The organism is Microbacterium schleiferi, from assembly GCF_020781975.1.
In the GTDB taxonomy this organism is placed as follows: Bacteria; Actinomycetota; Actinomycetes; order Actinomycetales; family Microbacteriaceae; genus Microbacterium.
In genome coordinates this window covers 115,343-171,370 of record NZ_JAJGNI010000004.1, presented here as the reverse complement: position 1 = coordinate 171,370, position 56,028 = coordinate 115,343, and the positions used below count along the sequence as shown (strand labels likewise).

54 protein-coding genes and 4 tRNA genes (2 of these 58 only partly in view) are annotated in these 56,028 nt (G+C 66.5%); 16 read left to right on the top strand and 42 right to left on the bottom strand.

Annotated features, from left to right (window positions below; genetic code table 11):
- Both LL236_RS06475 and LL236_RS06470 read left to right on the top strand, forming a co-directional pair.
- Positions 1-272 carry the 3' portion of a LacI family DNA-binding transcriptional regulator gene (locus LL236_RS06475; RefSeq protein WP_228177949.1) on the top strand. It extends 763 nt beyond the left edge of the window, so 272 of the gene's 1,035 nt are visible here — the last part of the coding sequence; its start codon lies beyond the left edge, outside the window; its stop codon occupies positions 270-272.
- A 146-nt stretch (positions 273-418) separates the two neighbouring features.
- The gene (locus LL236_RS06470) at positions 419-865 is read left to right on the top strand and encodes a hypothetical protein (protein ID WP_228177948.1); all 447 of its coding nucleotides are present in this window, start codon (positions 419-421) and stop codon (positions 863-865) included.
- Here the strand turns inward: LL236_RS06470 and LL236_RS06465 are convergent.
- The 3 genes from LL236_RS06465 to rplJ form a co-directional block, all read right to left on the bottom strand.
- Entirely contained in the window at positions 795-3,314 is a 2,520-nt protein-coding gene (locus LL236_RS06465) for an HAD-IC family P-type ATPase (protein ID WP_228177947.1), read from the bottom strand. The genes LL236_RS06470 and LL236_RS06465 overlap by 71 nt on opposite strands.
- Positions 3,315-3,417: 103 nt before the next feature.
- On the bottom strand, positions 3,418-3,807 hold the full coding sequence (gene rplL, locus LL236_RS06460) for a 50S ribosomal protein L7/L12 (RefSeq protein ID WP_109211492.1): 390 nt from the start codon (positions 3,805-3,807) through the stop codon (positions 3,418-3,420).
- Positions 3,808-3,848: 41 nt separating this feature from the next.
- Positions 3,849-4,364, bottom strand: a complete 516-nt coding sequence (rplJ, locus tag LL236_RS06455) for a 50S ribosomal protein L10 (RefSeq protein ID WP_228177946.1) — start codon at positions 4,362-4,364, stop codon at positions 3,849-3,851.
- 329 nt (positions 4,365-4,693) lie between these two features.
- Here rplJ and LL236_RS06450 point away from each other — a divergent pair, with 329 nt between their 5' ends.
- The 4 genes from LL236_RS06450 to LL236_RS06435 all read left to right on the top strand — a co-directional run bounded on the left by LL236_RS06450 (position 4,694) and on the right by LL236_RS06435 (position 8,858).
- On the top strand, positions 4,694-5,344 hold the full coding sequence (locus LL236_RS06450) for a YqaJ viral recombinase family protein (protein ID WP_228177945.1): 651 nt from the start codon (positions 4,694-4,696) through the stop codon (positions 5,342-5,344).
- Between the two features lie 111 nt (positions 5,345-5,455).
- Positions 5,456-7,177, top strand: coding sequence for an MDR family MFS transporter (locus LL236_RS06445; RefSeq protein WP_228177944.1), 1,722 nt, complete (start codon positions 5,456-5,458; stop codon positions 7,175-7,177).
- Entirely contained in the window at positions 7,174-7,659 is a 486-nt protein-coding gene (locus LL236_RS06440; RefSeq protein WP_228177943.1) for a MarR family winged helix-turn-helix transcriptional regulator, read from the top strand. Before LL236_RS06445 ends, LL236_RS06440 begins: the two co-directional genes overlap by 4 nt.
- Positions 7,660-7,826: 167 nt before the next feature.
- Positions 7,827-8,858, top strand: a complete 1,032-nt coding sequence (locus LL236_RS06435; RefSeq protein ID WP_228177942.1) for an NADP-dependent oxidoreductase — start codon at positions 7,827-7,829, stop codon at positions 8,856-8,858.
- On the opposite strand, the gene LL236_RS06430 is transcribed toward LL236_RS06435, so the two are convergent.
- Positions 8,845-9,759, bottom strand: coding sequence for a LysR family transcriptional regulator ArgP (locus tag LL236_RS06430; protein ID WP_228177941.1), 915 nt, complete (start codon positions 9,757-9,759; stop codon positions 8,845-8,847). The genes LL236_RS06435 and LL236_RS06430 overlap by 14 nt on opposite strands.
- 71 nt (positions 9,760-9,830) lie before the next feature.
- Here LL236_RS06430 and LL236_RS06425 point away from each other — a divergent pair, with 71 nt between their 5' ends.
- Positions 9,831-10,493: a LysE/ArgO family amino acid transporter gene (locus tag LL236_RS06425; protein ID WP_228177940.1), complete on the top strand. Its 663-nt coding sequence runs from the start codon at positions 9,831-9,833 to the stop codon at positions 10,491-10,493.
- A 51-nt stretch (positions 10,494-10,544) separates the two neighbouring features.
- Here LL236_RS06425 and rplA read toward each other — a convergent pair whose 3' ends face one another.
- The 10 genes from rplA to gabT form a co-directional block, all read right to left on the bottom strand.
- Positions 10,545-11,237 carry a 50S ribosomal protein L1 gene (gene rplA, locus LL236_RS06420; protein ID WP_228177939.1) on the bottom strand — a complete coding sequence of 231 codons (693 nt, stop codon included), beginning with the start codon at positions 11,235-11,237 and terminating at the stop codon, positions 10,545-10,547.
- A 14-nt stretch (positions 11,238-11,251) separates the two neighbouring features.
- Positions 11,252-11,683 (bottom strand): 50S ribosomal protein L11, encoded by a 432-nt coding sequence (gene rplK / locus LL236_RS06415; protein ID WP_195692156.1) that lies wholly within the window; start codon positions 11,681-11,683, stop codon positions 11,252-11,254.
- Between the two features lie 100 nt (positions 11,684-11,783).
- Positions 11,784-12,812, bottom strand: a complete 1,029-nt coding sequence (gene nusG / locus LL236_RS06410) for a transcription termination/antitermination protein NusG (protein WP_228177938.1) — start codon at positions 12,810-12,812, stop codon at positions 11,784-11,786.
- Positions 12,813-12,881: 69 nt separating this feature from the next.
- Positions 12,882-13,145: a preprotein translocase subunit SecE gene (secE, locus tag LL236_RS06405; protein WP_228177937.1), complete on the bottom strand. Its 264-nt coding sequence runs from the start codon at positions 13,143-13,145 to the stop codon at positions 12,882-12,884.
- Positions 13,146-13,190: 45 nt separating this feature from the next.
- Positions 13,191-13,263, bottom strand: a tRNA-Trp gene (locus LL236_RS06400).
- Positions 13,264-13,415: 152 nt separating this feature from the next.
- The gene (locus tag LL236_RS06395; RefSeq protein ID WP_228177936.1) at positions 13,416-13,898 is read right to left on the bottom strand and encodes a hypothetical protein; all 483 of its coding nucleotides are present in this window, start codon (positions 13,896-13,898) and stop codon (positions 13,416-13,418) included.
- Positions 13,895-14,716 carry a hypothetical protein gene (locus LL236_RS06390; protein ID WP_228177935.1) on the bottom strand — a complete coding sequence of 274 codons (822 nt, stop codon included), beginning with the start codon at positions 14,714-14,716 and terminating at the stop codon, positions 13,895-13,897. The genes LL236_RS06395 and LL236_RS06390 overlap by 4 nt, the downstream gene beginning before the upstream one ends.
- A gap of 47 nt (positions 14,717-14,763) precedes the next feature.
- Positions 14,764-15,204 (bottom strand): pyridoxamine 5'-phosphate oxidase family protein, encoded by a 441-nt coding sequence (locus LL236_RS06385; protein WP_228177934.1) that lies wholly within the window; start codon positions 15,202-15,204, stop codon positions 14,764-14,766.
- Positions 15,205-15,290: 86 nt separating this feature from the next.
- Complete coding sequence (locus LL236_RS06380; protein WP_228177933.1) at positions 15,291-16,655, bottom strand: aldehyde dehydrogenase family protein; 1,365 nt, start codon at positions 16,653-16,655, stop codon at positions 15,291-15,293.
- Between the two features lie 38 nt (positions 16,656-16,693).
- On the bottom strand, positions 16,694-18,049 hold the full coding sequence (gene gabT / locus LL236_RS06375; RefSeq protein WP_228177932.1) for a 4-aminobutyrate--2-oxoglutarate transaminase: 1,356 nt from the start codon (positions 18,047-18,049) through the stop codon (positions 16,694-16,696).
- A 111-nt stretch (positions 18,050-18,160) separates the two neighbouring features.
- On the opposite strand from gabT, the gene LL236_RS06370 reads away from it, so the two are divergent.
- On the top strand, positions 18,161-19,531 hold the full coding sequence (locus tag LL236_RS06370) for an NAD(P)/FAD-dependent oxidoreductase (RefSeq protein WP_228177931.1): 1,371 nt from the start codon (positions 18,161-18,163) through the stop codon (positions 19,529-19,531).
- A gap of 12 nt (positions 19,532-19,543) precedes the next feature.
- Here the strand turns inward: LL236_RS06370 and LL236_RS06365 are convergent, their stop codons facing one another.
- A complete protein-coding gene (locus tag LL236_RS06365) occupies positions 19,544-20,992 on the bottom strand; it encodes a helix-turn-helix transcriptional regulator (RefSeq protein WP_228178034.1) in 1,449 nt (482 codons plus the stop codon).
- 203 nt (positions 20,993-21,195) lie between these two features.
- On the opposite strand from LL236_RS06365, the gene aceB reads away from it, so the two are divergent.
- Complete coding sequence (aceB, locus tag LL236_RS06360) at positions 21,196-22,857, top strand: malate synthase A (protein ID WP_374198012.1); 1,662 nt, start codon at positions 21,196-21,198, stop codon at positions 22,855-22,857.
- A 32-nt stretch (positions 22,858-22,889) separates the two neighbouring features.
- Positions 22,890-24,485 carry an isocitrate lyase gene (locus LL236_RS06355; RefSeq protein ID WP_228177930.1) on the top strand — a complete coding sequence of 532 codons (1,596 nt, stop codon included), beginning with the start codon at positions 22,890-22,892 and terminating at the stop codon, positions 24,483-24,485.
- A gap of 85 nt (positions 24,486-24,570) precedes the next feature.
- Here LL236_RS06355 and LL236_RS06350 read toward each other — a convergent pair whose 3' ends face one another.
- The 7 genes from LL236_RS06350 to LL236_RS06320 form a co-directional block, all read right to left on the bottom strand.
- A complete protein-coding gene (locus tag LL236_RS06350) occupies positions 24,571-26,292 on the bottom strand; it encodes an acyl-CoA dehydrogenase (protein ID WP_228177929.1) in 1,722 nt (573 codons plus the stop codon).
- Positions 26,293-26,479: 187 nt separating this feature from the next.
- Positions 26,480-27,103, bottom strand: coding sequence for a response regulator (locus tag LL236_RS06345; RefSeq protein WP_228177928.1), 624 nt, complete (start codon positions 27,101-27,103; stop codon positions 26,480-26,482).
- Positions 27,100-28,263 (bottom strand): sensor histidine kinase, encoded by a 1,164-nt coding sequence (locus LL236_RS06340; protein WP_228177927.1) that lies wholly within the window; start codon positions 28,261-28,263, stop codon positions 27,100-27,102. The genes LL236_RS06345 and LL236_RS06340 overlap by 4 nt, the downstream gene beginning before the upstream one ends.
- A gap of 39 nt (positions 28,264-28,302) precedes the next feature.
- Entirely contained in the window at positions 28,303-29,151 is an 849-nt protein-coding gene (locus LL236_RS06335) for an ABC transporter permease (protein ID WP_228177926.1), read from the bottom strand.
- On the bottom strand, positions 29,148-30,053 hold the full coding sequence (locus LL236_RS06330) for an ABC transporter ATP-binding protein (protein ID WP_228177925.1): 906 nt from the start codon (positions 30,051-30,053) through the stop codon (positions 29,148-29,150). The genes LL236_RS06335 and LL236_RS06330 overlap by 4 nt, the downstream gene beginning before the upstream one ends.
- Positions 30,054-30,156: 103 nt before the next feature.
- Positions 30,157-30,519 (bottom strand): glycosyltransferase, encoded by a 363-nt coding sequence (locus tag LL236_RS06325; protein ID WP_228177924.1) that lies wholly within the window; start codon positions 30,517-30,519, stop codon positions 30,157-30,159.
- Positions 30,516-31,193, bottom strand: a complete 678-nt coding sequence (locus LL236_RS06320; protein ID WP_228177923.1) for a glycosyltransferase — start codon at positions 31,191-31,193, stop codon at positions 30,516-30,518. The genes LL236_RS06325 and LL236_RS06320 overlap by 4 nt, the downstream gene beginning before the upstream one ends.
- 39 nt (positions 31,194-31,232) lie before the next feature.
- Between LL236_RS06320 and LL236_RS06315 the strand changes: the two genes are divergently transcribed.
- Complete coding sequence (locus LL236_RS06315) at positions 31,233-31,502, top strand: response regulator transcription factor (RefSeq protein ID WP_228177922.1); 270 nt, start codon at positions 31,233-31,235, stop codon at positions 31,500-31,502.
- A 52-nt stretch (positions 31,503-31,554) separates the two neighbouring features.
- Positions 31,555-32,754 carry a pyridoxal phosphate-dependent aminotransferase gene (locus LL236_RS06310; RefSeq protein ID WP_228177921.1) on the top strand — a complete coding sequence of 400 codons (1,200 nt, stop codon included), beginning with the start codon at positions 31,555-31,557 and terminating at the stop codon, positions 32,752-32,754.
- A gap of 17 nt (positions 32,755-32,771) precedes the next feature.
- On the opposite strand, the gene LL236_RS06305 is transcribed toward LL236_RS06310, so the two are convergent.
- The 3 genes from LL236_RS06305 to LL236_RS06295 are packed head-to-tail and all read right to left on the bottom strand — an operon-like array spanning position 32,772 to position 34,794.
- Positions 32,772-33,923 (bottom strand): UDP-N-acetylmuramate dehydrogenase, encoded by a 1,152-nt coding sequence (locus tag LL236_RS06305; protein ID WP_228177920.1) that lies wholly within the window; start codon positions 33,921-33,923, stop codon positions 32,772-32,774.
- Positions 33,923-34,348 carry a MaoC/PaaZ C-terminal domain-containing protein gene (locus LL236_RS06300; protein ID WP_228177919.1) on the bottom strand — a complete coding sequence of 142 codons (426 nt, stop codon included), beginning with the start codon at positions 34,346-34,348 and terminating at the stop codon, positions 33,923-33,925. The genes LL236_RS06305 and LL236_RS06300 overlap by 1 nt, the downstream gene beginning before the upstream one ends.
- The gene (locus LL236_RS06295; RefSeq protein WP_228177918.1) at positions 34,345-34,794 is read right to left on the bottom strand and encodes an FAS1-like dehydratase domain-containing protein; all 450 of its coding nucleotides are present in this window, start codon (positions 34,792-34,794) and stop codon (positions 34,345-34,347) included. The genes LL236_RS06300 and LL236_RS06295 overlap by 4 nt, the downstream gene beginning before the upstream one ends.
- A gap of 90 nt (positions 34,795-34,884) precedes the next feature.
- Between LL236_RS06295 and LL236_RS06290 the strand changes: the two genes are divergently transcribed.
- The gene (locus LL236_RS06290) at positions 34,885-37,758 is read left to right on the top strand and encodes an aminotransferase (RefSeq protein ID WP_228177917.1); all 2,874 of its coding nucleotides are present in this window, start codon (positions 34,885-34,887) and stop codon (positions 37,756-37,758) included.
- A gap of 16 nt (positions 37,759-37,774) precedes the next feature.
- Here the strand turns inward: LL236_RS06290 and LL236_RS06285 are convergent, their stop codons facing one another.
- The 3 genes from LL236_RS06285 to LL236_RS06275 form a co-directional block, all read right to left on the bottom strand.
- A complete protein-coding gene (locus LL236_RS06285) occupies positions 37,775-38,572 on the bottom strand; it encodes a sulfite exporter TauE/SafE family protein (RefSeq protein ID WP_228177916.1) in 798 nt (265 codons plus the stop codon).
- A gap of 83 nt (positions 38,573-38,655) precedes the next feature.
- Positions 38,656-39,417, bottom strand: coding sequence for a DUF2510 domain-containing protein (locus LL236_RS06280; RefSeq protein WP_228177915.1), 762 nt, complete (start codon positions 39,415-39,417; stop codon positions 38,656-38,658).
- A 59-nt stretch (positions 39,418-39,476) separates the two neighbouring features.
- Positions 39,477-39,842 carry a hypothetical protein gene (locus LL236_RS06275; RefSeq protein ID WP_228177914.1) on the bottom strand — a complete coding sequence of 122 codons (366 nt, stop codon included), beginning with the start codon at positions 39,840-39,842 and terminating at the stop codon, positions 39,477-39,479.
- 264 nt (positions 39,843-40,106) lie between these two features.
- Here LL236_RS06275 and LL236_RS06270 point away from each other — a divergent pair, with 264 nt between their 5' ends.
- A complete protein-coding gene (locus LL236_RS06270; protein WP_228177913.1) occupies positions 40,107-40,694 on the top strand; it encodes a Dps family protein in 588 nt (195 codons plus the stop codon).
- 60 nt (positions 40,695-40,754) lie between these two features.
- Here LL236_RS06270 and LL236_RS06265 read toward each other — a convergent pair.
- The 5 genes from LL236_RS06265 to LL236_RS06245 form a co-directional block, all read right to left on the bottom strand.
- A tRNA-Met gene (locus tag LL236_RS06265) sits at positions 40,755-40,828 on the bottom strand.
- Positions 40,829-40,863: 35 nt separating this feature from the next.
- Positions 40,864-40,935 (bottom strand) — tRNA-Thr (locus tag LL236_RS06260).
- Positions 40,936-41,008: 73 nt separating this feature from the next.
- The gene (locus tag LL236_RS06255) at positions 41,009-42,124 is read right to left on the bottom strand and encodes a M23 family metallopeptidase (protein WP_228177912.1); all 1,116 of its coding nucleotides are present in this window, start codon (positions 42,122-42,124) and stop codon (positions 41,009-41,011) included.
- Between the two features lie 583 nt (positions 42,125-42,707).
- Positions 42,708-43,508, bottom strand: coding sequence for an inositol monophosphatase family protein (locus LL236_RS06250; protein WP_228177911.1), 801 nt, complete (start codon positions 43,506-43,508; stop codon positions 42,708-42,710).
- Between the two features lie 20 nt (positions 43,509-43,528).
- A complete protein-coding gene (locus tag LL236_RS06245; protein ID WP_228177910.1) occupies positions 43,529-44,593 on the bottom strand; it encodes a hypothetical protein in 1,065 nt (354 codons plus the stop codon).
- 196 nt (positions 44,594-44,789) lie between these two features.
- On the opposite strand from LL236_RS06245, the gene LL236_RS06240 reads away from it, so the two are divergent.
- Positions 44,790-44,871: transfer RNA gene (locus tag LL236_RS06240), tRNA-Tyr, on the top strand.
- 60 nt (positions 44,872-44,931) lie between these two features.
- Here the strand turns inward: LL236_RS06240 and LL236_RS06235 are convergent.
- The 8 genes from LL236_RS06235 to LL236_RS06200 form a co-directional block, all read right to left on the bottom strand.
- A complete protein-coding gene (locus tag LL236_RS06235; protein WP_228177909.1) occupies positions 44,932-45,843 on the bottom strand; it encodes a PfkB family carbohydrate kinase in 912 nt (303 codons plus the stop codon).
- On the bottom strand, positions 45,840-46,340 hold the full coding sequence (locus tag LL236_RS06230) for an FBP domain-containing protein (RefSeq protein ID WP_228177908.1): 501 nt from the start codon (positions 46,338-46,340) through the stop codon (positions 45,840-45,842). The genes LL236_RS06235 and LL236_RS06230 overlap by 4 nt, the downstream gene beginning before the upstream one ends.
- A gap of 55 nt (positions 46,341-46,395) precedes the next feature.
- On the bottom strand, positions 46,396-47,187 hold the full coding sequence (locus tag LL236_RS06225) for a hypothetical protein (RefSeq protein ID WP_228177907.1): 792 nt from the start codon (positions 47,185-47,187) through the stop codon (positions 46,396-46,398).
- Entirely contained in the window at positions 47,174-49,096 is a 1,923-nt protein-coding gene (locus LL236_RS06220) for a glycoside hydrolase family 13 protein (protein ID WP_228177906.1), read from the bottom strand. Before LL236_RS06220 ends, LL236_RS06225 begins: the two co-directional genes overlap by 14 nt.
- Before the next feature lie 121 nt (positions 49,097-49,217).
- Positions 49,218-50,693 carry an alpha-amylase gene (locus LL236_RS06215; protein WP_228177905.1) on the bottom strand — a complete coding sequence of 492 codons (1,476 nt, stop codon included), beginning with the start codon at positions 50,691-50,693 and terminating at the stop codon, positions 49,218-49,220.
- Positions 50,694-50,696: 3 nt separating this feature from the next.
- Positions 50,697-51,689, bottom strand: coding sequence for a sugar ABC transporter permease (locus LL236_RS06210; protein ID WP_228177904.1), 993 nt, complete (start codon positions 51,687-51,689; stop codon positions 50,697-50,699).
- 1 nt (position 51,690) lies between these two features.
- On the bottom strand, positions 51,691-53,313 hold the full coding sequence (locus LL236_RS06205; RefSeq protein WP_228178032.1) for an ABC transporter permease subunit: 1,623 nt from the start codon (positions 53,311-53,313) through the stop codon (positions 51,691-51,693).
- 72 nt (positions 53,314-53,385) lie between these two features.
- Complete coding sequence (locus tag LL236_RS06200; protein ID WP_228177903.1) at positions 53,386-54,621, bottom strand: sugar ABC transporter substrate-binding protein; 1,236 nt, start codon at positions 54,619-54,621, stop codon at positions 53,386-53,388.
- Between the two features lie 206 nt (positions 54,622-54,827).
- Between LL236_RS06200 and LL236_RS06195 the strand changes: the two genes are divergently transcribed.
- Positions 54,828-55,316, top strand: coding sequence for a YajQ family cyclic di-GMP-binding protein (locus LL236_RS06195; RefSeq protein ID WP_228177902.1), 489 nt, complete (start codon positions 54,828-54,830; stop codon positions 55,314-55,316).
- A 28-nt stretch (positions 55,317-55,344) separates the two neighbouring features.
- Here the strand turns inward: LL236_RS06195 and LL236_RS14995 are convergent, their stop codons facing one another.
- Positions 55,345-56,028: the 3' portion of a DEAD/DEAH box helicase family protein gene (locus tag LL236_RS14995; protein ID WP_228177901.1), read on the bottom strand. Its footprint extends 2,706 nt past the window's final position; 684 of the gene's 3,390 nt are visible here — the last part of the coding sequence; the start codon falls outside the window, past its right edge — the gene reads right to left on this strand; the stop codon is at positions 55,345-55,347.

Here is a 56,028-nt window from a genome sequence, read left to right as displayed (position 1 = left end):
CGGCGCGCCGGCTCGGCATCCCGGTCCCGTCAGCACTCAGCGTCGTCGGTATCGACAATCACGAGTTCGCCGAGATGTTCTCACTCACCACGCTTGAGCAGTCGCCCCGCAGTCAGGGCGCACAGGGGGCCAGGATGCTGCTCGAGCAGCTCGAGAATCCGGAGCAGGATCCCGCGGATGTCAGCATCCAGGCGCGCATGATTGTGCGCAACTCGACTGCCCCTCCCCCGGGAACCCCCTCGGTGACCGTGGGCGTCGGCGTCACATCCTGACCTCTCTCCCCCCGCGGGAAGGCGCCGAACCCACACCTTCGCCCTCCAACCCACCGGTTTCTTCGACCGAAAGGTGAGGGTTCGCGCTGATTCGTGTGGGTTCGCGCCAGGATCGGCCGCGAGGGCCCTCCCGCTACAGTGGTGCCGTGAGCGAGACGACGACGGATGCCGGTGCTGTCACAACTCCCCCGAAGGGCGTGCGGCGGCCGGTGATCGTTTCGTTCGCCGTTGCTTTCGTCTACCTCACAGGCCTGCTCGGCATCCTGCTCGGCATCCTGGTGCTGCTCAGCCGCTACGACCAGACAGGCTCCGGCGATGTCCTCGCTGTGTCGCTCATCGGGGCTGCCATCATCCTCGTCGGGCTGTTGATCATCGGGATCGCTTCCGGCGTCGCGCGCGGCAGCGGCCTGTCTCGCATCGTCTTGACGGTGTACCTGGCGATCCAGGTGCCACTTCACGTCCTGGCCATCGCCGCCGCGGACTTCGACTGGATCGCCGCCGTTCAGCTCGCGCTCGAGCTGTTCACTCTCGTGGTGTTGTGGCTTCCGCCAACGAACCGCTTCTTCCGCGCCGCCGCGGCCGCCCGGCGCTGAGCCCCGCCGTCCTGGCAGCAGTATCACGCGCCACGAATCGGCGGTGGATGAACCGCACGATCTCGATACCACCGATGGTCGCCACGATCACGACGGTGAGCAGGTACGCGGCATCCTCACCCGGGTCGACAAGTTGGAAGAACTCCGTCGCGAGCGGCACCGAGAAGATCAGCACCAGGCCGATGAACATGGCACCGATCACGAGGCCCTTGTAGCGGTTGATCGGACGGGACAGCACGGTCAGAATCCAGATCCCGACGATCGCGAGCAGGATCGTCGCCCCAGTGCGCATCTGCTGTTCGTCGACGCCGAGCGATTGCGCGCCGAGGGTGTAGAGGGTGAGCCCTGCTCCCACGACGACGCCGGCGGGAATCGCGAAGCTGAGCGAGCGCCGCAGGAACCCCGGAATGTAGCGCTGCCGGTTGGGCATGAGGGCCAGGAAGAATGCCGGGATGCCGATGGTGAGTCCGTCGGTGATCGAGAGCTGCCGAGGCAGGAACGGGAACTGCAGCACCAGGATGCCGAACACGATCGACAGCACGAAGATGTAAGCCGTCTTGGTGAGGAACAGCATCGAGACGCGCTCGATGTTGGCGATCACCTGACGTCCTTCGGCGACGACGTCGGGGAGGTGCGAGAACTGCCCGTCCAGCAGCACGAGGCGCGCTACCGCCTTCGTGGCGGCTGCGCCCGAGTTCATCGCGATGCCGATGTCGGCTGTCTTGATCGCGAGCGCGTCGTTGACGCCGTCGCCGGTCATCGCCACGGTATGGCCACGCGATTGCAACGCAGTGACCATGCGCTTCTTCTGCTCCGGGGTGACGCGGCCGAACACGTGGTAGGTCTCGAGCACGTCTGCGAGCGCCTCGTCGTCCTCGGGTAGCTGCCGAGCATCGAACCCCTCCGGAGCGTCGACCCCGACCTCGCGCGCAATGGCAGCGACGGTGCGGGGGTTATCGCCCGAGATGACACGGATGCCGACCCCCTGCTCCCGGAAATACGCCAGCGTCTGCGCGGCATCCGGCCTCACCTGTTCGCGGAAGGTGAGCACGACGATCGGGACGAGATCGTCGGGGATGCGCTCGGCCTCGGCCTGCTCATCGGAGATCGGATGCGGCGAGTGGCCGAGCACGAGGGTGCGTCGTCCGGTCGCGGCAAGTTCGGCGACCAGGGACCCGAGCTCGGTTCCGTCTCCGGTCCCCTCCGGAAAGACCATTTCAGGAGCACCGAGAACCCAGGCACCCGACGGCCCGTCGCTGAACGATACTGCGCTCCATTTGCGTGCCGACGAGAACGGGATGACTGACCCGACGGCGACAGGAGCCTCGAGCGGGTAGGGGTCGCGCAGGCACCGCGCTGTGGCGTTGGCCGCCGGGTCAGCGCCGTACCAGGCCAGTGCCTCATCCCATCCGGGGGCCGCGGCATCGCCGACGGGATGAACGGCATCGAACTCGATCTCTCCGGCCGTGAGCGTGCCGGTCTTGTCGAGGCATACAACGTCTACGCGCGCCAGTCCCTCGACGGCGGGGAGTTCGTTGACGAGCACCTGGCGGGAGGCGAGCTTTGCGGCGCCGACCGCAAAGGCGATGCTCGTCATGAGGACGAGCCCGAGGGGAATCATCGCGGTCACGGCGGCGATCGTATTGACGGCTGCCTGAACCCAGTCGCCACTCTCCCAGGCGGCGACCCATCCGCCGAACACCATCATCTGGGCGTTCAGGACGAGAAGTGCCATGGGTCCGATCGCCCAGCCGACGACACGCAGCACAAGGTTGATCGACGAGCGCAGCTCGCTCGAGACGAGCGAGAACCGCTTGGCCTCAGCGGCGAATCGGTTGGCATACGAGTCGGCACCCACACGGATGACGCGCGCGAGCCCCTCTCCCGCGACGACGATCGAACCCGAAAGTGCCTCATCGCCGGGATGCTTGTCGACAGCATCTGACTCACCGGTGAGCATCGACTCGTCGACCTGCAATCCGCGGGCGGCAACTGCTTCGGCATCGGCTGCGATCTGATCGCCGGCGCGCAGCACCAGGATGTCATCGATCACGACATCGGTCGGGTGGATCTCAGCCTCGACACCGTCGCGCAGGACCCGAGCAGTCGGTGCGTTCAGCAGCGCCAGGCGATCGAGCGCCGCCTTGGCGCGGAACTCCTGCCACGCACCGATGATCGTGTTGGCCAGAGCGCTGAGGCCGAAGATCGCGTCCTGCCAGCGCCCGAGCAGCAGGAGAACGGCAAAGCACGATCCAACGATCGCGTTGAAGATCGTGAACACATTGGCGCGGATGATGCTGCCGATGCTCCGGCTGGAGTCGGCCTGATACGCGTTGGTTCGGCCATCCGACACACGCTCGGCTACCTCGGCTGCCGTGAGTCCGGTGAGCTCACCATCGCCGGCCGGCTCAGGCCCTGGCTGCGTCGCCACGTCGGTACCGCTGGTCATGCGTTCACCCTAGCGGGCACCTTCTGGCGCTGACGGATGCCGAGATGCGCGAAGACCCCGGATGCCGAAGCATCCGAGGCCTTCGCGAGAAAGTCGCAGGGACTTACTTGAGGGTGACCGTGGCGCCTGCCTCTTCGAGAGCAGCCTTCGCCTTGTCTGCGGTCTCCTTGTTGGCGCCCTCGAGGACAGCCTTGGGAGCACCGTCGACGACGGCCTTGGCCTCGCCGAGGCCGAGCGAGGTGAGCTCGCGGACGACCTTGATGACCTGGATCTTCTTGTCGCCGGCGGCCTCGAGGATGACGTCGAACGCGTCCTTCTCTTCGGCCTCTTCGGCGGGGGCACCACCGGCGGGGGCGCCGGCGGCGGCAACCGCGACGGGCGCGGCGGCGGTGACGTCGAAGGTCTCCTCGAACGCCTTGACGAACTCGGAGAGCTCGATGAGGGTGAGCTCCTTGAACGCGTCGAGCAGCTCTTCAGTGCTGAGCTTTGCCATGATGATTCTCCTTGATGGGTGTGGTTATCGCCGGGGCCGACTCAGGCCGCGGACTCCTGCTTCTCACGCAGCGCGTCGACCGTGCGAACGGCCTTCGACGGCAGTGCGTTGAAGACGAATGCTGCCTTGGTCATCGAGGCCTTCATCGCGCCGGCGAGCTTCGCCAGCAGGACTTCACGGCTCTCGAGGTCGGCGAGCTTGTTTACCTCTTCTGCGCTCAGGGGGGAACCGTCGAAGTATCCGCCCTTGATCACCAGAAGAGGGTGTGCCTTGGCGAAGGCGCGCAGTCCCTTCGCGACGGTGACCGGGTCACCGTGCACGAATGCGATAGCCGAGGGTCCCTTGAGGTCCTCATCCATCGACGTGATCCCCGCGTTGTTCGCGGCGATCTTGGAGAGCGTGTTCTTCACCACGGCGTACTCGGCGTCCTGACGGATCGCGTTGCGGAGCTCCTTGAGCTCAGCAACCGTCAGGCCGCGGTACTCGGTGAGCAGAACGGCAGTCGAGTCCTCGAAGTTCTTCGTGAGCTCGGCAACCGTCGCTTCCTTCTGCGCCATGGCCACTCCTTGTGTCTTGTCCCCATTCCGCGGTGGCGGGACGGGAGCCTCGGACCCCCAAAAATGAGAAAAGCTCCGGCGCAAGCGCACGGAGCTTCGGCCCGGATGGGCGTTGTTCGTGACACCTGCGCAGGCCCCTGGCGACTCTCCCGGAAGAGAATTTCCAGCGCTTCGATCGACGTTCGCTTACGCGCACGCCGATGACCGGCGGTCTTCGGCTCCGACAAGTGTACGCTCCGGTCCCCACCCCAACAAATCGTCGCCGGGCCTCTCGCACATCTTCGCGTGTGAGGGCGGCCGAGGTCGCGACCCCGACGTAGGGTCAAGTGGTGACTCCCGAACTCCAAGCGCGCATCGTCGCCGACTCGCGAGACCGGGTCGCGTGGGTGCGGGCGCGTTCGCGGGGAATCACAGCAACGGATGTCGCGACGCTCACCTCTGAACGGGCCATTGCCCGCGCCGCCGACGCCAAGCTCATGGGCTCCGGGTTCTCGGGCAATGCCTATACGAACCACGGGCGGCTGCGCGAACCCGAAATCGCACGGTGGGTAGCCGCAACGCACGGCATCCAGCCCTCCTCGGCGCTCTTTCACGCCGAGATTGAGAAACGTCATCTCGCTACCCCCGACGGCGTGGTGGTCGACGCGCAGGGGCGCGTCATCCTCGCCGAGATCAAGACGACGAATAAGGAGTGGCGCAGCATCCCACGCTCCTACCTGCGCCAGGTCTGGTGGCAGCAACACGTCCTCGGTGCCGAGCGCACGCTGGTCGCCTGGGAACAGCACGACGGTTTCGTCCCTGTCGGCGACGAGCCCCGGTGCGCGTGGGTTGATCGCGACGAGACGGAGATTGCCCGGCTTGTCGGCCTGGCGACGGCTCTCATCGATGAGCTGTACTTACGCACGCAGCGCACGCGAACACTGGCGGTCGCCTCGGTCGAGACCCGCGAGCCGTATCGCGCGCTCGCATTGTCTGACTGATCAGCGCCGCCAACTAATTGACTCCTGTCAACCAAATACTCTATAGTTGACATTTGTCAATGACTGCGCGATGACGAGCGCAGCCACTCCTCGTCGTCAAGAAGGCATCCCATGGCATCCGTTTCCCCTCCAGCTGCGGCCCTCACCGAATCCGGCATGACTCGCCGCCAGGTCCTCGAGGCCCTCTCGGGCCTGCTCCTGGGCATGTTCGTCTCGATGCTCGCCTCGACTGTCGTCTCCACCTCCCTGCCGGTGATCATCCACGACCTCGGCGGCGATCAGGCAGCGTTCACCTGGGTCGTGACAGCGACGCTTCTGACAACAGCGATCTCGACACCCGTCTGGGGCAAGCTCGCCGACCTCGTGAACCGCAAGCTGCTCTTCCAGCTCGCGATCGGCATCTTCGTCGTCGCAACCGCCGCGGCGGGATTCGCACCGAACACCGAGTGGCTGATCGCCATGCGCGCGGTGCAGGGCGTCGGCGCGGGAGGCCTAGCCGCACTCAGCCAGGTGATCATGGCCGACATCATCAGCCCCCGCGAGCGCGGTCGCTATATGGGCTTGTTCGGCGCCGTCATGGCGCTCGCTACCATCGGTGGCCCCCTTGTAGGCGGCGTCATCACCGACGGGATCGGGTGGCGCTGGAACTTCTATGTCGCCCTTCCCTTTGCCGTTGCGGCCCTGATCATCGTGCAGCGCACCCTCCACCTGAAGCCCCTCGCGGCACGGAAGGTCTCGATCGACTACCTCGGCATCGTCCTGCTCTCTGCCGCCGTCTCGCTGCTGCTGATCTGGGTGACAACCGCCGGCGACTCCTTCGACTGGTGGAGCGTGACGACCCTGCTGATGGTGGGCGGCGCTGTTCTCGCCGCAGTTCTGTTCATCGTGGTCGAGCTGCGCTCGCGCGAACCTCTCGTCCCGCTCTCGATGTTCCGGAGCCGCACATTCACACTCGCCGTGCTCGCCTCGATCGCCACCGGCATCGCCATGTTCGGGGCTTCGGTATTCCTCAGCCAGTACATGCAGCTGGCTCGAGGCGCCACACCCACGGAGGCCGGGCTGATGACGATCCCGATGATCGCCGGACTCCTGGTGGCATCCGTCGGAGTCGGCCAGCTGATCACCCGCTTCGGGCACTGGAAGCCCTACCTCATCGGGGGCAGCATCTCGCTGATCGCAGGGTCCGCCCTGTTGACGACGATCCACTACGACACGAACTTCGCCCTCGTGTCGCTGTACATGTTCCTGCTCGGCGCGGGCGTCGGGATGACGATGCAGAACCTCGTGCTCATCGTGCAGAACACGACCGAACCCACCAAGATCGGCGTGGCAAGTTCCGGCGTCACCTTCTTCCGAAGCCTCGGCGGCAGCGTCGGTGTTGCCGTCATGGGCGCAGCTCTTGCCGGCAGCGTCACCGACCTCTTGGGAGGACGCAAGGATGACGTCACCGCTGCGCTCGCAACCCTCGGCGACCAGGCGTCGACCTGGGCTTCGCAACTCCAGTCGGGGTCCCTCCCGCAGGTGTCTGCGATGCCCGAGGGCCTGCGCGTCATCTTCGAAGACGTCTATGCTCAAGGCATCTCACAGTCCTTCCTGATCCTCGTGCCGTTCGCGATCGTGAGCCTCATCGCCATCGCGTTCTTGCCGAACGTTCCCCTGACCCGGATGACGAACCGCGAGCGACTGGAAGCCGGTGAAGCCGACCTCGCTACCGTGTCTGTCGCCGAGGGCATGGAAACCCTCACCGCCACTGCCCAGCTCGGAGCGGATTCCGACAGTTCTCACCGCGCCAAGGCTGCTGGCGCGGCATCCACCCAGGAACCGCCGCGATGAGCGAGTCCGAGTCCCCCGAGGACCTCGACCCGGCGACCCGCGAGCACCGCGCGGCAGTGGACAGACTCGAGGGTGCGATCTCCGAGCTCATCTCGCGCATCCGAAAGTTCTATGCGCAGATCGCTGATGAGGTGAGCCCGGGAATGCTCCCCGGCACGTTCAAACTCCTCGCGACCATCGGCCGAATCGGACCCACGACGTCGTCGGCCCTCGCTCATCGCCTGACCGCCGACAAGGGAATGATCAGTCGGCAGATCAGCGAGCTCGAAAGTCTTGGCTTCATCGAGCGGACGGCTGATCCGGACGACCGTCGTTCACGGTTGATCTCCCTCACCTCAGAGGGACGGAAGAGATTGGATGCCGCGCGAGCACCGTACGAACGGATGCTCTCCCACACGCTCGCAGAGTGGCCGACCGAGTCGATCGACGACCTGACCGACCTACTCACCGCCTTCGCGTCGGGCGATATCCCGAAACGCTGACGGGCCGGGTCTTATCGGCTCGGTGACAACGGCGTAACACGAGCGAGACAATCGGGGGGTTGACTGAGATCACCTCGCGGAGGGCGGGGTTTCACCTGGTCGTCATGTGCCACGTCGATGCCGATGTGCGCGGTCCGCTGGCGACGAATTCGCGGAAGGAGCGACCGATGCGATTCCGGCCGCTACGCCCATCCCCCGAAACCCGGGCATTCTCCACCGAACTCTCGCAGGTCCCCGAAGTGATGCGTGCGGTCACCGTCGCGCAGTGGGGCGCTCCCGGCGTCCTGACCGAGACCACCGTCCCGGTGCCCCACCCCGTCCTGAGCGAGGTGCTTGTGCGGGTGGTCGCCGCCGGTGTGAACCCGATCGATGCCAAGACGCGGGCCGGGAAGGGACTTGCTCCTGCCGTAGCCGAGCTTCCCGAGATCCTCGGCTTCGACTTCAGCGGCGTCGTCGTCGAGTCGCCGTTCGAGACCCATCCGTTCCCCGTCGGTACGGAAGTGTTCGGGATGGCCGGGTTCCCCCGGACGCCGGGAAGCTACGCCGAGTATGTCGTCGCACCCACCCTGTCGATCGCGCGCAAGCCAGCCTCCCTTTCGCATGTCGAAGCGGCGGGAGTGCCGGTGGCAGCGCTCACCGCCTGGGGGCTCGTGGTCGAGACCGCTCACGCTCACGAAGGACAGCGGATCCTCATCCACGCCGGAAGCGGTGGCGTCGGGCACTTCGCCGTGCAGTTCGCTGCGTACTTCGGCGCTCACGTGACAGCCACAGCCTCCGGAACCAACGCCCCGTGGCTTCGGGATCTCGGCGCCTCGGTCGTGATCGACCACACCTCGACGCGCTTCGAGGAGGTCGTGCACGACATGGACGTCGTCATCGACCTCGTGGGCAACGTCACCGACTCGATCGGCTCCCGCTCGCTGTCGGTGCTCCGGCCCGGCGGGATCTACATCCTCGTTCCCACCGGATCGTGGCCGGAGTATCGCGACGCTGCGGCGGCTGCAGGAGTCCGCGCGACCAGCTACAAGGTGATTCCGGAAGGCGCGACCCTTGCGACGATCGCCCGCCTGCTCGACTCACGATCGATTCAGGTGTACATCGATCACGTGCTGGACCTTGCGGAAGCGGCGAGGGCGCACACCGATATCGAGGGCGGGCACACACGCGGCAAGATCGTGCTGCGCGTCAGCGACGATTGAGGGCTCGCGCAGGTCGAAGCACGCGGCGTCCCTCCTCGACGATTTCGGTGGCCACGGCATCCAGAAGCCGCGAACGCAGATTCCACTGCTGCCAGTACAGCGGAACGTCGACGGGCGGACCTCCCAGGCGTACGAGCGCTCCGCGCTCGAGCTCAGCTGCCGACTGGAAGCCGGGCAGCAAGCCCCATCCGAGTCCCAACACAACTGCCTGCGCGAAGTCATGGGATGCCGGGACGTAGTGGCGCGGGGCTTCCGAAGCCGACACGCCCTTCTCCCGTAGCCACCGGTCCTGCAGATCATCGCGGCGATCGAACTGGACGACCGGGGCCGCAGCCAGTGCACGGGTGTCGCCGCGTGAGATGTTGAGGTAGCGGGCGACGAACTCGGGAGTGGCGACTGCCTCGTAGCGCATGACACCGAGCGCGGTAACGCGGCATCCGGCTACCGGCTCTGCACGGGACGTCACGGCGCCCATCACGGTGCCGCCCTCGAGGAGCGCAGCGGTGAAGTCCTGATCGTCGCGATGAAGGTCGAACACGATCGGATGCCGCGCACTCAGGCGGCCCAGTGGCGAGAGGAACCAGGTGGCGAGAGAGTCCGCGTTCACCGCGAGCGGCACAGAAACGGGTCCGTCGGCGGCTCCGTCTTCACCGATGCCGGCAAGGGCATCATGTTCGAGCACACGCGCCTGACGTGCGAGCCGGATGACAGCTTCCCCGGCAGCCGTCGGGCGCACGGGCTTCGAGCGCACCAGCAGCACCCGACCGAGCTGATCTTCGATCGCGCGGAGGCGTTGGCTCACGGCGCTCGGCGTGATCCGCATGCGCCGCGCCGCAGCCTCCAGAGTGCCCTCCTCGGCGATGATCGCGACGGTGTCGGCGAGGTCGAAGTCGATCTTCATATGAAGCGATGCTAATGCCCCGTGAGAATCCTGAGCTGGAGTGCATGTCTCGCGCCAGCTAGCGTCGAGGCGTGCTCCCTCCCCTCCTCGCCGGTCTCGGCCTCGGACTATCGCTCATCGTGGCCATCGGCGCACAGAACCTGTTCGTGCTTCGACAGGGAATCCGGCGCGAGCACGTACTGGCGGTTGTCGTGGTGTGCGCCGCATCCGACGCCATCCTCATCGTGCTCGGCGTCTCGGGTGTCGGGCTCGCACTGGCTGCACTGCCATGGCTGGTGACCGCCGTGCGGTGGGCGGGCGCGGCCTTCCTCGTGGGTTACGGCCTCCTCGCTGCCAGGCGCGCGTGGCGTCCCGCGGGCGCACTGACTGTGGACGACCCGCGCGATGACATCGCGGGTTCTGCTACCGAACGGCCCGTGCAGGTTCAGCCGACCACGACCGCGACACGGCTCTCCGCGACGGTTCTCACCGTCCTCGCGCTTACGTGGCTGAACCCCCACGTCTACCTCGATACGGTGTTTCTGCTCGGCGGTGTCGCCAACACCCACGGCGATGACCGGTGGCTCTTCGCGCTCGGCGCCGTGATGGCAAGCATCCTCTGGTTCAGCGCACTGGGGTTCGGAGCCCGCTATCTCGGTCGCTGGCTCGCGACGCCCCGAGCCTGGCGCATCCTCGACGCCATCATCGCGGTCGTGATGATCGTCCTCGGCGTGAGCCTCGTCGTCGGCGGATGAACGACAACGGCCCCCGCCGAAGCGGAGGCCGTCGTCGTATCAGATCGTTGCTCAGGCGATGCTGTTCACGTCCAGCGGGATGCCGGGACCGAACGTCGTCGAGACTGCACCCTTCTGGATGTAGCGGCCCTTCGAGCTCGAGGGCTTCAGGCGAACGATCTCGTCGAGCGCAGCCTTGAGGTTCTCATCGAGCTGCTCGGCCGAGAACGATGCCTTGCCGACGACGAAGTGCACATTGGCGTGCTTGTCGACACGGAACTCGATCTTTCCGCCCTTGATCTCCTCGACCGCCTTGGCGGGGTTGGGGGTCACGGTGCCGGTCTTGGGGTTGGGCATGAGGCCTCGGGGACCGAGGACCTTACCCAGACGCCCGACCTGGCCCATCAGTTCCGGGGTCGACACTGCAGCGTCGAACGCGGTGTAGCCGCCGGCGACCTTCTCGATCAGCTCGGCGCCGCCGACCTCGTCAGCGCCAGCGGCGATCGCCGCTTCGGCGGCAGGACCGGTCGCGAACACGATGACGCGCGCAGTCTTGCCGGTACCGTGGGGCAGGATGACGGTGCCGCGCACCATCTGGTCTGCCTTGCGCGGGTCGACCGAGAGCTTGAGGGCGACCTCGACGGTGGAGTCGAACTTCTTCGAGCCCGTCTCCTTCGCCAAGTTCACAGCCTCGCTGGGTGAATAGAACTTGCCGGCCTCGATCTTCGCGGCGGCTTCGTTGTATGCCTTGGACTTGGTAGCCATTGTCGTTATCCCCCTCAGTCCTCGACCGTGATGCCCATGGAACGGGCGGTGCCGGCGATGATCAGCGAGGCGGCCTCGATGTCATTCGCGTTCAGGTCGGGCATCTTCGTCTCGGCGATCTGACGCACCTGGTCCTTGGTGAGCTTGCCCACCTTGGCCGTGTGCGGCGTCTTCGAGCCCTTCTGCACGCCCGCAGCCTTCTTGATCAGCTCGGCTGCCGGCGGGGTCTTCAGGATGAACGTGAAGCTGCGGTCCTCGTAGACGGTGATCTCGACGGGGATGACGTTGCCGCGCTGCGACTCGGTCGCGGCGTTGTACGCCTTGCAGAACTCCATGATGTTGACGCCGTGCTGACCGAGCGCAGGCCCGATCGGCGGCGCCGGGTTGGCTGCACCGGCGTTGATCTGAAGCTTGATCAGGCCGGTCACCTTCTTCTTCGGTGCCATTCTTCTTTCCTTTCATCGAGCGGACGCCATCGGCATCCTCTCTCCCGCAGCCCGGCCGTTCCGGGAGCGGTGGTCTGTATCGCGCTGGAGCGCGGTTGCGTTACTGCTTGGTGACCTGGTCGAAGCTGAGCTCGACCGGGGTCTCGCGCTCGAAGAGCGACACGAGCACCGTGAGCTTGCCGCTCTCGGGCTTGATCTCGCTGATCGAGCCCGGCAGGCCCGCGAAGGAGCCTTCCTTGATCGTGATGGTCTCACCGATCTCGAAGTCGACTTCGGTGACGACGCTGCGCGCCACGGGCTGACCCTTGGCTCCACTCGCGCCGCCCTTGGCCGGAGCAGTCTCCTTGACCTCGACGAGCGACTTCAGCATCGTGAAGGCCTCTTCGAAACGGAGCGGCGTCGGGTTGTGCGCGTTGCCGACGAACCCGGTGACACCGGGAGTGTGGCGAACAACCGACCAGGTGTCTTCGTTCAGTTCCATGCGCACGAGCACGTAGCCGGGGATGCGCACGCGGGTGACCATCTTGCGCTGGCCGTTCTTGATCTCGACGACATCTTCCATCGGAACTTCGATCTGGTAGATGTCTTCTTCTACCTCGAGCGTCGACTTGCGCTGCTCGATGTTGGCCTTCACCTTGCGCTCGAAGCCGGCGTAGGAGTGAATGACGTACCACTTGCCCGGGAGGGACCGCAGTTCCGCGCGGAATGTCTCGTACGGGTCTTCCTCGGCCTCGTCCCCGTCGGCCACGTCAGCCTCGTCGACGTCGTCACCGAGCTCGTGACCGTCGTAAGGCGTGACCTCTTCGGCGGCGTGGGCAGCGCGCTCGGCTTCTTCTTCGGCGAGGTCGTCGGTCAGAACCTCGGCAGCGGCTTCAGCCTCTGCTGCCTCGTCGATCTCGAGTGCATCGTTCACGATCGCATCAGCCTCCGGGTCGCTCACCTCGACGTCGTCGTCATCCGAGTAGTCCGCGTCGTCGTCCTCATCCTCGATGTGGATGGCGACGTGCTCGGCCGCATCGCTCTGGTGCTCTTCGCGCGCGAGCTCGTTGCCCTCCTGGGCCTCGTCCTCCTCGGAGGACTGCTCGGCCGAGGGCGCCCAGTCGGCGTCGTCGAGAAATCGTTCAGACACGTATTTCGTTCACTTCCATTTGATCGGGCGCGATGCAGCATCCTGCCTCGCACCGTGAGGACGAACAGATCAGGCGGGAACGCCGAAGACCTGCGTCGTCAGCCAGAGGAACACGTAGTCCATTCCCCACACGAGTGCCATCATGATGACGACGAACCCGAGCACGACTGCCGTGTACTTCAGGAGCTCCTGGCGCGTCGGGGTGACGACCTTGCGAAGCTCCGCAAAGACCTGACGGATGAACAGGGCGATCCGCGCGAAGACGTTCAGCTTCTTCTCGCGAGGAGCGCTGCCACTGGCAACGATCTCGCCCTTGGCGTCATCCTGGACCATGTATCCCACCTGGTTGCTTCTGTTGTGCCAGCTTGCGCTGACGCGCAGGGCGGACAGGAATCGAACCTGCAACCTGCGGTTTTGGAGACCGCTGCTCTGCCAATTGAGCTACCGCCCTAAAGGCCGGAAGGCCTTGAGGTGTCTGCAGTCTTCTGCCGCGACGTGAAAGGAGGGATGTGTCCCGATCGCGGGCACGGCGAAAGAATGCAGACTTCTACTGCAGGTCAAGTGTACGGCATGCCCTCACGGCGGGCGAACCGTCCCCGCGCCTTAGGGGGCCTCGAGGCACGGCGTGAACACGGCGATCACCAGAAGCGGAGACTCGTAGCTGACCGTGGCCACGATGCCGCTCTCGTCCACCCACGCGCCCTCGCGCCCCGCGAGTCCGTCGGCGTCGATCGTCGCCCACACCTCCGGGTCGATCGCCGCCGTCACGGCATCGACGAGTGCGTCCTCGGCGGCGTAGTCCGCCCCCACCGAGACAGAACCGACCGCGGCGAATGTGCGCTGGGTGCCGCGATCCTGCTCGCCGCAGGACTGCTCCTCCGGGCCCGTCGTTTCGAGAGTGCGGAGTGTTCCCTCCTCGACCGCTCCGGCAGCCTCCACCAGGGTGTCGAAGATGGCCGCGGCATCCGTCTCGAGCTCATCGAGATCGGGCCCAGCACACGCTGTCAGCAGCACGGATGCCGACACGAACGCGAGAGCGAGCATGATCGGCCTGCGCGCCCGGAGTATCCCGTGGTCACCACTCACGGGCGAACCACCGCACTGACCTCGAACTCCTCGGGCGTCGGGGCACTCGTTCGCACCCCGAGCCCGACGAGCTGGTCGACGAACCATCCGTCGCTCCAGTCCTGGATGTCGCACGGCGACGAGGAGCCCTCGAAGGCTGACCGGTCGATGCCGTGCTGGTAGACCGCCCGGCAGCTCGCATCGGTCTCGAGCGCCCACTCGTAATCGTCGTGAGTGATTCCGGTGCGCTCGGCGGCCAGCAGGTACGGGAAAAAGTTCTGGTACTGGTACCAGTGCACGGCTTCGTGGACGAACATGGGCCACGCCAGTCGCTGGATGCCGGATTCCCACGCGACGAACAGCCAGTCGGGGTAAGCGGTCTGGTAGCACCCGCCCACCACCAGAGTGTTCGGCCCGTCCTCCTGTCCGGCGTACCCGCAATTCTCGGGACCGGCATCGAAGATCACGTGCACTTCGGTCGCCCCGATCGAGTCGAGGAACGCGCGACCCTGCGGATCGTCTCCGGGGAACTCCTGCCCTCCCGGGTTCGGCACCGCGGGCTGAGGAGCAGCGTCCTTCTCCTGCCATTGCGCGATCCACGCAGCGTCGGCTTCCCATGCCGCAGCTGCTTCGACGTATTCACCTCGGGCGTGCCGGATGTCGGCGGCGAAGGCCGCGTTCTGGGCTAGGACATCGGCGATCGCATCAGCCTGAGATGCAGTGACAGCGGTCGGCCGCCGGTCAGCGGTGAGCCACTGCACGCCGGCGACCGCCAGGATTCCGAGCGCAACGGTGAGGGCTCCGGCAACAACCGGAATCCACAGTCGCGCGGGGTTCACCTCACCATGATCGGGCATGTCACCGCCCGGATGCCTGAGGCAAGGCCTCAATAGTCGGCGATGCCGTACCGATCCGGCTCGGGTCCGCGACGGAAGCGTCGACCCGACATGGACTCGGCACTCACGCGAACATAGTGGTACTTCAATGTCGGTAACCAGGGCCGAAGCGGAAGCTCGTCGGCGGCTTCGACCTCTTCCTCGGTCGCAAGGCGCTGGGCGCGACCGCGAACGATGACGCTCCACGCCATGGTGTCGGTGTAGTGGTCGACTTCGAAGAGCACCTCATCGTTGACGGTAAGTTCGACGAGCTTGCTTCCCTCGGCGGTGCGGAACACGATGGTGTCCCGATCGACGACGTAGTTGACGGGGAAGATGTCGAGGACATCTCCGACCCGGGTGACCAGGCGACCGAGCTCTTCACCGGTAAGAAGCTGCCAGCACTCGGCGTCGCTGAGAGTGGCGACGACATCGTCCATCATCTCTTCCATGTCCTCATTGTGAGTGCGCGTCGTGGACCGCACTAGGGACCCTTGGCCCTGGCGCGGTCCACGACCGCTGTGAGGAAAAGCGCCTATCAGGCGATGCGGATGAGCTTCTTGTTGACGAACTCGTCTGCGGCGAGCAGGCCCATCTCGCGCGAGGTGCCGGAGCGCTTGACGCCACCGAAGGGAAGCTCGGGGCTGTCGGCGAGCACGATGTTGACGTACACCATGCCCGCATCGATGGCGTCGGCCACCCGCTCGGCCTGCGCGGGATCGGTCGTGAACACGTACGAGCCGAGTCCGTAGCTGGTCGCGTTCGCCACGGCGACAGCTTCCGCCTCGTCGGCGACGCGATAGACCACTCCCGCAGGACCGAACAGTTCCTCGCGATAGATGTCGTTGTCGGCCGTGACGCCAGTGAGCACCGTCGCGGGATAGAACGCCCCGTCTCGGGCACCGCCGAGCTCGACAGTGGCGCCCTGCGCGACGGCGCGGTTCACCTGCTCTTCGAGCCGCTCGGCTGCAGCCAGCGACGAGAGCGGACCGATCACCGTGTCGTCTGCGAAGGGGTCCCCGAGGGGGGCCGCAGCCATGGCCGCCACGAACTTCTCCACGAACGCGTCGTAGAGCTCATCGATGATGATGAAGCGCTTGGGGGCGTTGCAGGACTGGCCGTTGTTGTCGAGCCTGGCCTCGACCGCCATGTCCACCGTCGCGTCAAGGTCGTCGGTGGAGAGCACGATGAACGGGTCGGAGCCACCGAGCTCGAGCGCGACCTTCTTGAGGTTGCGACCGGCCACCTCGGCGACAGCGGCACCCGCACGCTCCGAACCGGTCACTGAGACGCCCTGGACGCGAGGATCAGCGATCACTGTCGCAGCCTGCTCATTGGTCAGACGCACATCGACGTAGGCGCCCTCCGGGAACCCGGCATCCCGGTAGATCGCCGCGATCGCCGCCGCCGACTCGGGGCACTGGGGAGCATGCTTGAGCAGGATGGTGTTGCCGATGACCAGGTTCGGAGCGGCGAAACGTGCGACCTGGTAGTACGGGAAGTTCCACGGCATGATGCCCAACAGCACCCCCAGGGGCGAGCGACGGATGACGGCGGTTCCCTCGGCGAGGATGTCGAGAGGCGTGTCACCGGTGATCTTCTCGTAGTTGTCGGCGTAATACTCGGTGATGTCGGCAGCGAAGTCGACCTCGCCGAGAGCTGCCGACAGCGGCTTGCCCATCTCGCGGACGATGATCTCGGCAAGCTCATCTCGCCTCTCGCGGTGCAGCTGCGCCGCGCGCCGCACGAGCTCAGCGCGCTCGGCAGGAGCGGAGGTGCGGCCCCAGGTGCGGTAGGCATCGTCGGCTGCCGCGATCGCAGCTGTGGCCTCGGCATCCGTCATGGTGGGGTAGGTGGCAAGCGTCTCCCCGGTGGCGGGATTAACGACGGCGTAGATACTCATGGGTCCTCCTCGGTCGGCAGCGAACGGTGGTCGGTTGGTCACGACGATGACAGGACGTGTGCCAACACGTCCAGTGCATCATCGAGCAGGTCATCGCCGATGACCAGGGGCGGCAGGAAGCGGATCACGTTCCCATACGTGCCGCAGGTGAGCATCAACACGCCCTGGTCGAGGGCGGCACGAACGACGCGGGACGTGAGAGCGGCATCCGGCTCACCCGTGGCGGGGTCGACGAACTCGACAGCGATCATCGCGCCCCTCCCTCGGATGTCGCCCAGACGCGGGTCGGATGCCTGAATGTCGCGCAAGCGCCGTTCGAGAACGTCGCCGATGTGCCGCGCCCGCGCCGACAGGTCCTCGGTCTCGTACACCTCGATGGCCGCGAGGGCCGCGGCGCACGCGACAGGGTTGCCACCGTAGGTGCCACCGAGTCCTCCGGTGTGCGAGGCATCCATGATCTCGGCTCGTCCCGTGACGGCGGCAAGCGGCAGCCCGCCGGCGATCCCCTTGGCCGTGGTGATCAGGTCGGGGACGATACCGAACAGGTCGCTGGCGAACATCGCACCGGTACGGGCGAAGCCGGTCTGGATCTCGTCGGCGATCAGGACGACCCCGTTGGCGTTCGCCCACTCCTGCAGGGCGGGTAGGAAGCCGTCGGCCGGGACGATGAATCCGCCCTCGCCCTGGATCGGCTCGATGATGATCGCCGCGACATCCGTGACTCCGACGTGCTTCTCGATGACGCCGATCGCACGCTTTGCTGCGGCGGCACCGTCGAGCCCGTCTCGGTAGGGGTAAGACATCGGCGCCCGGTAGATCTCTGGAGCGAAGGGGCCGAATCCGGCCTTGTAGGGCATGTGCTTGGCAGTGAGGGCCATCGTGAGGTTCGTGCGGCCGTGGTAGCCGTGATCAAAAGCGACGACAGCCTGCCGGCCGGTGTGTTTGCGTGCGATCTTCACCGCGTTCTCGACGGCCTCGGCACCCGAGTTGAACAGTGCAGTCTTCTTCTCGTGATCGCCCGGGGTGATGCGGTTCAGCGCCTCTGCCACCGCCACGTATGGCTCGTAGGGCGCCACCATGAAACACGTGTGGGTGAATTGGCCGACCTGCTGCTGCACTGCCGCGACCACGGCGGGGTGTGCGTTGCCGATAGAGGTGACGGCGATGCCAGAACCGAGGTCCACGATCGAGTTGCCGTCGGCGTCCAGCAGGATGCCCCCGCCTGCAGCCACGATCGACAGCGGCGCCGTGTGCCCCACACCGGCCGACACTGCTGCAGCCTTGCGGGCCATCAGCTCCTGCGATCGCGGGCCCGGAATGGACGTGACCAGGCGTCGCTCCTGCGGGAGCGTGGGGCCGCCGAGCGGGACCGTGGGGCTATCGAGTTGGCTCATGTCGTGAGGATAGCTGGACGATCGATCGCGCGCGACCCGTCCGGCTCGAACGTCGGAATCCGTCGTCCTCAATCACTTACGCGACGGCTCCCGTCGTGGGAGAATCATCGCGTGATCAATGGTGGCGTGTCGTGGTGGTGGCGAGACATCGGCGGTACCCCGGCCCCTCGCGCGCCGCTCCCGGGTGACCTCACGCTGGACGTCTGCATCGTCGGCGCCGGGTACACCGGAATGTGGACGGCTTACTACCTCAAGCTGGCACAACCCGACCTGCGCGTCGGCGTCATCGAGCAGAGTTTCGCGGGCTTCGGAGCGTCAGGCCGTAACGGTGGCTGGCTGACCAACTCGGTTACGGGAGACCGCTCGCAGTACGTCGCCCGCCACGGGCGGGATGCCGCGATCGCGCAGCAACGAGCACTGAACGACACCGTGAGGGAGGTCATCGAGGTCACCCGCCGCGAAGGCATCGACGCCGACATCGTGGCGGGCGGCGAGCTCGAGATCGCCCGCACCCCCGCGCAACTCGCCCGCCTCCGCAAGACTGCCGCCGAAGAACTGTCGTGGCCCCACACTGACGTGCACGAACTGGATGCCGAGGATGCTCGCTCGCGCATCGACGTCGCGGGCGTGCTCGGTGGTCTCTGGCATCCGCACTGCGCACGCATCCACCCGGCGAAGCTCGCCGCGGGCCTTGCCGAAACGGTGGAACGGGCGGGTGTGAGGATCTTCGAGCAGACGACAGCTCGAACGATCGAGCCCGGACGCGTCGAGACTGATCTCGGCACGGTTCGCGCCGACGCCGTCATCCGCGCGACCGAAGGGTTCACCGCGGGCCTGCGTCACGAGCACCGCACGTGGCTGCCGATGAACTCGTCGATGATCGTCACCGAGCCGCTCCCGAGCGGCGTGTGGGACGCGATCGGCTGGTCGGGGCGAGAGGCCCTTGGCGACTTCGCGCATGTGTACATGTACGCACAGCGCACAGCTGATGACCGCATCGCATTCGGCGGCCGCGGGGTGCCCTACCGCTACGGATCCCGCGTCGATACTGACGGGCGCACTCAGGAACGCACGATCCGTTCGCTCACCGAGTTGTTGCACGACTTCTTCCCGGCCACGCGTGGTGTGCCGGTCGCTCATGCCTGGGCCGGTGTGCTCGGCGTACCGCGGGACTGGTCGGCGACCGTCGGCTTCGACCGCGCGACCGGGCTCGGATGGGCAGGGGGCTACGTCGGGACCGGAGTCACAGCGACAAACCTCGCCGGGCGCACGCTCGCCGACCTGCTGTTGCGCCGTGGCACCGACCTCACGCGCCTGCCGTGGGTGGATCATCGAGCCAGGCGGTGGGAGATCGAGCCGCTGCGATGGACCGCCGTCAACGCGATCTACACCGCCTACCGCGGGGCCGACCGGCTAGAGGCCCGCGGTGGATCACGCACATCTGCCCTCGCGCGGGTCGCTGACCTCATCGCCGGGCGATGAGGTCAGCCCGGCTCACTCGGGTGCGTGAGCCTCGAGGAACTCGTAGACGTCTGTCGTGTCCACACCGGGGAACGCCCCCGTAGGGAGGGTGGCAAGGAGCGTGCGCGGGGTACGCACGTTCGGCCAGGAGTGACCACGCCAGGATGACTCCAGCTCTGCCGGCGCGCGGCGACAGCACACCTCCACCGAATGGCGGGAGAGGCCACGATTGGTCGTCTCACGGCCGATGAACCACTTCGTGTCGTCGAAGCGCACGCCCACGCTGACCGAATGGAGCCCCTCGGACGAGGGCTCGACGCGCGCGGTGCACCAGTAGGTCCCGTTACCGGTGTCGGTGTACTGGAAGTACGGGTTGAACCGGTCGGGGATGTCGAACACGACGCGGCTCGTCCATTTGCGGCAGCACATCTGCCCCTCGATGGAACCGAACCGGTCGGTCGGGAAGTTCACGTCGTCGTTCTCGTAGGCCTTGGTGATCGTGCCCGACTCATGGACCTTCAGAAAGTGCACCGGAAGATCGAGGTGAACCGTCGCGAGGTTCGTGAATCGGTGAGCCGCCGTCTCGTACGAGACCGAGTACGCGTCACGCAGGTCTTCGATGGACAGCGCGCGGCGAGCCTTGGCTTCCTGCAGAAACGGCACGGCGTCGGCCTCCGGCATAAGGAGCGCCCCCGTCAGATAGTTGATCTCGACGCGCTGTCGCAGGAAGTCACCGTAGCTGGCGGGCTCAGCATGGCTCAGGATGCGGCTAGCCAGTGACTGCAGCACCGCAGTGCGGGCATCGCGCTTGCTGGCGATCGTGCTCGAGAGGTACAGCCTGCCGTGCTTGAGGTCCAGGACGCTGCGCGTGGTCAGCGGGACATCCGAGACGTAATGGATCGTGAAGCCGAGGTGGGCCGCGATATCGGATGCCGTGCGCTGCGTGAGCGGGCCACCGGTGTGTCCGACGGCGGCCAACAGGTCGCGGGCGTGAGCCTCGAGGTCGGCGAAATAGTTCTGCTGACTGGTCATAAGGCGGCGTAGGGACAGGTTCGCGCGGCGCGCCACTTCCGGAGTGGCTGCCCGTTCGTCTCGCAGCCGCTCGATCTCGCCCTGCAACGCAAGCATCGCCGCGAGCACCTCATCGGGGAGTGAGCGACCGATGCGAAACGGGGAGATTCCGAGTGCCTGGAAGGTCGGCCCCCGCATCGCCCGCTCGAGGGAGACCTCCATCGTCGCGCGCTCGTCCAGCGGCTCTGACTCCAGCAGGGCGTCCAGATTCGTTCCGAGCGCGCGCGCGATGGTGCGTAGCAGCGTGAGCTTGGGCTCTCGCTTTCCGTTCTCGATCATCGACAACTGGCTCGGGGCACGGTCGACCGCCGCCGCCAGGTCGTCGAGGGTCATCCGCCGCTCGGTGCGCAACTGGCGGATGCGCCTGCCGATGGTGAGTGTGTCGATGACATCGTCGTCATCCGTTGTCATCGCCGGGAGCGACTCTTCCGGCGCTGTGAGGCTCGTCATAGCGCCGATTCTGTCACAGAAGCGGAATTTCGTGTGATCTTCACAACCGATCTGGTCAGTTTGGCGCCACAACTTCACGGAGAGTAGGTGCACGACGACCAACCAGGCGTCGATCCACCGGATGAGAAGCCGGCGGATGAGAGACCAGACAGGACGGATGCGCCATGACTGCAACCACCACCCCGATGCCCGCCCGGACGGCCCCCGTGCCGACCTCGAGCGCCGCGGCGGTGCTCGAGGTCGTCGGCCCGATCCGCGATCGCTACGACGAGATCCTCACACCCGACGCGCTCGCGTTCCTCACTGAGCTGCATTCTCGATTCTCGGCCCGCCGTCACGATCGCCTCGCCGACCGGATGCGGCGCCGGTTCGAGATCGGCAACGGCCACGACCCGCAGTTCCGCGACGACACCGCGCACATCCGCCACGACGACGAGTGGCGGGTGGCCGGCGCCGGCCCCGGCCTCGAGGACCGGCGCGTGGAGATCACCGGCCCCACCGACCCGAAGATGACGATCAACGCTTTGAACTCGGGAGCGAAGGTGTGGCTCGCCGACCAGGAAGACGCGACCAGCCCCACCTGGAAGAACGTGATCGAGGGGCAGCTGAGCCTGTACGACGCCATTCGCGGCCAGCTGCAGTTCACGAGCCCTGAAGGTAAGAGCTACGAGGTCACCGCCGAACAGACCCCGACGATCGTGATGCGCCCGCGGGGGTGGCACCTCGTCGAGAAGCACCTGCGCTACACCGACCGCACCGGACGCACGATGGATGCCTCGGGCTCGCTCGTGGACTTCGGGCTCTACTTCTTCCACAACGCGAAGCAGCTGATCGAGAACGGAGTGGGTCCCTACTTCTACATCGCCAAGCTCGAGTCCGCGGAGGAAGCCAAGCTCTGGGACGACGTGTTCACCTTCAGTGAGCGCTACCTCGGCATCGAGCACGGCACGATCCGCGCCACGGTGCTGATCGAGACCCTGCCCGCCGCCTTCGAGATGGAGGAGATCCTCTTCGAGATGCGGGACCACGTCGCGGGCCTGAATGCCGGCCGCTGGGACTACATCTTCTCGATCATCAAGAACTACCGCGGCCGCGGGGCGCGGTTCGTGCTGCCCGACCGCAGCGAAGTGACAATGACGGTGCCGTTCATGCGGGCCTACACCGAACTGCTCGTGAAGACCTGCCACAAGCGGGGTGCCTTCGCGATCGGCGGCATGAGTGCCTTCATCCCCAACCGCCGCGATCCCGAGGTGACCGAGCGTGCCTTTGAGAAGGTGGCAGCCGACAAGAAGCGGGAGGCCGGCGACGGGTTCGATGGCACGTGGGTGGCCCATCCCGACCTGATCCCGGTGGCGCGCGCGGAGTTCGACGCGGTCCTCGGCGACCGACCCAACCAGCTCGACCGGCAGCGACCCGACGTGTCGGTGCGCGCCGCAGATCTCATCGATGTGCACATCGGTCGCCCCATCACGGCATCCGGCGTCTACGGCAACGTGTCTGTCGGCATCCGGTACATCGAAGCGTGGCTCCGAGGCCTCGGAGCCGTGGCGATCGACAACCTCATGGAGGACGCCGCGACCGCCGAGATTAGCCGCTCCCAGATCTGGCAGTGGATCCACCAGGACCGGACCACTGAGGACGGCACGCCCATCACCCGTGAGTACGTCGAGGGGCTGATCTCCCAGGTGCTGGGCGAGGTGTCGCGCTTCGAGGGCGACCGGTTCGACGACGCTGCAGCGATCTTCCGCGAAGTCGCGCTCGGAACCGAGTTCCCCGCCTTCCTCACCCTCCCCGCCTACTCGCGCTACCTGGTCGAGACCGACTGATCGCGCCCGAGACCCACGACGAAGGACATGACATGACCACCTACCAGGACGACATCGCCGCCATCCGGGACCTCAAGCAGCAGCACGGTCCCGCCTGGGACGCCATCAACCCCGAGTCCGTCGCACGGATGCGGGCGCAGAACCGGTTCCGCACCGGGCTCGAGATCGCGCAGTACACCGCCGACATCATGCGCCGCGACATGGCCGAGTACGACGCCGACTCCTCGCTGTACACGCAGTCACTCGGGGTCTGGCACGGCTTCATCGGCCAGCAGAAGCTGATCTCGATCAAAAAGCACCTGAAGAGTACGAACAAGCGCTACCTCTACCTCTCGGGGTGGATGGTCGCGGCGCTCCGCTCGGAGTTCGGGCCGCTGCCTGACCAGTCCATGCATGAGAAGACCGCGGTACCGGCGCTCATCGAGGAGCTCTACACGTTCCTGCGCCAGGCCGATGCTCGCGAGCTGGACCTCCTGTTCACGAAGCTGGATGCCGCACGGGCAGCGGGCGACGAGACCGCGGCCGAGTTCATTCAGTCCCAGATCGACAACCACGAGACCCACGTGGTGCCGATCATCGCCGACATCGATGCGGGCTTCGGTAACCCCGAGGCCACCTACCTGCTGGCCAAGAAGATGATCGAGGCAGGCGCCTGCGCCATCCAGATCGAAAACCAGGTCTCGGACGAGAAGCAGTGCGGTCACCAGGACGGCAAAGTCACCGTTCCCCACGAGGACTTCATTGCGAAGCTCACCGCGGTGCGCTATGCGTTCCTCGAACTCGGGATCGACAACGGCATCATCGTTGCCCGCACTGACTCGCTCGGTGCGGGTCTCACGCAGAAGCTCGCTGTCACTCACGAACCCGGGGACCTCGGCGACAAGTACAACTCGTTTCTGGACGTCGAGGAGATCTCGGATGCCGACCTCGGCAACGGCGATGTCGTCATCAAGCGCGACGGCAAGCTGCTGCGTCCCAAGCGGCTGGCGAGCAACCTGTACCAGTTCCGTCCCGGGACCGGCGAAGAACGGTGCGTGCTCGACTGCATCACGTCGCTGCGAAATGGCGCTGATCTGCTATGGATCGAGACCGAGAAGCCGCACGTGGAGCAGATCGCCGGGATGGTGGATGCAATCCGCGAGGAGATCCCGAACGCGAAGCTCGTGTACAACAACAGCCCCTCGTTCAACTGGACACTGAACTTCCGTCAGCAGGCCTACGACGCCCTCGCCGCGGAGGGGAAGGATGTCTCGGCATACGATCGCGCCGATCTCATGAGCGTCGAGTACGACGACACGGAGCTCGCGCGGCTGGCCGACGAGAAGATCCGCACCTTCCAGCGCGACGGCTCGGCCCGGGCAGGGATCTTCCACCACCTCATCACGCTGCCGACCTACCATACGGCGGCACTGTCGACCGATGACCTCTCAAAGGGGTACTTCGGCGACGAGGGGATGCTCGCCTACGTGCGGGGTGTGCAGCGCCGCGAGATCCGCGAGGGCATCGCTACCGTCAAGCACCAGAACATGGCAGGAAGCGACATCGGCGACAACCACAAGGAGTACTTCGCCGGTGACGCTGCCCTCAAGGCCGGAGGTCAGCACAACACGATGAACCAGTTCAGCTGATCATCGACCAGACACGGATGCCCCGGACGACATCGTCCGGGGCATCCGTCGTGCCCTGGCCCGTCGTCCCGCAGCGCAGGACGGGTCAGGCGATTTCGCCCGCGGCCACGACCTCCGCCAGGCCCGCAACGCGTGAAAGGTGATAGACCCCGTAGGCGTCTGCTTCACGGATGCGGCGCGCGTCGGTATCCGTCTGGGTGTCGTGCGCGAGCGTTGCCGCGAGCATCCGGGCGTGCATGAGCCCACCGGCGAGGAATCCGAGGAGCATGAGGTACGGGACGCTGACGGCATATGCGTCGCGGGTCGTCCCGAACGCGATCAGCCGGGCTGTAGCCTCTTCGGCCGCCGCGCGGGCACTTTCGAGCCGGCTCGCGGTGCGCGCCGCTACCGGGTGGTCGAACGCCTCAAGCGCGGCGATAGCCTCGGCGACCTCCTGGAGCACTCGCGCGACAGTCGTGCCGCCGTCTCGAATGACCTTGCGGCCGATGAGGTCGTTGGACTGGATGGCCGTCGTGCCCTCATAGATCGGCATGATGCGGGCGTCGCGGTAGTGCTGCGGGGCCCCGGATTCCTCGATGAAGCCCATGCCACCGTGCACCTGGATCGCATCGGACGTGATCCGCAGTGCCTCTTCGGTGGTCCATCCCTTGAAGATCGGGACGAACAGTTCGGCAAGACGGATGCCGTCAGCATCCGTGGCCCGGTCGAACAGGTCGCCGACGTACACACCGAGGGCGCGCATCGCGGCGATTTCGCTCGCCATCGACAGCAGCAGGCGCCGCACATCGGGGTGCTCCGCGATCGGGGTTCCGTCGGGTCGGTCCAGCACCGCACCCTGCATGCGCTCTTCGGCATACGCTCGCGCGCGCTGGTAGGCGCGGTCGCTGATGCCGGTGGCTTGCAGGCCCATGCCGACCCGCGCCGAGTTCATCATGACGAACATGCCGGCAAGGCCCCCGTGGAGCTCGCCCACGAGGAAACCGGTCGCTCCCTCGTACTCAAGCACGCAGGTCGGGCTCCCGTGGATGCCGAGCTTGTGCTCGACCGAGACGGTCGTGATCGCGTTGCGTTCCCCGGGGTTGCCTGACGCGTCGGGCAGGAACTTCGGGGCGACGAACAGCGAGATCCCCTTCGATCCCTCAGGGGCATCTGGTGTGCGGGCGAGGACGAGGTGGACGATGTTCTCGGCGACATCGTGGTCGCCCCACGTGATGAAGATCTTCTGACCCTTGATCGACCACGTGCCGTCGCCGTTCGGGGTCGCCATGGTGCGGATCGCGCCGAGGTCGGTGCCCGCCTGCGGCTCGGTGAGGTTCATCGTGCCGGTCCACTCGCCGCTGACGAGCCGCGTGAGGTATTGCTCGCGCAGATCGTCGGAGGCATAAGCGTCCAGGGCGTGGATCGCACCGGTGTTGAGGGCACTGCAGAGTGCGAACGAGGTATTGGCGGCGTTCCACATCTCACCGAGGCCCGCCTGCACGAGCGCGGGAAGCCCGTCCCCGCCCGCTGATTCGGGAGCCTCAGCGGTGACCCAGCCTGCGTCGACGATGGCACGATAGGCCTCCGGAAACCCCGTGGGCGTCTTAGCCTGACCGTCGACCACCGTCACTCCCTCGCGGTCGCCGGAGGCGTTCAGCGGTGCGAGGACCTCTGCGGCGAGCTCCCCTGCCGCAGAAAGTGCGTCAACGGCATCTTCTGCGGAGAGCGCACCGTCTGTGGCCCGGGCCACGACGTCGGTGCCGAACGCCTCGGCGAACAGGAACGCGTAGTCATCGACGGGAGGAACGTAGGCGGAGGTGTCAGCCATGACGAACTCGCTTTCAAGAGGTGGGACTGCGACTCATCATAGATGACACTGCGTCTCACGGCGCGTGCAGCATCCGTCTCCCCCTCTCCGCCGAACCCACACCTTCTGCGCTGAACCCACACCTTTCAGCCCGCGAATCGTGTGGGCTCGCGCCGGACTCTGTGGGTTCAGCGACGGTGGCTGGGGGCTAGAGGATGCCGCGCTCCAGGGCTACCGTCACCGCGTGGGTGCGATCGGCGACCTCAAGCTTGTCGAAGACCTTCAGCAGGTGGGTTTTCACCGTCGACTCACCGATGCCGAGGTCGAGGCCGATGAGCTTGTTGCTGCGGCCCCGGGCTACCAGACGCAGCACCTCGATCTCGCGCGGAGTCAGGGTCACGGATGCCGCGGGCTCACGCATCCGTAACACCAGTCGGGCCGCAACCGCCGGGGAGAGCGCCGTCTGCCCGGCTGCGACAGACCGGATGCCGGCGATGATCTCGTCCTGCGGGGCGGCCTTGAGGAGATAGCCCGCCGCCCCAGCTTCGATCGCCGCGAGAATCTGGTCGTCGCTCTCGTAGGTCGTGAGAATCAGCACGCGCGGGGCATCGTCGCCCATGGCGACAATGCTCGCTGTGGCAGCGACGCCGTCGAGCACTGGCATCCGCAGGTCCATGAGCACGACATCCGGCTTCTCGCGCGCCACGAGCTCGACTGCCTGCGCGCCGTCGGTCGCTTGCCCGACGACGTCGAAGCCTTCCTCGTCCGCGAAAAGACCGGCAAGCCCGGCACGGACGACGGGATGGTCATCGGCGATCAGCAGCCGGATCATGCGGCAACTCCTGCACGCGGCAGCAGAATCGTGAGGACCGAGCCGCGGCCGGGGACCGAGTCGACCTCAACGGATCCTCCGGCGAGTGTTGCACGGTCGCTGATGCCGTCGAGTCCGAATCCGGTGCGGGCAGCTGAGGGGTCGAATCCGACTCCGTCGTCGCGGACGGTCATCCCAATCCCCTCGCCGTGGGGCGCGACGGTCACGACCACTAATGTCGCCCGCGCGTGCTTGCGCACGTTAGCGAGTGCCTCCTGCAGGCAGCGCAGCAGCACGACCTGCTGTTCGCGATCGAGATCCACACCGGCCGCGACCTCGACGTCGATCGCGAGACCGACCTCCGCACGGAAGCGCGCGGCGAGACGTTCGATCGCTGCCGCGAGAGCATCATCGGCGGGGACCGCTGCCATCCGCGCCACGAGCGCGCGAGACTCGGCGAGCGCCTCGCGCGCGGTCTGCTCGATCGTCGCGATCGCCTCGGCAGCGGCATCGGTTCGCCCGTCCCGCGCCTGCCTGCCCGCCCGCTCGCTCAACAGCACCAGGCCCGCAAGAGTCTGGGCCAGAGTGTCGTGGATGTCGCGAGCGATGCGCTCCCGCTCCTCTGCCGCGCCCCGATCGCGGCTAAGCGCCTCGACCTGCGACTGCGCTTCGGTCAGCTCGGTCACCAGACGCGCCCGCTCCTCGCCATACTCGGCGATGCTCGAGATCCACAGGCCTAGGGCGGTTGCAAACACGACGGCAAGGCCCCCCGAGAGGATGCCTTCCCAGAGCGACTCGATCGTGAAGCCGCCGTGAGCCACTAATCCGATGAAGACACCGAAACCAATCGCGACGGATCCGAGCACGCCTCCTCGTCGGGTGTCGACCGAGACCCAGACGAGCGGATAGGCCAAGGTCTGCAGCATCGCGATGAACGGGGCAGCGGCGACGCCCACTCCGATCGAGATGGCCAACAGGATGACGAACACAACAGCAAGCGGCGTGCTGCCACCCTGGCGTAGCCGCCGCCCGAATCCGAAGTACGCGACGATCAGAAGCGCCGCGGAGGCCGCCACCAGCGCCCGGCCCAGGACATCGAGGTCCGACAGGATCAGGACGGGGGCGACGATGGCTGCCGCCACGATCGGGACCACAGCATCCCACCATCGCGATTCGCTCATCATCGCCCCCTCTCCTGCGTCACGCGTGACCGCCCCAGGCTACGCGTCGCGTCGGATCCACCGGAAGGTGAGCCGGCTGATGACGAGGCCCACGACGAGCCAGATGAGCAGAGCGATCGCAACGCCGCCGAGATCCCAGGCGCCGCTCTGCTCGAGAGTCGCGTATTCCGGCGGCAGGAAGACCGCACGCATGCCCTTCGCCATCCACGCCAGGGGGAAGAGGTTCGCAACGTTCTGCAGCCACTCCGGTAGCAGCCAGAAGAACAGGTAGACGCCCGAGATGAACTGCAGCACGAGCGCCACCGGGATCACGACCGCCGACGCACTGCGGGCGCTGCGAGGGATGGCCGAGATGGCGATTCCGAGGAACGCGGATGTCGCCAAGCCCAGGACGAACACCCACGCGAAGGTGAGCCACGACTCGGCATCGGAGGGAAGCGGCACGCCCAGCACGAGCCCCGCGAACGCGAGCAGCACCGCTGCCTGCACGGTGCCGGTGACCAGCACCTGACCGATCTTGCCGATGAAGTAGCTCACGGGCGACAGCGGTGTGCCACCGAGCCGCTTGAGGGTGCCGTCATGCCGCTCGAGCGCGATGTCGATCGCCAGGTTCTGCAAGCCCGACAGCAGGACCCCCGCGGCGAGCATGCCGGGAAGGTACATCTGAGCCGCCGAGAGGGCCGGCAGCCCTTGCCCGTAACTCTGCTCGCCGTCACCGCCGAAGACGGTGCTGAACAGGGCGAGCATGAGGATCGGGAAGAGGAATGTGAAGAAGATCGTCTCGGGCGAGCGCGTATAGCCGCGGATCTCGAACCCGGTACGACGGATGCCGTGGCGCAGCGCGTGCGTCGGGCTGAGGCGGGATGGGGGAACTGCGATAGCGGTCATGACAGGGTCTCCGGAATCGAGGAGGACGGCGCGGCAACTGTCTCGCCCGGCACGGCTGCGCCCTCCGGGTCGACCATGCCGAGGTAGATGTCTTCGAGGGTGGGGCGGCGGATCTCAAGCTCCTCGGGTTCGCCGCCCAGGCGCTCGGCGAGGGAACGGGCGAAGGCCCAGGGCTCTGGGGTGCGCTCGGTGTGCAGCGTCCCACCTTCGCGCCAGGTGACGCGCGGCATCCGGGCGTCTTCACCCCCGAACGTGGCGATGGGTCCGATCGCCTGGAGCACGCCCCGATCGATTACTGCAACCCGATCGGCCAGCTGCGCAGCCTCATCGAGGTAGTGGGTGGTGAGCAGGATCGTTGTGCCTTCGCCCTGAAGCCTGCGGATGAGACTCCAGAACTCCCGACGCGCCTGCGGGTCGAACCCGGTGGTCGGCTCATCGAGGAAGAGGAGTTCGGGGTTCCCGATGATGCCGAGGGCGACATCGACGCGGCGTTGCTGGCCGCCGGAGAGTTTGGCGATGCGCGTGTTCGCCTTCTCCTCCAGCCCTACAGCCGCGATCACCTCCTCCACGTCCCGCGGCCGCGGGTAGTAGCCGGCGAACTGGCGCAGCTGCTCGCGCACCGTGAAGGCGCCGGCCTGGCCGGTGGTCTGCAGCACGATGCCCAGACGTGCCTTCCACGCCAGACCCCCATGTCCGGGGTCATCTCCGAGCACCGACACCTCGCCACTTGTGCGGCGGCGATACCCTTCGAGGATTTCGACGGTGGTGGACTTGCCGGCGCCGTTGGGGCCCAGCAGGGCAAAGGTCTCACCGCGAACGATGTCGAACGACACGTCGTCGACGGCAGCTCGCGATCCGTAGGTCTTGCGCAGGTTCCGCACCCGCACCGCATCGTTTTCCATGCTTCCAGCGTGCCGCGGCGAGACCGGAGGCGACAGCGGCCGTTGGGCTGGTGCGGCATCCCCCATTCGGTGGATGCCGCACCTCAGCCCCGGCGCGCGAGATTCAGCGAACCTCGGTCAGCGCATCCTCGTGGATGACGGCGAGAATGCGGGAGATGGGATCGTGATCCGCACCCAGAACACTGCCGATGGCCGCACTCTGGTGTGCGAAGCGCAGATCAGCAAGCACTGTCCCTACAGCCTGCGCGATCCGCTCCGGCGAAGGGGTTCCCGTTCGCAGGTCCACTCCCATGCCGGCCCACGCGACGCGCGCCGCAACCTCGGGCTTATCTTCGGTCGCCCCCGCGACGACGAGCGGGACGCCGTGACGGGCGGCCAATTGAACGCCTCCGAAGCCTCCGTTGGTGACCATGACAGAAGTCCGCGACAACAGCGCACCGTAGGGAAGGTAGCGTGCGACCCTCACGTTGGCGGGCAGTCGCCCTCTGGGAAGAGATCGGTGAGGCTCTCGACGTCCCGACCTCCGGTCGAGGCGACGACGGTGACGGGTTCGTCCGCGAGCGCACGAATAGTCGGGGCCATAAGGCGCTCGAAGTCGAGGTTGTCGATCGTTCCCTGGGTGACGTGCACGATCGGACGCTCACCCACCTGATCCCACCAGTCCGGCAGCTCGGTGCCGCTGCTGGACGCTGGAAGCGGTCCGAGAAACTCGATGCGATCGGTGAGTTCGCGGCGCGGATACTCCAGAGCGGGAAGGGTCAGTTGGAAGACCCCATCGTATGAGAGCGCCGCGTCGAAGAACCAGGCACCCTGTGTCACTCCGCACTCTGCCAGCGCCTGGTTCAGTGCGCGGTACTGCGCTGGCACCACGCTCATGAATATCCCGATGAGGTCGTGACGGAGTGCTGCGATACCGCGCTTGTCGGCCCGTCCGGGCAGGAAAGCGTCGAGGTCCGCGTCGTCGAAGTCGACGGCGGCCGGAAGCGGCAAGAACCGAGCTCCAGCCGCCTCCACGCGGCCGCGGTACTTCTGGCCGGCGAGGACGCAGATGTCGTGGCCGCGAGAAGCGAGACCCTCAGCAACCCCGAGGATCGAGAGAATGTGGCCATGGATGGGCGGCGAGGCCAGCAGGAGCTTCATTTGGCATCCTCCGCCCGGAGCACGGGGTGGTTACCGCGAATGAGATCGGTCACGATCGAACCGGCGCGCCCGCCCGAGATCGTTCCCCTCATGATCACCGCATACTGCCTGACGCCGCGGGAGACGAAGATCGTGCAAGCGATGACGCGCGGAGAAGCTACGCAGGCGATCGCTCAGTCATTGCACCTGTCTCCGTACACCGTGCAGGACCACTTTCAGGCGATCTTCGCGAAACTCGGCGTCTCGTCGCGCCGCGAAGTGGCGTCGCGCCTGTTCACGCTGTTGTACGCGGACGCGCAGCTCGACTGACCGCCGCGCCTCTGTGCTGACGGTCAGGTCGACGCCGACTACGCTTTTGACCGTGACCGAACGTGCTCCCCTGTCTCGCAAACTGTCCGCCATCGCCGAGTCCGCGACCCTCAAGGTCGATGCGAAGGCGAAGGCGCTGCAGGCTGCAGGGCGGCCGGTGATCAGCTACGCCGCGGGAGAGCCGGATTTCGCGACGCCGCAGTTCGTCGTGGATGCCGCAGCCAAAGCGCTGAAGGACGCCAAGAACTTCCGCTATACGCCGGCTGCCGGCCTCCCGGACCTGCGTGAGGCGATCGCAGAGAAGACCCGCCGCGACTCGGGGCTGGAGGTCGCGGCATCCGAGGTGATCGTGACCAACGGCGGCAAGCAGGCCGTCTACCAGGCCTTCCAGGCTGTCGTGAACCCGGGCGATGAGGTGCTCCTCCCGGCGCCGTACTGGACCACGTACCCCGAAGCGATCCAGCTCGCTGACGGCATCCCGGTCGAGGTGTTCGCCGGGGCCGACCAGGACTACAAGGTAACTGTCGAGCAGCTCGAAGCGGCACGTACCGACCGCACGACAACGCTCGTGTTCGTCTCGCCGTCCAACCCCACCGGTGCCGTGTACACCGAGGAGGAGACCCGCGCGATCGGCGAATGGGCCCTTGAGCACGGCATTTGGGTCATCACCGATGAGATCTATCAGCACCTCGTCTATGACGGGGCCACGGCGGTCTCGATCGTGCGGGCAGTGCCGGAGCTTGCGGGGCAGACGATCCTCGTGAACGGCGTCGCGAAGACGTATGCCATGACGGGATGGCGTGTGGGGTGGATGACGGGGCCCGCCGACGCGATGAAGCTGGCGGCGAACCTGCAGTCGCACCTGACGAGCAACGTCAACAACATCGCGCAGCGGGCGGCGGTCGCAGCTCTCACCGGGCCCCAGGATGAAGCCGAGCGGATGCGGCAAGCCTTCGACCGTCGTCGTCGTGTGATCGTCGAGGAGCTGGCCAAGATCCCCGGTGTCACCGTTCCGACGCCCCTCGGCGCGTTCTACGCGTATCCCGACGTGCAGGGTCTGCTCGGGCGCGAGTGGCGCGGTAAGCGCGTCGAGACGTCGCTGGAGCTCGCTGATCTCATCCTCGATGAGATCGAAGTCGCCGTTGTTCCCGGCGAGGCTTTCGGCCCGAGCGGGTACCTTCGCATGTCGTACGCACTCGGCGATGACGCACTGCTGGAGGGCGTGCGGCGGATGCAGGGCCTGTTCTCCTAGAGCCCGGCCCGAGCCCCCTACAGGTCGACGCCGACGAGCACCGGTTCGGGCTGCAGGATCAGTCCGAACTCGGCCTGAACCCGCCCCTGGATGAAGCGAGCGAGCTCGGCGATCTCCTCCGCTGTCGCGCCGGCGTGATTGGTCAGCGCGAGCGCGTGCTTGCTCGAGAGCGCCGCCCGCGAACGCGGCAGATGGAAGCCCTTGCGGATGCCGGAGTGTTCGATGAGCCACGCGGCGCTGACCTTGACATCCGGCTCCTCGACCTCGGTGGGGGGGATGTACCCGTCGAACGTGTCGAGCGGAATGATCCGAACCGGCTCTGAGGTCGCGTCGGCGCCGTCGGGGCGAACCGGCCACCGTGGGCACTCTGCGGGCAGGCTTCGGGCGAAGGATGCCGAGACCACGGCGTTCTGGAAGAACGAACCGGCGCTGTAGGTGTCGGGATCGGCGTCATCAAGCACCATTCCCTTGCGGGCGCGCGTTGCCAGAACGTGATCGCGCACCCACTGCAGCGTGACCGCGTCATCTTCTGCGAGACCCAGCGCCTGCCGAAGCTGGGCGCCCCGCAGCCGCCGGGGAGCAGGACCCACCTCGAGCAGGTCGAGAGTGACGGACAGGATGACCGCACGTCGAAGGGGCTCGGAGCCGTGGTGGTGCTTGAGGACCGACGTGCGGAAGCCGAGTCCCAGTTCGGCGGCGGGAACCGTCGACACCTCGCCAGTGCTCTCGTCGATCAGTTCGACCTCGACGAGCGTCTGAATGATCTCCTGACCGTATGCACCGACGTTCTGCACGGGAGCTGCGCCGACGGTGCCCGGGATGCCTGACATCGCGGCGATCCCCGACAGCCCCTCGGCCACCGTGTAGGCGACGAGGTCATCCCAGTCGTGCCCGGCCTGGATGCGAAGCCGCGCCACCTGCGGCGCGGGCGCGGGCAAACGCTCGATCCCGCGGGTCAGGATGCGGATCACGGTGCCCTCAAAGGGTTCGTCACTCACGAACAGGTTCGACCCGCCGCCGAGGACGAACCAGGGCTCCCCCGTCGCCCACGTGTCTCGCAGCGCCGCGACGAGTTCGTCCCGGTCGTGGGCATCCCACATCCGGGCGGGTTCGCCGCCGGTGCGCAGTGTGGTCAGGCTCGACAGCGGCCTGGGTGCGGTCTCAGGCATCAGCCTCGGCGTGCGCGCAGGCGGGCCTTGCCCAGCACGGCAGTGTCGGCGGCGGTCACGCTCAGATCGATGGTCACGAACTCCTCGTCGAGCGCGAGGACCTTCCCCTGCACGGTGACGTCGGCGCCGGCATCCGGGTCGACGACCACCGGCCGCGTGAACCGCACGCCGTAGTCGAGGATGCGGCCGGCATCGCCGAGCCAGGGGACAACGGTCTCGGCTGCCAGGCCCATCGTCAGCATCCCGTGGGCGAGCACACCGGGAAGGCCGACGGATGCCGCGATGTCATCGCGGTAGTGGATGGGGTTGAAGTCGCCGGATGCCCCCGCATAGCGCACCAGTGATTCGCGGGTCAGGTGCACCATACGCTCGGCCACAATGTCACCGACGGCAAGTTCGGCGGAGTCGATCGTGTGCGCGCTCATTCGTCGTCTCCTCCCACCAGCAACACGGAGGTCGCCGTGACGACGTGAGCGTCATCGGCATCCGTGATGGTGGCTTCGCTCGTGACCATCGCTCCCTTGCCGAACGGGCGCACCTGGGTGATCGCCAGCGTCGCGACCAGTTCGTCGCCCGCGACGATCGGTCGCGTGTACGCGAAACGCTGCTCGGCATGGATGAGGCGGTGCAACTCGATTCCCGAATCGGGCTCGGCCAGCAGCTGCTGCAGCGTAAGGTCTTGAATGACCATCGCGAAGGTCGGTGGGGCAACGACATCGGCGTATCCGAGAGCCTGCGCGGCGCCGGGGTCGGTGTGCTGCGGGTCGTCGGCGAACACCGCTCTCGCGAACTCCCGGACCTTCTCTCGTCCCACCAGATACGGGGCGGTCGGCGGGAAGTCCCGCCCGACCAGTTCAGGGTTCACAGGCACCAGGCCATCCTACCGAGGGCCTGAACCCGTCATCATGGACACTGGCACACCAAGGTTCGGATCTCATTCCGGACGCTGCAAGGAGACGCCATGCCCGACCTGTTCAACTACTTCGACCATGTCGAACTGCCGACTCCGACCCTCGGCGTCGACGAGGTCGAAAAGCTCTGCCAGCTGGCCTTTGGCATCGACGTCGTCGCGATTCCTCTCGGTAGCCAACAGGACCAGAACTTCCGTCTGCTCCCGCGAGGCTCCGACGTGCCGCTCGGTGTCCTCAAGCTCAGTAATCCGGTGTTCAGCGAGACCGAGATCCGCATGCAGGATGCCGCGACGAATGCGGTCGCGGTAGCCGAGCCTTCCCTGCGGGTTCCCCGCGTCCTCTCGGGAGCTCGGGGCGCTCTGTGGGCCTGGTGGGACAGCTCGCAGGGGCGCATTCACGCTCGCGTGCTAGAGAACATCTCCGGTCGCACCCTGACCGGGTCCCGCTATCTTCCCCCCACTGTCATCGAACGCCTCGGAGATCTTGCAGGCCGAGTAAGTGCGGCACTCGAGAGCTTCGAGCACCCCGCCAGCAGCCGCATCCTGCAGTGGGATCTTCGTCATGCACGCAGAGTCATCGACGCCCTGCTGCCTGATGAACCGGACGCCGAGGTTCGCGCCGCGATAGAACGGGCAGTTTGCGGGGCCGTTGCTGCGCTCGACCCGATCGTGCCCCACCTCCCGATGCAGGCGGGGCACTTCGACATCACGGACGACAACGTCCTGCGCGGCTACGGCGAACTCCTCCCCGATGCCGTGATCGACTTCGGGGACGTGATGCGCTCGTGGCGGGTCGCGGAGATAGCCGTGACGGCATCCTCCGTGCTGCACCACGACGGTGCCGATCCGACATCAGTCATCCCCGCGATCCGCGCCTTCCACGCGCGGCGCCACCTCACCGACGAGGAGATCACGGCGCTGTGGCCCCTGGTCGTCCTACGCGGGGCGACTCTCGTGCTGAGCGGACGCGCGCAGGTTCGCCTCGACGACGCCAACGAGTACGCCGCTGATGCGCTTGATCGCGAGCGCCGCATCTTCGATGTCGCGACGTCGGTGCCGGCATCCGTCATGACTGCCGCGATCCGCAGCGCGCTGGAACCCGGCCGCGCCGCGCCGACCCGGACGTGGGAGGGTGCGCCCCTCTTCACTCTCCCGGCCGAGGTTGTCGTGCTCGATGCCGGCACGGTCTCACCCCTCAACGATCGGGGCGCGTGGCTCGATCCGGAGGAGCTCGACCGGGCGGCGCTGAGCACCCTGGATGCCGGTGCAGGTGCGGTCGTCGTGCCAGCGTGGCATCCGGTGCTGAGCGGAGCGCCGCCGCGAACCCCTGCTGAGCCGGCGACCATCCCCACCGGCACGACGCTCTGGCTCGCCGAGCCGCCCGCGCTCGGTCGAGACGATGGCGAATGGACACGCGACGCCGGGACCGTCACGTGGCGATGCGGCGACGAGGTTGTCACGATCACCGGGATTCCCGACGGCACGGATGCTGTGCTTCCCGCGCGCACACGCCTGTTCGTGCAGCGCCACGCGGCGGGCGACGAGCCGCCACCTCCCCGGGTCACGGCGCGCCTCGCCGCAGCCTGGCGGGACGTCACGGGCGAGGTCTCCGACGCGCTCGGGCTGGCTCCACCGGTTGCGCGCGGCGACGACACTCTCGCGCGTCGCCGCGGAGTCCTGGCGGCGGTTCAGGAGCACTACTACGACGCGCCGCCGCGGATCGAGCGCGGATGGCGGGAGTATCTGATCGACGTCGACGGTCGGGTCTACCTCGACATGGTCAACAACGTCGCCTCGGTGGGCCATGCGCATCCCCACGTCGCGGATGCCGCGACCCGACAGCTGAACCTGCTCAACACGAACTCGCGCTTCCACTACGGCGTGATCACCGAGTACGCCGAGCGCATCGTCGAGACCCTGCCCGATGAGCTCGACACGGTGTTCTTCGTCAACTCCGGTTCAGAGGCAGCAGATCTTGCTCTTCGACTGGCGATGGCATCCACAGGCCGCACTGACATCGTCGCGATGCGTGAGGCCTACCACGGGTGGACCTTCGCGAGCGATGCCGTGTCGACCTCGATCGCCGACAACCCGAACGCGCTGGCGACGCGCCCGGAGTGGGTGCACACCGTCGCTGCCGCAAACTCTTACCGCGGCACGTACCGCGGCGCGGACGCGCAGCGGTACGCCCCCGAGGCCGTGGCGGAGATCGACCGGCTCGCAGCATCCGGGCGCGCTCCAGCCGGGCTTATCTGCGAGAGCTTCTTCGGCAACGCCGGCGGCGTCGCGCTACCGCCGGGGTATCTCGCACAGGTCTATGAAGCGATTCGCCGCCACGGTGGCGTGGCCATCGCCGACGAGGTGCAGGTGGGCTTCGGCCGGCTCGGCGAATGGTTCTGGGGATTCGAGCAGCAGGGGGTCGTGCCCGACATCGTTGCGGTCGCCAAGTCGATCGGCGCTGGCCACCCCATCGGCGCCGTCATCACCCGTCGCGAGATCGCCGATCGGTACCGCACTCAGGGGTACTTCTTCTCCTCAACGGGCGGCTCGCCGGTGTCGGCGGCGATCGGTCTGGCTGTTCTGGATGTCATCGATCAGGAGGGTCTGCAACACAACGCGCGCGTCGTCGGAACTCATCTGAAGCGGCGTCTGGAAGCGCTGGCTGAGAACCATCCCCTCGTGGGAGCGGTGCATGGCGCCGGCCTGTACCTCGGCGTCGAGTTCGTGCGCGACCGCGTCACCCTGGAGCCGGCGACCGAAGAGACCGCGGCAATCTGCGACAGGCTGCTGACGCTCGGGGTGATCATGCAGCCCACCGGTGACTACCAGAACGTGCTGAAGATCAAGCCGCCGCTGTGCGTGTCACTGGAGTCGGTTGACTACTTCGTCGATTCGCTCGATCGGGTTCTCAGCACCGGCTGGTGACGCGCGGCACCGGCCCTCAGGAACCGGAGCGCTGAGCACGAATCGCCCGAAGCGCCATCTGCACGGCTATGAAGGCGATGAAGATCGAGAACAGCACGTTGCCGACGAACGGGTCGACCAGCGTCGCGATCCAGGCGCCGAGAGCCGTTGTCGTGCACGCCGCGATGCCGATGGCAATGGCTGCCGGGAGATCGACGTTCTTGCGCCGAAGGTTTCCGACGGTGCCCGATAGCGCCGTGGGGATCATCATGAGCAGCGACGTGCCCTTGGCTTCGAGGTCGCTCGCACCGAACAGGATCATGAGAACCGGAACCACCACGATGCCCCCGCCGACGCCGAGAAGCCCCGCCAGGATGCCGGTGATCAGGCCCAGCACGATCAGGCCGACGACCGACAGAATCGTGTATTCGATCCCAGCATCCCGCGACGGAATGACCAGGTAGAGGCTGATGATCACGAGGACCAAGAATCCGACGAAGCCCCAGCGCAGCACCGGAAGAGGAAGTCGGTGCAGCAGCCACGTGCCGATCTGAGCACCGATGATCGCCCCGGCGGCGAGGATGATCGCCGCGACCCACGCCACGGAGCCAGTCGTCGCGTAGGAGATCACGCCCACTGTCGCGGTCGGGACGATTGCTGCCAGTGATGTACCCGCGGCGAGGCGCTGGTTGAAGCCGAGGAAGAACACGAGAGCCGGCACGATCACGGTGCCCCCGCCCACACCGAACAGACCCGACAGCAGGCCAGCAGCCAGACCCACCAGAATCGCGACGATGTAGAAACGCGCGGTGCGCGGCTGGGGTGTCGTGGTCATGTGCTCGCTCTCGTCGGCGCCGGAACGCCGGCCGTGCCAGCCTACTCGTCCGAGACAGACACTCCGACGCGGCGTGGAGAGCCCTACTCCACGCTCACGAGGTCGTAGACCGCCCAACCATCGTCATCCGGAACCAGCGTGTATTCGTACTCGACGACCTGCTGCACGCCCGGTTCGATCGGGTTTCCGTCTTGGTCGAAGTGAGCGACATAGCCTTCTTGCGTTGCGACGGTGTACTCGTAGCCCGGGCCACGGATGCCGGTCACCACGATCTCGTAGTCCGAGTACCACTCGGTGAAGGCCTCGGACTGACCGGCGAACGTCGCGCAATCCTTGATCTGCACGATTTCGCGCAGGCGCTCGGTCGTGACGCCGAGGAAGAGGTCGCAGTCCGCGGTTTGCCAGGCCTCATCGAACTGGTAGACGGCCTCGACGGCGCCGCGTTCATCGTCGTTCGTCGGTTCGACGGCCGCCGGTGCGCTCACTCGACCGAATCCGAGGATTGCGAGCGGGATGAGAACCGCGGCGAGAACTACCGCAACGAGCATCGCAACACCGACGATCACCCAGATGATCCAGGTTCGGCTGCGCTGGGGGGCGGTGGCTGCAACGAAGATTCCCGACGGGGCATCCTGCGCCACGGGAACACCATCGGACGCAGCGGTGTCGCCGGTCGCTTCTGGTAACTGCGAGGACGTCTCCGGTGCGGGCGTCGTGCGGGGACGCTGCCACGGGTCGGGCATCCCCTGTGGGTGCGGCTGCACATGCTCGGTCCATTGCTGACCGTCCCACCACCGCAAGGCGCCGTGGCCGTCGTCATACCAGCCGGGGGCAATCGCCGACATCCGCTCTCGTTCCTCGTCGTTCCGGGCTCGCCTTCACTCTATGCGCGCGGACCTCGGGCTCAGAAGCTCGCGACATAGTCTCCAGTGCTGAAGCCACCGGTGATCAGCCACAGCGGCACCAGAACCGTAATCAGGGAGAGGACCAGCGACACGATCGACCACGCGAGCACACGACGTGCGCGGATGTCCAGAATCAGCGCGATGACGGCAAGGACGAGGGCGATCGCCCCCACGATGATCGAGAAAGGCATTGTCACGATCAGCAGCCACCAGATCGTCGCCATCTCGGGGAGGAACCCGATGAGCAAGATCGCAAGCGAAGGCGCAAGGGCGATGAAGGCGACGACGAACGCGATGATTCCGAGAATGGGGATGCGGCGGGCAGTCGGTGCGGGCGGCGATGCCGGCGAAACGGATGCGGTCACGAGCGCAGTCTAGGGTGCCGTTGCCGGTTCCGCACCCGCGCTCCGGGCAATCCCGCGAGTGCGGCAGATTCGTGCAGCTGGCGCGATCCCAACCCCACGGATGCGGCAGATTCGTGCATCCGCTGCGCATAAATGCGCCGCAGCTCCACATTTCCGCCGCAATCGCTCACCGGCTAGCACCCGACGGCGCGGCTGACAAGGGGCGGGCGGCCGCGACCGAGGTTGGTTACAGTCCCGTTCGACGGAACGTCGAAAGGAACACAGATGGCAACGCAGTCCGACACCGCGACCAAGACGAAGACCTCGGCATCCGGAGCGCCGCGCAATGCGCGAAAGGCAGCGAAGGGTGGCGCTGGAGCCAAACTCACCGACGAGCAGAACGCCGAGAGCGGCTTCCAGGCGTCGAAGCAGCTGAGCGAGAACCTGCAGCGAGTGCTCGTCGACCTTCTCGAGCTGTCGCTCCAGGGCAAGCAAGCGCACTGGAACGTCGTGGGCCGCAACTTCCGCGACACCCACCTGCAGCTCGACGAGATCATCGACGCGGCTCGTAGCCTCTCGGATGTCGTCGCCGAACGTATGCGTGCACTTCACGCTCTGCCCGACGGCCGTAGCGACACCATCGCCGAGACCACGTCACTCCCCGAGTTCCCGCACGGCGAGGTTGACACAGACGAGGTGGTCGACCTGATCACCGAACGTCTCGAAGCGGTGGTTGCGACCTGCCGTGAAGTGCATGACGACGTCGACGATGAGGATCCCACGAGCGCCGACATCCTGCACGAGGTTCTCGGTCAGATGGAACAGTTCGCCTGGATGGTCAGCGCCGAGCGCCGCACCCCCCAGGGCCGCTGACTCGGCGGAACACCTCAACCTCGAACGACGAAAGAGGCCCACAAGGGGCCTCTTTCGTCGTAGCAGGAGCGGGGCTCGAACCCGCGACCTCACGATTATGAGTCGTGCGCTCTCACCAACTGAGCTACCCTGCCGCACGGCATCCGTCGGTCACGAGATGGATGCTGCGAGCCCCGAGTCAGGATTGAACTGACGACCCCTTCCTTACCATGGAAGTGCTCTGCCACTGAGCTATCGGGGCGAAGCCCGGCGCGCGGGCAACTAGAAGAGAATATCAGAGCGCTGTCGTCGGAGAGAATCCGCTCCTGTGGTGATTACTGGTTGACGACAGCGGGGGCATCGGGCACGGTCACGACCGTCGATGCCACGTTGTGGGCCGCGAGCCAGGCCATCGGCTCTGTCGGGGTCTTGCCGTTCAGTAGAACTTCGAAGTGCAGGTGCGGACCCGTCGAGCGACCCGTGGTACCCACGGCTCCGACGACGTCGCCGAGCTTGATGACCTGACCCGGCTGAACGCGGAGCGAGCCGTACTGCATGTGCGCATAGTTCGTGGAAATAAGCTCGCCGTCCACGATGCTGTCGATGACGACGCGGACGCCGTAGGCACCTCCGGCCTCGGTAGCGATACGGACGATACCGTCGGCGACAGCGTGGATCTCAGCGCCCTGCCCACCGGGCGCGAAGTCGACTCCCTCGTGCATCCGGCCCCACCGCATGCCGTACGGAGAGCTGATCGGAACTCCGACCGTGAAGGGGTACTGCACGGCAGCCGCGGCGTTGTTTACGTACGTCGACGCGATCTCTCGCACGCCAGCCTCGACCGCGAGCTCAGCCATGGACACAGCCGAATAGCCTTCCTCACGGCTGAGAGCAGTGGTGGATGCTTCGGCTGGCGCAACGTACGCCTGAATGTCCTCTTCGGGCGTCGCGGTCGGTTCGACGTCGGCCAGCGCGACGATAGAGGCTGTGGGGCCTTCGCCGCCGCCGGCAGCTGCGACAGCCTCAACAGGCGTGGTCATGCCGACGGCGAGCAGTCCGACGATGCCCATGACGCCGACCGAGAACGATGTGGTTGCGAGCTTGCGCACGGATCCGAGGCGGGGACGACGGCGAGCCACATGATCGGGCTCAACGGCCTCGGACTCATCTGCGGGCGACGAATCCGCTGCCGCTGACGTCTCCCGCGCAAGCGTAGGTGTCTCCCCCGTAGCGCCGAACGTGCGCACGACTTCGTCGAAGAGGTCACCGTTGCCGCCGGCCGCCGGCGCAGCCGACTCATCGGCGAACGAGGGCTGCTCCGCAGCGGCCTGGTCGGACACTTCCGCTACCGTCGCGCCATCGTTGCCAGAAATGGCGGTGTCAGCATCGACAGAAGCGGGCGCTGCTGCAGCTTCCTCGGGAACGTCGCCGACCGAGACGAATCCGATCACCGCGTCAGATTCGACCGGCTCGGAAACCGGAGAGCTGGGGACGGCGCTAGCACGGCGCGCGCGACGTGTCAGCGGCGCGGCCGGCACAGTGACCTCCGCAGCGGCGGTCGCCTGCTCAGTCGGGCGGGGAGAATCGAGTCCGGCACCCGAAAGGGCGTCAGCTTCGGCATCCGTCAGCGGAACGTTGTGCGGCCTCGACCGCAGTCCTGCCGGCCTCGGAGCGAGCGAACCGGCCGACGTGTCGGGGCCCGCGGCTGCGGCTTGTGGATCGACTCGGCGTCCGCGGCGCAGGTCTGCGCGAGAAGAGCCCGATGCCTCCGACGCCTGCACAGGCGTGGGGGTTGTGCGACTGGAGCGGCGCGTTGGCGCTGCGTCAAGCGCAGGAATATCGGGGGTCACGGATCTCGCTCTCGGTCGTTCGGGTACGACGCGGGTGTTTCGAATGGTTCTCACCCTGCTCCGCGCGGATTTCACCGGTGCGCAAAGAAGGTAACGATACGGTAAACGCTACCCGCTCCCACCTGAGAAAGCCATGGGCGGCGCCCATTCTGCGGATTCCACAGTGGTATCCGCAGATCCGTTGTCAGGGTTGCGCGAGTGTAGACAGGCGCTCGAAGATCCCGGGAATCGCGGCGATCACCAGAACGCGACCGGTGTCGTCCGCCGGAAAAAGCTCGAAGCGTCCCCCAGCTTCGGTCACGATCAGGGCCGCCGCGGCGTGGTCCCAAGGCTTGAGCCCCCGCTCGAAGTACCCGTCGACCCGGCCGGCTGCTACCGAGCAGAGATCGATGGATGCCGCACCCATGCGGCGAATATCGCGAGCGATCGGCATCACGCGGGCAACGCGGCCCAGATCGCCCGCGTGGGTGGCGGGGTCGTACCCGAAACCCGTCGCCAGCAACGCGCCGGCGTCGGAAGCATCAGCCTCAACATGGAGCCGCCGCTCATCCAACCACGCCCCCGCGCCCCGGGCCGCGTGGAACATCTCATCCAGCGACGGCACGTACACGGCCGCGGCGAGAGCCGTCCACGACTCCGGGGCAGCGCTGCCTTGCACTGCTGCGATGCTCACGGCGTAGAACGGGATGCCGTACGCGTAATTGACGGTGCCGTCGATCGGGTCGACGACCCACGTGACGCCGCTGGATCCCGGGTCGGCTTCAGACTCCTCACCGAGAAAACCGTCAGCCGGTCGAAGCGCTCGCAGCCGCGAGCGGATCAGCGCTTCGACCTCGCGGTCGGCTTCCGTGACGATGTCGGCGAGGGCGGACTTGGTGGCCGCGATCGAGACGCCCTCGCTACGTCGCTGTCGCGCCAGATCTCCCGCTTCGCGAGCGAGGCCTACAGCGATACTTTCAAGTTCTCGCGGGTCGGGGTGGTTCACCTCTTCACGCTAGCGCCCGATCACGATTGCCGCGGCGGGTCCGCAGAGTCGTCGGCGGGTCCATCCGCGGCCGACTCCGCCACAGCGTCGGAACTCGTGTCCGAATCGACCGACACCGAAGATTCGGGGGCAGCGTCAGCGGCCGTCGACGCGGATGGTTCGGCTTCGGGAGTCGGCGCAGCAGCGCTCGGCGCGGGGGTCGGTGAGACCGGCGCGAAGATCTGAGCGCCGGGCGTCGGGCGCCCCGTGTAGTAGGCGTTCCAGTCGGGCGAACCATCGGGCAGCATCGGCAGGGGCGTGACGCCGTCGATGTACATCGGCCACGGAAGCAACTCTTGTTGAGTGCGCGCTGGCGCAGCGGGCGCGGGCGCCACCGAAGCAGCCGGCACCCCGCCCATCGGCCGGGGAGCGAAGAGCAGATTGAGCAGGGGCACCAGTGCCGTGCCGACCGCGGCGAGAATCACGACCGCCACGACCACGCGCCAGTAGAACTCCGTGAAGTAGATCCAGTCGCTGAAGACCAGGGGCGTCAGCAGCAGCAGTGCAAGCACCGCGACCAGCCCGACCGTGACGGGAGCAAGGATGCGGTTCATTGGCGTGATCTGACGCAACGCAGCCCGCAGGAAGAACCGCGCGTGGAGCAGAGCGAGCTGAAGCACGAGGACCACGAGGAGGAAGCGGAGGAACCGTTCGGGGCCGACGAAACCCCATTCGTAGAACGACCACGGCTCGGGCATCCAGATCAGGATGATTCCCGCAAGCAGTGCGACGACCCAGGTCGCGATGCTGGCGATGGCGAACCACGCCGGACGGCGCGGCGCGAGCCGAGCTTCCATGATCGCGATACCGGCGTAACCGGCGAACAGCAGCACGGTTACGAATGCGCGGAAGATGGAACCGGCCTGCGGGCCGACAAGCACCCAGACGACGCAGATGAGGGCCGCTGCGACGAGCGCGCCGACTGCGACCCAGATCGCCGCCCGGGCATAGGGCGACCGCGCAGCGAAGGATTGGTCGGGGGTTTCGGCAGCTGGCGGCGGCGACGGAACGTGCGGCGCTGGGGCGTCAGGCGACGGCGTGGTCATGAATCCTCCCGAGGATCGATGTCGCTGTCATCCTCGCACGCGAACCTCAGATCGAAACCCCCAATTCGCCTCAGTTGTGGACGCGCTGGCTGAGGGCGAGGGTTGGGAGGGGCACGATTTCTGAGAGCCCGTCACTCGCTGTAATATTGCTAGTCGCGCCTCCGGTCGACTGTACAAGCTGGGCGGGTGCGCACTTGGCAGGTTACCCAAGCGGCCAAAGGGATCTGACTGTAAATCAGCCGGCATAGCCTTCGGGGGTTCGAATCCCTCACCTGCCACTCATTGTTCAAGGGCTCTCGCGAAGCGGGGGCCCTTGAACAATTCTGGGCATTGCGGTCTCAGGTGCCGATGGGATCCATGTGGTCGTCGGCAAGTGCATCCGGGGTTCGCAGCAGGGCACCGTGGAAGCGGCAGGTCGCCGCGGCGATGTCCATTGCGGTGCCGAGCACGTCAGTCCACTCGTCCGCGGTCGTGGGGTCTTTCTGCACAATCCCGGCGACGAGGGCGGCGAGGGATGCATCCCCCGCGCCCATGGTGTCGGTCACCGCCCCGGGAAGGGACGAGACGGGCTTGGTCACTGTTGCCGGATCGGTGACCAGCGTCGCTCCTGCGGCACCCCGGGTGGCAAGAACGGTCGGCACGCCAAGCTCTCGCATCCGGGTGACCGCGGCATCCAGGTCCGTCTCGTAGAGGAGCGTCGCGTCGTCGTCACCGATCTTCACGACACCCGCCCCGTCGGCGAGCGCTTCGAACCCGCGGCGGAACTCGTCGAGGTCCTTCATCATGCCGGTGCGAGGGTTCGGGTCGATCACGAGGCGATCGGATGCCTCGCCCACAGCGTCGATGAGCGCCGCGGTCTGTTCGGCGTCGTCGAACGGGTAGCAGCTGACGGCGATGCGATCGGCATCCGCGATAGCAGCTCGCTGGGCTTCATCGAACGTGAGATGACGGGCCTGGGCCGCGTCGTTGAAAACGTAGGTCGGTTCACCGTCGACCCGCACGCTCACGGCTCGCGAGCTTCCGAGCGGTGAGGGAGAGGCGAGTAGTTGCACGCCGTAGTCGTCGAGGTAGGCCCGGATCTTGGCACCGGCCTCGTCGTCTCCGACCATGGCAATCAGCGTTGTCGGCACGCCCAGTCGCGACAGGCCAACAGCCACATTCAGTGCCGCTCCCCCGACGAACTCCTTCACGCCGGCGTCGTCGCGCAACTCGTCGATCAGCGCATCGCCGATCACTACCACCGAGCTCATGCCGGGGCCTCTCCGTTCTCGAGCACACGCGCGACGAACGCTTCGGTGCGGCGCCGTGTGCCATCAATTTTCAGGTCGACGCTACCGCGCATCTCACTGGGCGCGAGCGGCGCGGCCAGCCGCACGTTGTCGTGGCACGACAGGTCGGTGCAGATGTAGGTGCCGACGCTGTCACCGTGAGCGCCAGCGTCCCCGGCGCGTCGCGCGGTGAACAGTGAGACCTGGTTGCCGGGCTGCATCGTGTGGCACAGGTTGCACATCGCCGCTCGCGACCGCGACGAACTGTCGGATGCGCGAAGCACGACTCCCCGCGGCTCTCCATCGACTTCGGCAACGAGGTATCCGCGGCCCCGGAACTCGGGGTCGCGCCAGGCGAGAAAGTCGAAGTGATACCAGTCGGTCGTGCGTGCACTCAGCGGAACCTCGATAACGCGAAGCTCGTCGGGTGCAGCGTTGACGAACGACGCGCGAAGTTCCTCTTCGGTAAGCGGACGCATGCCACCTCCTCCCCCGACATCCTACGAAGGTGGCAGCTCACGGAGCAGGGTCTGATCAGTCTCCGGTCCATCCGAGTCGAGCTGCTACCGCGTCGGCCGCACGACGCGGGAAGTCCACCCAGCCGCGCTCGAGCCCACAGAGGATGTCGAACAGCGCCCGCGCCGCCGGCTCGACCTCCTGCGCGACGGCGCGCGCGATCTGCTCGGCCAGCTCCGGGAAGTCGGCTTCGAACCGACGTAGCGGATCGATCCGATCCCGCGTCGGTCCGCACCGGTCGGGAAACCGTCCACGGATCGTCCGCACAAGCAGCTGCACGGCCCAGGTCCTGACGAACTGCCCAGCCACGAGCACCTCTCCGCGGCGAGCGCGGCCGACACCGATGAGGATCTTCACGAGCACGAGTCGAGCGTCCTGGGCGGGATCGAAGCGGTCAGCGAGTGCTGCCCGCTCGCGCGCATCGTCGATGAGGTCGGTCACCGTGTCGGATTCGTCGTCCAGGGCTACCGTCGCGTCCCCGGCGACGGCGCCGGATAACTCGGATGCTTCGGCCACCGCAAACTCCATCACGTGGCCGTCGTCGTAGACGGCGACGAAGCCGATCTCACCCTCACGGGCCGTCAGCGCGAGCGAATCCGGGTCGGGAAGCCAGCCGAGGTCAGGGCGCAGGGCCTGGCCCCGACCCGGCGCGACGATGGCCAAGAAGTCGTGATCCGACCACTCATCACGGCGGTCACGGGCTTGGTCGGATGCCGATCCGAGCAGCGCGAGGCCGACGAGGTCGGGATGCCGCGCAACGCCGTCCACGAGCCCGCGACTGAGCTCGTCGAAACGCTCAGGCGTCGCCATCGCCCGATCCTTCCCGAGACTCCGGCACATCGACGCCCGGGAGGGCCCAGGCTGCAAACGTGGGGCCCGTCGACCGGATGCCGACACTGCCGTCCGCTGCGGCTGCCAGCGCCGCATCACCGAAGAGTGCCTCCGCACGTTCGGCGCCGAGCAGCGCTGCTGAAGGAAGCGTGACGTCGGCATCCGTCGTGGCTGCCAACACGAGGATTGATTCCTCAGCGCTCTCGCGCACGAACACCACCGCGTTCTGGTCGACGTGGACCCAGCGCAGACCCCCGGTCGCCAGGCCGGGATGCCGGCGCCGCAGCGCGATGAGCTGCCGGTAGAGGTCGAGGCGGGCGGCGACCTCGGGATCCGACTCGGTGCCCCACGGCATCGGGGTGCGGCTCGCTTCACCGTCGGCGCCGACGAGGCCGAACTCGTCGCCGGCAAACAGCACTGGCATCCCCGGCAGTGTCATCGACAGGCCGACGGCCAGCGGAATGGCCTCCGCCGGTGCGTTGGTTGCGAAGCGGGCGGTGTCGTGACTGTCGAGGGTCTGCATGTTTCCCAGCCGCACGCGCCACGGGATGCCCGCCGTGAACCGGGTGACGGCGCCGACGAACTGTCTCGCGTCATAGCGGGGGATGCCGCCGACCGGTTGCCCGAAGAACCACGGCTCGGTGCGCTCCTGCCCGTCGCCGGTGAGGTAGGGCGTCCCCGTCGGCTCGCACAGCCACGCCCACAGCGGCCTCGCGAAGGAGGGATAGGTCATCGCACCGTGCCAGCCGTCGCCGGTGAGGTCGCCGGATGCGTCGTTGGTGATCTCGGCGATGAGGATCGTGTCGGGATTCGTCTCGATCATCGTCTGCCGGGTGAGCTGCCGGACCTCGGCGTTCAGGTCGACATCTCCGAGCCGCCCCGTCATGTTGGCGACGTCGATCCGCCAGCCATCGAGCGAGAACGGGGGGTTGAGCCACTGCGCAACGACCGAATCCGGCCCTTCGACGAATCGGCGACGCAGCTCCGACGAGGCCCAGTTGAACTTCGGCAGGGTGGGGGTGCCCAGCCACGACTCGTAGCGGGTGCGCTCGGCATCCGTGAAGTAGTAGAACTCGCCCTCGGGCGCTTCGGGATTCCCGAGCGCCGCCTGGAACCACTCATGCCGGTCGCCGGAGTGGTTCGTGGTGAGGTCGCCGATGACACGGATGCCGCGCTCATGCGCAGCCTCAACGAGACGGATCAGCGCTTCGTCTCCGCCGAGGAGCGGGTCGACGCGCGTGAAACTCGACGCGTCGTAGCGGTGATTCGAGGCTGCCGGAAAGAAGGGGGTGAGGTAGAGCAGGTTCACGCCGAGGTCGGCGAGGTGGTCGAGGCGTTCACGGATGCCGTCCAGGTCACCACCGTAGAACTGTTGCGAACGGCCCGGCATGACGGGATCGACCGGCTCGTCCCATCTCGCGGGGATCGCCCAATCGGGGGTCGGATGCCGATCCGCGGCCTCCGAGCGGGCGAACCGGTCGGGGAAGACCTGATACATGACGGCGTCGTACATCCACTCCGGCGGGGCGGGGTGAGCGACCAGGGCGAAGTCGTCGGCGTCGCGGGTTTCGAGATCGGACAGGCCGGCCTGGTTGAGCCACTCCACGCGGCCGGACTCGTGGACGAGCAGCCAGCGGTAGCCGTGCCGGCGGTTACGCACGACGATCGGGGCCTCCCACCAGCTCCAGCCGTCGGCGGTCCTGAGTTCGGTCGCCTCAGTCCAGGCGGGTTCGTGGTCGGGATTGGAAAGAGTGCGTACTGCCCGCAGCGCGGGATAGTCGGCGGGAACACGCAGTCGAACGCGAACGAGCTCACCGAGCGCGGGCGTCTGGGTGGAGACGTGGAGGGGCGATCCGTCGTGGTGTGGCAGCAGGGTGGGCGTGGTCATGATCGGTCCGTTTCGAGAGGTCGGCGCGGTGCACCGTCGGTCGGGGAATCCTGGTTGCACGGCCGCGGCCATGACAGAGCCCTCAGATTGTTCTTCAGTTATGGAGTCGGGTTCTTGCGGGTCAGCGCCTCGAGCCGAGATGGATGGCGGCAGCGGCGCCCGGGTCCAGGGCGAACACAGCGATGCCACCGGAGACGGAGTACTCACTTCCGGCGCACCCGCCGTCGCCGGCGGCATCCGGTCCCCCGGTGATGACATCACAGTAGGCACCGTCGGGCATCGTCGTGGGGACCTCGATGCTCTGGATGTCGTCGCCGACGTTCACGGCGACGACGCCGCGACCTGCGCGCTCGAAACCGTAGGCGTCGCCGGAGTCGACTCCCGGCATCCGGGGCGCGTCCCCCGCCATCGCGCGGAACTCGAGCATGCCGCGGATCGCCGGCCAGCTCTGCACGCACGTGCGCTCACCGTCGGCGAGATCGGATACGGAGCCCGTCGTGTCCGCACAGCTCGCATCGAGGACGCGGCCGTCGGCATCCGTGGGTGCTCCGGCATCCCGGTCACTGAAGGCGTACCCCGAATAGAGGACGGGGGTGCCGTAGTCGTCGGCGAGCATGAGCGCGTTCGCGATGATGTAGAGCTGCGGATCGCGCGCTGTGACGTTCGCTTCGCCCCGCTCGGTGTCGTGATTGTCGACGAACACGATGGCCGCCTCCGAGGGAACCTGTTGCGGGCGGTCATCGGAGAGAACGGGATCCGAGAAGACCCCGTTCTCGAGGGGCGGGGTGAGCTCGCGGGCGTACGTGAATTCGAAGACCTCCCCGAATCCTTCGTACTCTTCAGGCGCGATCGGTTCACCGGCCCCGCGGATGACCTCGCTCATGATGCGGGTGCCCTGCGGCAGCTGCGAGACGATGGCCTCGACATCCGTCGCGGGAATGTGTTTGGCGGCGTCGATCCGGAATCCCGACACCCCGAGCGAGAGCAGATCCTGGAGGTAGGCGCCGATCGTCGCACGCACCGTGGGGCTCGCGGTGTCGAGATCCGCGAGGTTCACCAGTTCACAGTTCTGCACCTGCTCGCGGTTCTTATAGAGCTGGATGTCGTCGTTCGCTGTCAGCCCGCAGCGGTGGAAGTCGGACTCCGTGTACAGCCCCGGGTAGTCGTAGTGCGCGTACGCTGTGCCGGCGTACCCAGCGCCGGGTTCGTCCTGGCCGGTCATGTGGTTGATGACGGCATCCGCGATCACCTCGACACCGGCGGCGTTGCAGCGCTGCACCATGTCGGCGAACTCGTCCCGGGTTCCCAGGCGCGACTCGAGCTGGTAGCTCACGGGCTGGTACGACGCCCACCACTCGTCGGCGGCGATGTGCTCCTGCGCTGGCGAGAGCAGCACCCACGCGATCCCGGCGGGCGCGAGCGTTGTCTCACACTCCTTGGCCACAGAGGTCCACGGCAGCTGGAAGAGCTGGATGCCGACATCCGGTGCGGCAGGCTCGGGGACCTCGATCGAGGCCTGCGTGCAGCCGGCGAGCAGAAGCACCGCGGCCGAGACGGCGGCGACCACCGCCCCGGCGCGGGCGCGAAGGCCCGACATCCGTTACTTCACACTTCCCGCAGTCAGGCCCCCGACGATGTAACGCTGCAAAGCCAGGAACAGGGCGACCGGCAGGATGGCGGCCAGCACCGCACCGGCGGCGAACACCGACCAGTTCTTCGAGAACTCGTCCGAGATGAACTTGTACAGGCCGACGGCGAGCGTCTGCTTATCGGGATCGATCAGGATGACGCTCGCGAGCACGAATTCGCTCGAAGTCCCGATGAACGACAGCAGCCCGACCACCGCAAGGATCGGAGCGACCAGGCGCAGGATGATCGTGAAGAAGATCCGCGCGTGCCCCGCACCATCGATCTTCGCGGCCTCGTCGATCGACGACGGAACCGTGTTGAAGAACCCGTACATGAGATAGGTGTTCACCCCGAGCGCGCCGCCGAGATACACCATGATCAGCCCGATCTGGGAGTTCAGCCCGATCGCCGGGAAGATATCACCGATCGCCACCATCAGCAGGAAGATCGCGACGACGGCGAGCAGCTGCGGGAACATCTGCACCACCAGAAGCGTGGTGAGGCCCACGCGACGCCCCGTGAACCGCATGCGCGAGAAGGAATACGCCGCGAGCGCGCCGAGGAACACCGTTCCGGCCGCCGTGACGAGCCCGATCACGAGCGTGTTGACGAACCACGCGCCGTAGGGATGCTGGGCACTGGTGAACAGCGAGACATAGCTGTCGAGACTCAGGCGCTGGAAGAGGCCGTTGGCCGTCAGCAGCGTGCCGTTGGGGTTGAAGGATGCCGAGATGACGTACAGCAGCGGGAAGATCGCGAAGATCCCCACCAGGATGCCGATCAGGTGGCGCCATCCGGTCTCGCGGAAGTAGCGGCGGAACGGCCGTTTGGGCGCGGGGGCACCGCCGGGGACGCCGGCTCCCCCGCTGCCGCCGTCGCGGCTCGAGGTGATCTCGGTGTCTTCGTCGGCGACCTTCTCGAGAAGGCCCTTGGCGGCCGGGGCGCCGGGACGGAAGTCGCTCATGTCAGTTCAACTCCTCAAGTGCCTTGGTCTGTCGGAACGCGATGATCGAGATCGTGCCGACGATGAGGAAGATGATGATCGAGAACGCGCTCGCCAACCCGTAGTCGGCAGTCGAACCGACGAAGGCGACCTTGTAGACCATCGTGATCAGGATGTCGGTGGCGCCGACGTTGACGCCGGCTGTCGCATCCCGGGGCCCACCGCCGGTGAGCATATAGATGAGGCTGAAGTTGTTGAAGTTGTAGGCGAACGAGGCGATCAGCAGCGGTGCCACGGCAACCAGCAGCAGTGGGAACTTGATGCTGCGGAAGACCTGCCACGCGTTGGCCCCGTCGACCCGGGCAGCTTCCTGCAGGTCATCAGGGATTGACTGCAGCGCGCCCGTGCAGATGAGGAACATGTACGGGAATCCGAGCCAGAGATTCACCAGGATGATGCTGAACTTGGCCAGCCACTCGTTCGTGAGCCACGGGATGTCGGCGCCGCCGAACAGGACGACGTTGATGAAGCCGAACTCCTGGTTCATCATGCCCGCCCAGACGAGCGCCGAGAGGAACCCGGGGAACGCGTATGGGAGGATCATGAGGACCCGGTAGTACTTCTTGGACTTCATTCGCGGATCGTTGAAGACGATCGCGAGGAACAGTCCCAGCACAAAGGTCGTCGCCACCGAGAGGAAGGCGAAGACGAACGTCCAGATGAGTACCGAGAAGAACGGTCCGCGAATGGACTCTTCGGTGAAGGCGCGCGTGAAGTTGTCGAAGCCGACGAAGATCTGCCAGCCGGGAAGCAGTTCCGTGCCGTCCTCGGCGGTGAAGGCGCCGGTGCCGATGTCGTAGTAGACCGTGCCCGTCCGGGTGTCGGTCATCGTATCTGCCTGCTCGTCGTACACGAGCTTGGACAGGTAGACGTACGCGCTGGAGCCGTCGGGGGTGCGCAGCGACCCGTCGTTGGGGTCTTCGCTGATCTGCACCGCCATCGCGGCGATCTGCTGCTGGTTCGCGACGATGTCGGCGAACGTGAAGCTGTTGTAGCCGTCGAGACCGACAGCCTTGCCGCCGTCCATCTGGGCGTTCTCGACCGGCTCGAGCGGGTTCTCGTCATTTCCGATCTCGACGCCCCCGTCAGGGTCGGTGACCAGGAACGAGAGCTCCCCGAGCTGTTCAACGATCGTGAGCTTGTAGGCGGGGGAATCGGGCACCCGCTCCTGCGCTTGGAGGAGGAGCGCGTTGACGGCGGCGTCCTTGTCACTGTTGTGACCGGTGCCGTAGTTGGTGAAGGCGACGTAGGCGGTGTAGCCGGCCGCGAAGATCTGGAAGACGAAGAGGAAGATGAGCCCTGGAATCAGGTACTTCGCGGGCAGGTTTCCGCGGCTGAAGTAGATGTAGTTCGCGAAGCCCGTGATGAGCAGGATGACGACGATCGGCACCCACTGCTGGCTCTGCATGAGCACGAGCACGGAGTAGAGCGCGAGCGCGTCGATGATCGCCATCGCGACGATCTTCAGCAGCAGGACCTTCCAGCCGACGCCGGCAGTCTCGGCGATGCGGCGGGCGCGCTGTGAGCGCTTCTCACGCCGCGGGTCGATCGCGGGGTCGCGATTCTCGGTGGTCGGAGCAGACATCCTCATCCCTCTTCCTGAGCAGGGTACGAGGTGGGGTGGCGCTTACGCACCACCCCACCTGCGTGGATCGGATTACTCGATCGCTGCCTGGACGTCGGCCGCCATCTGCGTCCACAGCGCCGGCGCGTCGCCGCCGTTGATGATCGCAGCCTCGGTCACGCCCCAGTACTGCCAGACCGAGCCCATCTCGGGGATGCTCGGCATCGGCACGGCGTTGGCGCCGACCTGGCCGAACCCGGCGACCACGGGGTCGCTCGCTTCGACCTGGTCGAAAGCGGCCGTCAGCGCCGGGGCGCGGCCGCCGACCTCGTAGAGGGCAATCTGCACGTCTTCGCTACCGACGTAGTTGACGAGGAACTCGTTGGCAGCGAGGGTGTTCTCGCTCTCCGAGCTCAGGAAGAAGCCCTGCACGCCGGCGAACGGCTGAGCGTCCTGGCCACCGGCCGAGGGGATCGCGTCGACGGAGAAGTTGATCCCCGCCTCTTCGATCGCCGGGACGTTCCACGGGCCGGTCAGGAAGAACGGCGACTTGCCCGAGGTGAAGTTCTCCAGAGCGAGGTCACCGGTGATGTTGGTGTTCAGGATGCCGGCAGCACCCTGCTCGCCTAGCCAGTTCGCGAACTCGACGCCACCTTCGTTGCCGATCTGCAGGTCGTCGGCGTTGTAGCTGCCGTCGGCGTTCTGACCGAACACTGGCGCACCGAACGAGGTCTGGAAGGGGTACAGGTGGTACGGGTCGGCGGCTTCGGGGTCAAGGCCCACGAGGAAGGGGTACTCGGTACCGGCGGCCTGACCCTTGGCGATCATGTCGTTGTAGTCGGTTGCAGCCTCGGACACGAGATCCGTGTTGCGGATGAGGGCGATGTTTTCGATCGCGTAGGGAACGGCGTAGGTCTGGCCGTCGTAGGCCCAGGCGTTGATGGCGACATCCTCGAAGTCGCCCGCCTTGTCGCCGAGCTCGACCGGTGCCACGACACCGTTGGTCACGAGGGTTCCCAGCCAGTCGTGCGCGCCCACCGCGATGTCGGGGCCTTCACCGGTCGGAACCTGCTGGACGAACTGGTCGCGGATCTCGCCGAACTCCTTCTGGACGAGCGTGACCTCGACGCCGGTCTGCTCGGTGAAGTCGGCAGCCGCCGCCTCGAGCACGCCTGCACGGTCGGCGTCGACCCACACGGTGATGGAGCCGGACATGTCCGGCGCCGTGGTCTCGCCACTGTCTGAGCTGCCCGCGCAACCGGCGAGGGTCAGAGATGAAATCGCAGCGATCGCGCCCAGGGCGACGATGCTCCTCGTGTTCACCTTCATTGGTGTGTGCCTCTCTTGAGTGCTGATGTGATCGGCCGTCGCGAGTGTTCCGCGTCGAACCAGTGTGCTCACGGGTTCTGCAAGCGCTTACATTTGTATCATCCGCGTGACAATAATGCGAGAAGACGGTTGGTCATCGATATCAGTTCGTGACTTCCCACAACGGTGGAAGCGCTTCCATGCCCTAACCCCCGTAGACTTTCGACATGGCTGATTCATCCTTCGACATCGTGAGCAAGGTCGACCACCAGGAGGCCGACAATGCCCTCAACCAGGCCCGCAAAGAGGTCGAGCAGCGCTACGACTTCAAAGGCACCGACGCCTCGATCGCCTGGAGCGGTGAGCAGATCCTCATCAAAGCCAACTCCGAGGAGCGCGCGAAGGCCGTGCTCGACGTGTTCCAGTCGAAGCTGATCAAGCGCGGGATCTCCCTGAAGAGCCTCGACACGGGTGAACCGACGGCCAGCGGCAAGGAATACCGCATCGTCTCGAGCCTGAAGGACGGGATCTCTCAGGAGAACGCGAAGAAGATCGGCAAGATCATCCGCGACGAGGGCCCCAAGTCGGTGAAGTCACAGATCCAGGGCGATGAGCTGCGCGTGCAGTCCAAGAGCCGGGATGACCTGCAGGAAGTCATCCGGATCCTGAAGGCAGCCGACCTCGACGTCGACCTGCAGTTCGTCAACTACCGCTGATCCGCCCCGAACACCTCCGTGGTGGCGGCTAGGCGGATGCCGAGTCGTGGGGCTCGGCCGACTCGTCGAGCTGACGCAGGCGTTCGATGAGGTCGGTGACCTGCGCTTCCGTGAACAGGGCATCCGGCCCCTCGGAAGCGATTCCCGTGAATGGGTCTTCGTAGAGTCGACGCGGGTCGAGGTGGCCCGCGATCGTGAGCTGCTCGACGATGAGATCGACGAACACGTGCTGGCGGTGTGTGAAACCGGATGCCGCCACGAAGTCACTGAGCGCGGCTTCGGCCGCTGAACGATCGAGCCCGACGATCGAACGGATGAGTCGCCCGAGGCCGCGTGCTTCGTCGGCCTGAGCGCGCAGCTGCTCGGCATCCACTCCCCCGACGCTGATGAGGATCGCCTCGAGTTCGGCGAGATCGACGGCGGTGAGTTCGCGTCCGGTCCGAAGCTTGCGCAGCGCGAGGTTGTCGCGATGCGCCACGAGGAATCCGAGGATCTTCTCGCGAAAAGCGCGACGGTCCAGCCCCGGCATGACCCGCGCGATGTCGACGTCGCGGCGCTCGGCGATCGTGTCGGCGAAGTCCGTGTACATCGGATGCTGGCCGCTGGCATCGATCAGACGCACGAGCCCGCGCAGGCCTATGCGGACAGACTCCAGATAGGTGAGGCTCGCGGCATCCCACCACTCTGGATCGGTGATGGCGCTGAGCAGCGC

What these genes read in the sequence shown, in the direction of transcription:
- LL236_RS06195 (WP_228177902.1), top strand. Translation starts at nt 54,828, where the DNA reads ATGGCTGATTCATCCTTCGACATCGTGAGCAAGGTCGACCACCAGGAG.
- LL236_RS06305 (WP_228177920.1), bottom strand. Translation starts at nt 33,923, where the DNA reads ATGCCTGAGACCGCACCCAGGCCGCTGTCGAGCCTGACCACACTGCGC.
- LL236_RS06345 (WP_228177928.1), bottom strand. Translation starts at nt 27,103, where the DNA reads ATGATCCGGCTGCTGATCGCCGATGACCATCCCGTCGTCCGTGCCGGG.
- LL236_RS06335 (WP_228177926.1), bottom strand. Translation starts at nt 29,151, where the DNA reads ATGACCGCTATCGCAGTTCCCCCATCCCGCCTCAGCCCGACGCACGCG.
- LL236_RS06280 (WP_228177915.1), bottom strand. Translation starts at nt 39,417, where the DNA reads ATGTCGGCGATTGCCCCCGGCTGGTATGACGACGGCCACGGCGCCTTG.
- rplJ (WP_228177946.1), bottom strand. Translation starts at nt 4,364, where the DNA reads ATGGCGCAGAAGGAAGCGACGGTTGCCGAGCTCACGAAGAACTTCGAG.
- LL236_RS06340 (WP_228177927.1), bottom strand. Translation starts at nt 28,263, where the DNA reads ATGAGCGAATCGCGATGGTGGGATGCTGTGGTCCCGATCGTGGCGGCA.
- LL236_RS06210 (WP_228177904.1), bottom strand. Translation starts at nt 51,689, where the DNA reads ATGAGCGACTTCCGTCCCGGCGCCCCGGCCGCCAAGGGCCTTCTCGAG.
- LL236_RS06225 (WP_228177907.1), bottom strand. Translation starts at nt 47,187, where the DNA reads ATGGCGACGCCTGAGCGTTTCGACGAGCTCAGTCGCGGGCTCGTGGAC.
- LL236_RS06215 (WP_228177905.1), bottom strand. Translation starts at nt 50,693, where the DNA reads ATGTCGGGCCTTCGCGCCCGCGCCGGGGCGGTGGTCGCCGCCGTCTCG.
- gabT (WP_228177932.1), bottom strand. Translation starts at nt 18,049, where the DNA reads ATGAGCCAACTCGATAGCCCCACGGTCCCGCTCGGCGGCCCCACGCTC.
- LL236_RS06330 (WP_228177925.1), bottom strand. Translation starts at nt 30,053, where the DNA reads ATGGAAAACGATGCGGTGCGGGTGCGGAACCTGCGCAAGACCTACGGA.
- LL236_RS06465 (WP_228177947.1), bottom strand. Translation starts at nt 3,314, where the DNA reads ATGACCAGCGGTACCGACGTGGCGACGCAGCCAGGGCCTGAGCCGGCC.
- LL236_RS06430 (WP_228177941.1), bottom strand. Translation starts at nt 9,759, where the DNA reads ATGAAGATCGACTTCGACCTCGCCGACACCGTCGCGATCATCGCCGAG.
- rplK (WP_195692156.1), bottom strand. Translation starts at nt 11,683, where the DNA reads ATGGCACCGAAGAAGAAGGTGACCGGCCTGATCAAGCTTCAGATCAAC.
- LL236_RS06205 (WP_228178032.1), bottom strand. Translation starts at nt 53,313, where the DNA reads ATGTCTGCTCCGACCACCGAGAATCGCGACCCCGCGATCGACCCGCGG.
- LL236_RS06290 (WP_228177917.1), top strand. Translation starts at nt 34,885, where the DNA reads ATGCCCGACCTGTTCAACTACTTCGACCATGTCGAACTGCCGACTCCG.
- LL236_RS06380 (WP_228177933.1), bottom strand. Translation starts at nt 16,655, where the DNA reads ATGAGTATCTACGCCGTCGTTAATCCCGCCACCGGGGAGACGCTTGCC.
- rplL (WP_109211492.1), bottom strand. Translation starts at nt 3,807, where the DNA reads ATGGCAAAGCTCAGCACTGAAGAGCTGCTCGACGCGTTCAAGGAGCTC.
- aceB (WP_374198012.1), top strand. Translation starts at nt 21,196, where the DNA reads ATGACTGCAACCACCACCCCGATGCCCGCCCGGACGGCCCCCGTGCCG.
- secE (WP_228177937.1), bottom strand. Translation starts at nt 13,145, where the DNA reads ATGGTCCAGGATGACGCCAAGGGCGAGATCGTTGCCAGTGGCAGCGCT.
- LL236_RS06235 (WP_228177909.1), bottom strand. Translation starts at nt 45,843, where the DNA reads ATGAGCTCGGTGGTAGTGATCGGCGATGCGCTGATCGACGAGTTGCGC.
- LL236_RS06200 (WP_228177903.1), bottom strand. Translation starts at nt 54,621, where the DNA reads ATGAAGGTGAACACGAGGAGCATCGTCGCCCTGGGCGCGATCGCTGCG.
- LL236_RS06220 (WP_228177906.1), bottom strand. Translation starts at nt 49,096, where the DNA reads ATGACCACGCCCACCCTGCTGCCACACCACGACGGATCGCCCCTCCAC.
- LL236_RS06350 (WP_228177929.1), bottom strand. Translation starts at nt 26,292, where the DNA reads ATGGCTGACACCTCCGCCTACGTTCCTCCCGTCGATGACTACGCGTTC.
- LL236_RS06230 (WP_228177908.1), bottom strand. Translation starts at nt 46,340, where the DNA reads ATGCGTCCGCTTACCGAAGAGGAACTTCGCGCGTCGTTCGTCAACGCT.
- LL236_RS06365 (WP_228178034.1), bottom strand. Translation starts at nt 20,992, where the DNA reads ATGACAACGGATGACGACGATGTCATCGACACACTCACCATCGGCAGG.
- LL236_RS06445 (WP_228177944.1), top strand. Translation starts at nt 5,456, where the DNA reads ATGGCATCCGTTTCCCCTCCAGCTGCGGCCCTCACCGAATCCGGCATG.
- LL236_RS06270 (WP_228177913.1), top strand. Translation starts at nt 40,107, where the DNA reads ATGGCAACGCAGTCCGACACCGCGACCAAGACGAAGACCTCGGCATCC.
- rplA (WP_228177939.1), bottom strand. Translation starts at nt 11,237, where the DNA reads ATGGCTACCAAGTCCAAGGCATACAACGAAGCCGCCGCGAAGATCGAG.
- LL236_RS06315 (WP_228177922.1), top strand. Translation starts at nt 31,233, where the DNA reads ATGAGATCGGTCACGATCGAACCGGCGCGCCCGCCCGAGATCGTTCCC.
- LL236_RS06285 (WP_228177916.1), bottom strand. Translation starts at nt 38,572, where the DNA reads ATGACCACGACACCCCAGCCGCGCACCGCGCGTTTCTACATCGTCGCG.
- LL236_RS06435 (WP_228177942.1), top strand. Translation starts at nt 7,827, where the DNA reads ATGCGATTCCGGCCGCTACGCCCATCCCCCGAAACCCGGGCATTCTCC.
- LL236_RS06245 (WP_228177910.1), bottom strand. Translation starts at nt 44,593, where the DNA reads ATGACCACGCCGTCGCCTGACGCCCCAGCGCCGCACGTTCCGTCGCCG.
- LL236_RS06355 (WP_228177930.1), top strand. Translation starts at nt 22,890, where the DNA reads ATGACCACCTACCAGGACGACATCGCCGCCATCCGGGACCTCAAGCAG.
- LL236_RS06385 (WP_228177934.1), bottom strand. Translation starts at nt 15,204, where the DNA reads ATGGAAGAGATGATGGACGATGTCGTCGCCACTCTCAGCGACGCCGAG.
- LL236_RS06440 (WP_228177943.1), top strand. Translation starts at nt 7,174, where the DNA reads ATGAGCGAGTCCGAGTCCCCCGAGGACCTCGACCCGGCGACCCGCGAG.
- LL236_RS06300 (WP_228177919.1), bottom strand. Translation starts at nt 34,348, where the DNA reads ATGAGCGCGCACACGATCGACTCCGCCGAACTTGCCGTCGGTGACATT.
- LL236_RS06320 (WP_228177923.1), bottom strand. Translation starts at nt 31,193, where the DNA reads ATGAAGCTCCTGCTGGCCTCGCCGCCCATCCATGGCCACATTCTCTCG.